Origin of the sequence: Cohnella hongkongensis (genome assembly GCF_042654645.1) — a bacterium.
Classification (GTDB): Bacteria; Bacillota; Bacilli; order Paenibacillales; family Paenibacillaceae; genus Cohnella; species Cohnella hongkongensis.
In genome coordinates this window covers 1-56903 of sequence record NZ_JBHSEP010000015.1, presented here as the reverse complement: position 1 = coordinate 56903, position 56903 = coordinate 1, and the positions used below count along the sequence as shown (strand labels likewise).

The 56903-nt window shown below is 45.7% G+C and carries 63 protein-coding genes and 2 pseudogenes (1 of these 65 running past the window's edge); 48 read left to right on the top strand and 17 right to left on the bottom strand.

All coding sequences use genetic code 11. The features are described from left to right. Window positions 1-1313 carry the 3' portion of a VirB4-like conjugal transfer ATPase, CD1110 family gene (locus tag ACFO3S_RS18725; protein WP_378099230.1) on the top strand. The gene continues 1012 nt to the left of window position 1, outside the view, so the window shows 1313 of its 2325 coding nt (coding positions 1013-2325); its start codon lies off the left edge, out of view; it ends in the stop codon at window positions 1311-1313. A gap of 49 nt (window positions 1314-1362) precedes the next feature. On the opposite strand, the gene ACFO3S_RS18720 is transcribed toward ACFO3S_RS18725, so the two are convergent. Both ACFO3S_RS18720 and ACFO3S_RS18715 read right to left on the bottom strand, forming a co-directional pair. Next, the gene (locus ACFO3S_RS18720) at window positions 1363-1701 is read right to left on the bottom strand and encodes a helix-turn-helix domain-containing protein (RefSeq protein WP_378099228.1); all 339 of its coding nucleotides are present in this window, start codon (window positions 1699-1701) and stop codon (window positions 1363-1365) included. A 199-nt stretch (window positions 1702-1900) separates the two neighbouring features. Continuing rightward, window positions 1901-2335 carry an RNA polymerase sigma factor gene (locus tag ACFO3S_RS18715; protein WP_378099223.1) on the bottom strand — a complete coding sequence of 145 codons (435 nt, stop codon included), beginning with the start codon at window positions 2333-2335 and terminating at the stop codon, window positions 1901-1903. An 870-nt stretch (window positions 2336-3205) separates the two neighbouring features. Between ACFO3S_RS18715 and ACFO3S_RS18710 the strand changes: the two genes are divergently transcribed. From ACFO3S_RS18710 to ACFO3S_RS18655, 12 genes are all read left to right on the top strand, one after another. After that, on the top strand, window positions 3206-3628 hold the full coding sequence (locus ACFO3S_RS18710; protein ID WP_378099221.1) for an RNA polymerase sigma factor: 423 nt from the start codon (window positions 3206-3208) through the stop codon (window positions 3626-3628). Between the two features lie 750 nt (window positions 3629-4378). Beyond that, window positions 4379-4525, top strand: a complete 147-nt coding sequence (locus ACFO3S_RS18705; RefSeq protein ID WP_378099219.1) for a hypothetical protein — start codon at window positions 4379-4381, stop codon at window positions 4523-4525. 209 nt (window positions 4526-4734) lie between these two features. Then, on the top strand, window positions 4735-5214 hold the full coding sequence (locus tag ACFO3S_RS18700; RefSeq protein WP_378099217.1) for a hypothetical protein: 480 nt from the start codon (window positions 4735-4737) through the stop codon (window positions 5212-5214). A 218-nt stretch (window positions 5215-5432) separates the two neighbouring features. Continuing rightward, window positions 5433-5720 carry a hypothetical protein gene (locus ACFO3S_RS18695; protein WP_378099215.1) on the top strand — a complete coding sequence of 96 codons (288 nt, stop codon included), beginning with the start codon at window positions 5433-5435 and terminating at the stop codon, window positions 5718-5720. A 1112-nt stretch (window positions 5721-6832) separates the two neighbouring features. Next, window positions 6833-7102: a metal-sensitive transcriptional regulator gene (locus tag ACFO3S_RS18690; RefSeq protein WP_378099213.1), complete on the top strand. Its 270-nt coding sequence runs from the start codon at window positions 6833-6835 to the stop codon at window positions 7100-7102. 99 nt (window positions 7103-7201) lie between these two features. Further along, window positions 7202-7579: a rhodanese-like domain-containing protein gene (locus tag ACFO3S_RS18685; RefSeq protein ID WP_378099211.1), complete on the top strand. Its 378-nt coding sequence runs from the start codon at window positions 7202-7204 to the stop codon at window positions 7577-7579. Window positions 7580-7631: 52 nt separating this feature from the next. After that, entirely contained in the window at window positions 7632-9314 is a 1683-nt protein-coding gene (locus tag ACFO3S_RS18680; protein WP_378099210.1) for an FAD-dependent oxidoreductase, read from the top strand. An 85-nt stretch (window positions 9315-9399) separates the two neighbouring features. Beyond that, the gene (gene trxA / locus ACFO3S_RS18675) at window positions 9400-9717 is read left to right on the top strand and encodes a thioredoxin (RefSeq protein ID WP_378099208.1); all 318 of its coding nucleotides are present in this window, start codon (window positions 9400-9402) and stop codon (window positions 9715-9717) included. Between the two features lie 35 nt (window positions 9718-9752). Next, on the top strand, window positions 9753-10241 hold the full coding sequence (locus ACFO3S_RS18670) for an OsmC family protein (protein ID WP_378099206.1): 489 nt from the start codon (window positions 9753-9755) through the stop codon (window positions 10239-10241). Window positions 10242-10469: 228 nt separating this feature from the next. Then, window positions 10470-11156, top strand: a complete 687-nt coding sequence (locus ACFO3S_RS18665) for a response regulator transcription factor (protein WP_378099204.1) — start codon at window positions 10470-10472, stop codon at window positions 11154-11156. Beyond that, the gene (locus tag ACFO3S_RS18660) at window positions 11146-12234 is read left to right on the top strand and encodes a sensor histidine kinase (RefSeq protein ID WP_378099202.1); all 1089 of its coding nucleotides are present in this window, start codon (window positions 11146-11148) and stop codon (window positions 12232-12234) included. Before ACFO3S_RS18665 ends, ACFO3S_RS18660 begins: the two co-directional genes overlap by 11 nt. Window positions 12235-12248: 14 nt before the next feature. Beyond that, entirely contained in the window at window positions 12249-12848 is a 600-nt protein-coding gene (locus ACFO3S_RS18655; protein WP_378099200.1) for a class I SAM-dependent methyltransferase, read from the top strand. A gap of 81 nt (window positions 12849-12929) precedes the next feature. On the opposite strand, the gene ACFO3S_RS18650 is transcribed toward ACFO3S_RS18655, so the two are convergent. Together ACFO3S_RS18650 and ACFO3S_RS18645 are read right to left on the bottom strand one after the other, a co-directional pair. Then, a complete protein-coding gene (locus tag ACFO3S_RS18650) occupies window positions 12930-13649 on the bottom strand; it encodes a class A sortase (RefSeq protein WP_378099198.1) in 720 nt (239 codons plus the stop codon). 577 nt (window positions 13650-14226) lie between these two features. Beyond that, complete coding sequence (locus ACFO3S_RS18645; RefSeq protein WP_378099196.1) at window positions 14227-14982, bottom strand: C40 family peptidase; 756 nt, start codon at window positions 14980-14982, stop codon at window positions 14227-14229. Between the two features lie 167 nt (window positions 14983-15149). On the opposite strand from ACFO3S_RS18645, the gene ACFO3S_RS18640 reads away from it, so the two are divergent. The 5 genes from ACFO3S_RS18640 to ACFO3S_RS18620 are packed head-to-tail and all read left to right on the top strand — an operon-like array spanning window position 15150 to window position 18447. Then, window positions 15150-15830, top strand: coding sequence for a hypothetical protein (locus tag ACFO3S_RS18640; protein ID WP_378099195.1), 681 nt, complete (start codon window positions 15150-15152; stop codon window positions 15828-15830). Then, window positions 15823-16545 (top strand): cytochrome c biogenesis CcdA family protein, encoded by a 723-nt coding sequence (locus ACFO3S_RS18635; protein ID WP_378099193.1) that lies wholly within the window; start codon window positions 15823-15825, stop codon window positions 16543-16545. The genes ACFO3S_RS18640 and ACFO3S_RS18635 overlap by 8 nt, the downstream gene beginning before the upstream one ends. 18 nt (window positions 16546-16563) lie before the next feature. Further along, window positions 16564-17121, top strand: a complete 558-nt coding sequence (locus ACFO3S_RS18630) for a TlpA disulfide reductase family protein (protein ID WP_378099191.1) — start codon at window positions 16564-16566, stop codon at window positions 17119-17121. Window positions 17122-17139: 18 nt separating this feature from the next. Then, window positions 17140-17805: a hypothetical protein gene (locus tag ACFO3S_RS18625; protein WP_378099189.1), complete on the top strand. Its 666-nt coding sequence runs from the start codon at window positions 17140-17142 to the stop codon at window positions 17803-17805. A 45-nt stretch (window positions 17806-17850) separates the two neighbouring features. Beyond that, window positions 17851-18447, top strand: a complete 597-nt coding sequence (locus tag ACFO3S_RS18620) for a carboxymuconolactone decarboxylase family protein (RefSeq protein ID WP_378099188.1) — start codon at window positions 17851-17853, stop codon at window positions 18445-18447. Between the two features lie 130 nt (window positions 18448-18577). Here the strand turns inward: ACFO3S_RS18620 and ACFO3S_RS18615 are convergent, their stop codons facing one another. After that, complete coding sequence (locus tag ACFO3S_RS18615) at window positions 18578-18964, bottom strand: hypothetical protein (protein WP_378099186.1); 387 nt, start codon at window positions 18962-18964, stop codon at window positions 18578-18580. Window positions 18965-19542: 578 nt separating this feature from the next. Continuing rightward, the gene (locus ACFO3S_RS18610) at window positions 19543-19977 is read right to left on the bottom strand and encodes an Lrp/AsnC family transcriptional regulator (RefSeq protein ID WP_378099184.1); all 435 of its coding nucleotides are present in this window, start codon (window positions 19975-19977) and stop codon (window positions 19543-19545) included. Window positions 19978-20159: 182 nt separating this feature from the next. Between ACFO3S_RS18610 and ACFO3S_RS18605 the strand changes: the two genes are divergently transcribed. Together ACFO3S_RS18605 and ACFO3S_RS18600 are read left to right on the top strand one after the other, a co-directional pair. After that, complete coding sequence (locus ACFO3S_RS18605) at window positions 20160-20921, top strand: MBL fold metallo-hydrolase (protein WP_378099182.1); 762 nt, start codon at window positions 20160-20162, stop codon at window positions 20919-20921. Window positions 20922-20942: 21 nt separating this feature from the next. Next, window positions 20943-21347, top strand: coding sequence for an ester cyclase (locus ACFO3S_RS18600; RefSeq protein ID WP_378099180.1), 405 nt, complete (start codon window positions 20943-20945; stop codon window positions 21345-21347). A 41-nt stretch (window positions 21348-21388) separates the two neighbouring features. Here ACFO3S_RS18600 and ACFO3S_RS18595 read toward each other — a convergent pair whose 3' ends face one another. The 3 genes from ACFO3S_RS18595 to ACFO3S_RS18585 all read right to left on the bottom strand — a co-directional run bounded on the left by ACFO3S_RS18595 (window position 21389) and on the right by ACFO3S_RS18585 (window position 23795). Continuing rightward, window positions 21389-21937: an NADPH-dependent FMN reductase gene (locus ACFO3S_RS18595; RefSeq protein WP_378099178.1), complete on the bottom strand. Its 549-nt coding sequence runs from the start codon at window positions 21935-21937 to the stop codon at window positions 21389-21391. A 63-nt stretch (window positions 21938-22000) separates the two neighbouring features. After that, window positions 22001-23155 carry an MFS transporter gene (locus ACFO3S_RS18590; protein ID WP_378099176.1) on the bottom strand — a complete coding sequence of 385 codons (1155 nt, stop codon included), beginning with the start codon at window positions 23153-23155 and terminating at the stop codon, window positions 22001-22003. Window positions 23156-23210: 55 nt separating this feature from the next. Continuing rightward, window positions 23211-23795, bottom strand: coding sequence for a TetR/AcrR family transcriptional regulator (locus ACFO3S_RS18585; protein ID WP_378099174.1), 585 nt, complete (start codon window positions 23793-23795; stop codon window positions 23211-23213). 621 nt (window positions 23796-24416) lie between these two features. Between ACFO3S_RS18585 and ACFO3S_RS18580 the strand changes: the two genes are divergently transcribed. The 11 genes from ACFO3S_RS18580 to ACFO3S_RS18530 all read left to right on the top strand — a co-directional run bounded on the left by ACFO3S_RS18580 (window position 24417) and on the right by ACFO3S_RS18530 (window position 31830). Beyond that, window positions 24417-25562 (top strand): MBL fold metallo-hydrolase, encoded by a 1146-nt coding sequence (locus ACFO3S_RS18580; protein WP_378099172.1) that lies wholly within the window; start codon window positions 24417-24419, stop codon window positions 25560-25562. Window positions 25563-25605: 43 nt separating this feature from the next. Further along, window positions 25606-26391 carry a sulfite exporter TauE/SafE family protein gene (locus ACFO3S_RS18575; protein WP_378099170.1) on the top strand — a complete coding sequence of 262 codons (786 nt, stop codon included), beginning with the start codon at window positions 25606-25608 and terminating at the stop codon, window positions 26389-26391. A gap of 15 nt (window positions 26392-26406) precedes the next feature. Beyond that, on the top strand, window positions 26407-26724 hold the full coding sequence (locus ACFO3S_RS18570; RefSeq protein WP_378099168.1) for a rhodanese-like domain-containing protein: 318 nt from the start codon (window positions 26407-26409) through the stop codon (window positions 26722-26724). Between the two features lie 18 nt (window positions 26725-26742). Next, window positions 26743-27321 (top strand): sulfurtransferase TusA family protein, encoded by a 579-nt coding sequence (locus tag ACFO3S_RS18565; protein ID WP_378099166.1) that lies wholly within the window; start codon window positions 26743-26745, stop codon window positions 27319-27321. Window positions 27322-27351: 30 nt separating this feature from the next. Continuing rightward, on the top strand, window positions 27352-27750 hold the full coding sequence (locus ACFO3S_RS18560; RefSeq protein WP_378099164.1) for a DsrE/DsrF/DrsH-like family protein: 399 nt from the start codon (window positions 27352-27354) through the stop codon (window positions 27748-27750). A gap of 16 nt (window positions 27751-27766) precedes the next feature. Continuing rightward, entirely contained in the window at window positions 27767-27991 is a 225-nt protein-coding gene (locus ACFO3S_RS18555) for a sulfurtransferase TusA family protein (RefSeq protein ID WP_378099162.1), read from the top strand. A gap of 55 nt (window positions 27992-28046) precedes the next feature. Further along, window positions 28047-28394: a rhodanese-like domain-containing protein gene (locus ACFO3S_RS18550; RefSeq protein WP_378099160.1), complete on the top strand. Its 348-nt coding sequence runs from the start codon at window positions 28047-28049 to the stop codon at window positions 28392-28394. Window positions 28395-28474: 80 nt separating this feature from the next. Next, window positions 28475-28735: a metal-sensitive transcriptional regulator gene (locus ACFO3S_RS18545; protein ID WP_378099158.1), complete on the top strand. Its 261-nt coding sequence runs from the start codon at window positions 28475-28477 to the stop codon at window positions 28733-28735. A gap of 646 nt (window positions 28736-29381) precedes the next feature. After that, on the top strand, window positions 29382-29975 hold the full coding sequence (locus ACFO3S_RS18540) for a TetR/AcrR family transcriptional regulator (RefSeq protein WP_378099156.1): 594 nt from the start codon (window positions 29382-29384) through the stop codon (window positions 29973-29975). A 42-nt stretch (window positions 29976-30017) separates the two neighbouring features. Further along, a complete protein-coding gene (locus ACFO3S_RS18535) occupies window positions 30018-30692 on the top strand; it encodes a YqeB family protein (RefSeq protein WP_378099154.1) in 675 nt (224 codons plus the stop codon). Then, window positions 30670-31830, top strand: coding sequence for a DUF418 domain-containing protein (locus ACFO3S_RS18530; RefSeq protein WP_378099153.1), 1161 nt, complete (start codon window positions 30670-30672; stop codon window positions 31828-31830). Before ACFO3S_RS18535 ends, ACFO3S_RS18530 begins: the two co-directional genes overlap by 23 nt. A 285-nt stretch (window positions 31831-32115) precedes the next feature. Here ACFO3S_RS18530 and ACFO3S_RS18525 read toward each other — a convergent pair whose 3' ends face one another. Continuing rightward, window positions 32116-32868 carry an SDR family NAD(P)-dependent oxidoreductase gene (locus tag ACFO3S_RS18525; RefSeq protein WP_378099151.1) on the bottom strand — a complete coding sequence of 251 codons (753 nt, stop codon included), beginning with the start codon at window positions 32866-32868 and terminating at the stop codon, window positions 32116-32118. A 496-nt stretch (window positions 32869-33364) separates the two neighbouring features. Here ACFO3S_RS18525 and ACFO3S_RS18520 point away from each other — a divergent pair, with 496 nt between their 5' ends. Beyond that, window positions 33365-33979 carry a TetR/AcrR family transcriptional regulator gene (locus tag ACFO3S_RS18520; RefSeq protein WP_378099149.1) on the top strand — a complete coding sequence of 205 codons (615 nt, stop codon included), beginning with the start codon at window positions 33365-33367 and terminating at the stop codon, window positions 33977-33979. A 12-nt stretch (window positions 33980-33991) separates the two neighbouring features. On the opposite strand, the gene ACFO3S_RS18515 is transcribed toward ACFO3S_RS18520, so the two are convergent. Both ACFO3S_RS18515 and ACFO3S_RS18510 read right to left on the bottom strand, forming a co-directional pair. Continuing rightward, entirely contained in the window at window positions 33992-34177 is a 186-nt protein-coding gene (locus ACFO3S_RS18515) for an MATE family efflux transporter (RefSeq protein ID WP_378099374.1), read from the bottom strand. A gap of 56 nt (window positions 34178-34233) precedes the next feature. Then, window positions 34234-34506, bottom strand: a complete 273-nt coding sequence (locus tag ACFO3S_RS18510) for a hypothetical protein (RefSeq protein WP_378099148.1) — start codon at window positions 34504-34506, stop codon at window positions 34234-34236. Window positions 34507-34559: 53 nt separating this feature from the next. On the opposite strand from ACFO3S_RS18510, the gene ACFO3S_RS18505 reads away from it, so the two are divergent. The 4 genes from ACFO3S_RS18505 (at window position 34560) to ACFO3S_RS18490 (ending at window position 40630) form a co-directional block, all read left to right on the top strand. Continuing rightward, window positions 34560-35069, top strand: a complete 510-nt coding sequence (locus ACFO3S_RS18505) for a GTP-binding protein (protein ID WP_378099372.1) — start codon at window positions 34560-34562, stop codon at window positions 35067-35069. Window positions 35070-35841: 772 nt separating this feature from the next. Next, window positions 35842-36249, top strand: coding sequence for a DUF6075 family protein (locus ACFO3S_RS18500; protein ID WP_378099147.1), 408 nt, complete (start codon window positions 35842-35844; stop codon window positions 36247-36249). Window positions 36250-36274: 25 nt separating this feature from the next. Then, complete coding sequence (locus ACFO3S_RS18495) at window positions 36275-38176, top strand: C40 family peptidase (protein ID WP_378099146.1); 1902 nt, start codon at window positions 36275-36277, stop codon at window positions 38174-38176. 465 nt (window positions 38177-38641) lie between these two features. After that, window positions 38642-40630, top strand: coding sequence for a recombinase family protein (locus tag ACFO3S_RS18490; RefSeq protein ID WP_378099145.1), 1989 nt, complete (start codon window positions 38642-38644; stop codon window positions 40628-40630). A 25-nt stretch (window positions 40631-40655) separates the two neighbouring features. Here the strand turns inward: ACFO3S_RS18490 and ACFO3S_RS18485 are convergent, their stop codons facing one another. After that, a complete protein-coding gene (locus ACFO3S_RS18485) occupies window positions 40656-42233 on the bottom strand; it encodes an alpha/beta fold hydrolase (RefSeq protein ID WP_378099144.1) in 1578 nt (525 codons plus the stop codon). A 185-nt stretch (window positions 42234-42418) separates the two neighbouring features. Here ACFO3S_RS18485 and ACFO3S_RS18480 point away from each other — a divergent pair. Next, window positions 42419-42580 (top strand): annotated as a pseudogene (locus ACFO3S_RS18480) (RCC1-like domain-containing protein); the annotation flags it as partial. Window positions 42581-42622: 42 nt separating this feature from the next. Further along, window positions 42623-47200: an S-layer homology domain-containing protein gene (locus ACFO3S_RS18475; RefSeq protein ID WP_378099371.1), complete on the top strand. Its 4578-nt coding sequence runs from the start codon at window positions 42623-42625 to the stop codon at window positions 47198-47200. Window positions 47201-47662: 462 nt separating this feature from the next. On the opposite strand, the gene ACFO3S_RS18470 is transcribed toward ACFO3S_RS18475, so the two are convergent. Further along, window positions 47663-47827 (bottom strand): hypothetical protein, encoded by a 165-nt coding sequence (locus ACFO3S_RS18470; RefSeq protein ID WP_378099143.1) that lies wholly within the window; start codon window positions 47825-47827, stop codon window positions 47663-47665. 344 nt (window positions 47828-48171) lie between these two features. Between ACFO3S_RS18470 and ACFO3S_RS18465 the strand changes: the two genes are divergently transcribed. The 4 genes and pseudogenes from ACFO3S_RS18465 to ACFO3S_RS18450 all read left to right on the top strand — a co-directional run bounded on the left by ACFO3S_RS18465 (window position 48172) and on the right by ACFO3S_RS18450 (window position 49801). Further along, window positions 48172-48369 (top strand): DUF2281 domain-containing protein, encoded by a 198-nt coding sequence (locus tag ACFO3S_RS18465; protein ID WP_373231798.1) that lies wholly within the window; start codon window positions 48172-48174, stop codon window positions 48367-48369. Window positions 48370-48443: 74 nt separating this feature from the next. Next, window positions 48444-48701, top strand: a complete 258-nt coding sequence (locus ACFO3S_RS18460; protein WP_378099142.1) for a type II toxin-antitoxin system PemK/MazF family toxin — start codon at window positions 48444-48446, stop codon at window positions 48699-48701. 181 nt (window positions 48702-48882) lie between these two features. Next, window positions 48883-49659: pseudogene (locus tag ACFO3S_RS18455) on the top strand (transposase); the annotation flags it as partial. Window positions 49660-49693: 34 nt separating this feature from the next. Further along, a complete protein-coding gene (locus ACFO3S_RS18450; protein ID WP_378099141.1) occupies window positions 49694-49801 on the top strand; it encodes a transposase in 108 nt (35 codons plus the stop codon). Between the two features lie 101 nt (window positions 49802-49902). Here ACFO3S_RS18450 and ACFO3S_RS18445 read toward each other — a convergent pair whose 3' ends face one another. Continuing rightward, window positions 49903-50295, bottom strand: coding sequence for a retropepsin-like aspartic protease (locus ACFO3S_RS18445; protein WP_378099140.1), 393 nt, complete (start codon window positions 50293-50295; stop codon window positions 49903-49905). 1 nt (window position 50296) lies between these two features. Further along, complete coding sequence (locus tag ACFO3S_RS18440; protein ID WP_378099139.1) at window positions 50297-50539, bottom strand: hypothetical protein; 243 nt, start codon at window positions 50537-50539, stop codon at window positions 50297-50299. 513 nt (window positions 50540-51052) lie between these two features. Here ACFO3S_RS18440 and ACFO3S_RS18435 point away from each other — a divergent pair. The 6 genes from ACFO3S_RS18435 (at window position 51053) to ACFO3S_RS18410 (ending at window position 56831) form a co-directional block, all read left to right on the top strand. Next, a complete protein-coding gene (locus tag ACFO3S_RS18435) occupies window positions 51053-51700 on the top strand; it encodes a TetR/AcrR family transcriptional regulator (RefSeq protein ID WP_378099138.1) in 648 nt (215 codons plus the stop codon). 106 nt (window positions 51701-51806) lie between these two features. Then, entirely contained in the window at window positions 51807-54128 is a 2322-nt protein-coding gene (locus tag ACFO3S_RS18430; RefSeq protein ID WP_378099137.1) for an ABC transporter permease, read from the top strand. A gap of 4 nt (window positions 54129-54132) precedes the next feature. Then, window positions 54133-54891, top strand: a complete 759-nt coding sequence (locus tag ACFO3S_RS18425; protein ID WP_378099136.1) for an ABC transporter ATP-binding protein — start codon at window positions 54133-54135, stop codon at window positions 54889-54891. Window positions 54892-55147: 256 nt separating this feature from the next. Further along, complete coding sequence (locus ACFO3S_RS18420) at window positions 55148-55378, top strand: GIY-YIG nuclease family protein (protein WP_378099135.1); 231 nt, start codon at window positions 55148-55150, stop codon at window positions 55376-55378. Further along, window positions 55375-55839: a DUF6530 family protein gene (locus tag ACFO3S_RS18415; protein WP_378099134.1), complete on the top strand. Its 465-nt coding sequence runs from the start codon at window positions 55375-55377 to the stop codon at window positions 55837-55839. Before ACFO3S_RS18420 ends, ACFO3S_RS18415 begins: the two co-directional genes overlap by 4 nt. A gap of 2 nt (window positions 55840-55841) precedes the next feature. Continuing rightward, window positions 55842-56831 (top strand): AAA family ATPase, encoded by a 990-nt coding sequence (locus ACFO3S_RS18410; RefSeq protein ID WP_378099133.1) that lies wholly within the window; start codon window positions 55842-55844, stop codon window positions 56829-56831. On the opposite strand, the gene ACFO3S_RS18405 is transcribed toward ACFO3S_RS18410, so the two are convergent. Next, on the bottom strand, window positions 56795-56903 hold a 109-nt coding region (locus tag ACFO3S_RS18405; protein WP_378097297.1), incomplete at its 5' end, for an IS3 family transposase. The two genes, ACFO3S_RS18410 and ACFO3S_RS18405, sit on opposite strands and share 37 nt — an antisense overlap.

Here is a 56903-nt window from a genome sequence, read left to right as displayed (position 1 = left end):
ATATGGCGGAGAGCAAGGAGCAGCTTGACCAGGACACCGAAGCCCTGCTGACGACAGCCCGCAAGCATCTGTGCCAGCTTGCCCCGCTGACCTTCCAGCAGATGGACGGCCTGAATACGGTTTTGCCGTATGGGCTTCGCAAGGTGCATGCGTTGCGAACACTGACGACCGAAAGCACGGCGGTCTTTATCCCGTTTCGAGCCCAGGAGGTCATGCATCCCGGCGGCGTTTACCAAGGGCAGAACGTCATCAGCAAAAACATGATTTTTGCCAGCCGTAAGCAATTGCTGAATGGAAACAGCTTTATTTTGGGTGTGCCTGGCTCTGGTAAGAGCTTCACGGCGAAACGCGAAATTGTGAATCAGGTGCTAGCGAGCGACGATGATGTGATCCTTATTGACCCGGAACGGGAGTATTCCGCCTTAGTGAAGGCACTTGGCGGCGAGACGATTCATATCTCGGCCACTTCGCCCAACCATATTAATGCGATGGATATGAATCGGCAGTATGGCGATGGAGCCAATCCGGTCATTCTGAAATCTGAGTTTGTGTTGTCGCTGTGTGAGCAGTTGATGGGCGGCTATCCATTGGGGGCGAAAGAAAAGTCGCTGATCGATCGTTGCACCGCCAGCGTCTATCGAAACTTCTTGCAGAGCCAGTATAAAGGGGAGCCGCCGACGCTGCGAGACTTCCATGCGGAGTTGCTGAAGCAGGCAGAACCGGAAGCGCAGGACATTGCGCTGGCAATTGAGCTGTTTACGTCCGGCAGCTTGAACACGTTTGCCCAACCGACAAACGTCAACGTGAATAACCGGCTGATCAGCTACGACATTCTGGATTTGGGCAAGCAATTGCTTCCGATTGGGATGCTGGTTGTGCTGGATAGTATTCTCAACCGCATCACGCAAAACAGGGTAAAGGGCAAAAACACTTACATCTTCATTGACGAAATTTATTTATTGTTCCAACACGAATACAGCGCCAACTTTCTGTACGCTTTGTGGAAGCGTGTCCGAAAGTATGGCGCTTTTTGCACGGGAATTACGCAAAATGTGGATGATTTGCTGCAAAGTCATACTGCCCGAACGATGCTGGCCAACAGCGAATTTATCGTCATGCTGAATCAGTCCAGTACAGATCGCAAGGAGCTTTCGGAACTGCTGAACATTTCGGATTTGCAGCTCTCCTACATCACCAATGTGGACGCCGGGAACGGGCTGATGAAGATCGGGAGTTCGTTGGTTCCTTTCGCCGATCAGTTCCCGCGGGACACGATGCTGTATAAATTGATGACCACGAAGCCGGGCGAATAGGCAAGCCAAAGGAGCGGCAAGATAGATGCTGCTCCTTTAGCTCACACGATTAATCGCTGTCTCCCTCGGTCAACAGCGCCTTCAAAATACGGTGAGCTTGGCGCTGTCGGGCTTCGTCCTGCTGCAAGAGCAGCAGCACACTCTCCCATATCCAAGGATTCTCTTGCAGGCTGCCTGCTTGGTCGCCAAACAGGTCATGGACAGACATATGTAAACCGGAAGCAATTTTTTCAATCGTATTCAGTTTGACATTGATTTCGCCGCGTTCCACTTGGGCAAGGTAGCTGCCAGCCATGCCAATGCGCTCGCCTAACTGCTCTTGTGTCAAATGATGAGCCATTCGATGCAGGCGAATTCTGGCCCCTACAATTTGCGCAAACGTAGCCATACCATACCACAACCTCTCTATTAAAAGTGTAGACTACACTTCAAGAGGGGTGGAGAGTCTTAAGACTATAGTTGTAAACACAAATTATAGTTTTAGGGGATAATGGATTATACGAGGCAGGATGAAATCGCAAAGGGGAGGAACTCGGCACTCAGCCGAGGCTCCTCCCCTGATATTGTTCAATCAAGTATTCATGCGCTTAACCAAACAGAGCTTGGCGAATCGTGAGCTTGATCTTTTTTCGCAAGCGATAGATGCGCGTCGTAACAGCCGTTTTCGACAGGCTGTATTTCTGGCTGAGCGCGTGTACGGAGAGGCGTTCCTTGAAGTAATCGACATACAATTCTGTTTCCACGCGACTGAGCTTCTGTAAGACATGCTGAGCTAGGCTGTCCATGTTCAAGGTGGCGATTAAAACTTCGTACAATTCAAAGCTGTTGGCGGTTAATTGATTGGCGATGCTATCGCTGATCGGAATTTCGTATTTTCGTCGTCGATAAAGCTTTCGGAACAGAGTGTTCACTTGATTCCGTGCGGTCTTGTACAGCCAGCCCGCAAGATTGGGATGAGCTTGCAAGGTCGCGATATTTACTTGAACCTGCACAAAGGTGTTTTGCGCACATTCCTCGGCCATCTCGACGGCTGCCCCCGTGTTAACCTCTTGCAGTAGTTCAAAATGCGGGTGAAATACCTGCGAAACACATCCACAAAAAACGTTTCATGACTCCCGAGATTCATCAAAATCGCGCCCTCCTTCTAATTTCAGGTACACAGACAACGATGAATGGAACGGAGCGGCTGGGCAACGTGATCGTAGGCTGCTTTTGTTAATCCCCCCCTTTTATGAACAGCTATGTATACAAGCAGCAAGCAGACACAGAGAGTCTTCCCGCTGTTGCATCTTCAACCATCCCCTCCATCATTCAACTGGTTCCAAAGGCATTGCTTATCCCGCAACGGATGGCTTTCGACGAGCAGATTCTCCCGGGAAATGGTATCGAATCCCGGTCGTTTTGTCATGAATTGACGTTTTTTTGATGCAATATGTGATTTTACGACTAGATAGCGACATGTTGTATAAGGGAATTTTACCCTAATTTTAAATCTTCGACCAATGGTTCTTTTGGACTAACTTATTCAGTTGGAGTAGAGCAGGCTGGAGGTTTTGAACATCCATCATTTGCATTCCGGCTAGCGCCAGGACAACTTGAGACAAGCAATCACAGCGGTGCTGCCTTGCGGGCAGGAGCTGATAGATATGCGATGTCCTCGAATGTACGATAGCGTGATTTCTTCCCCCTGTCTTGCTTCTGGTAGTGGGAAGTTTGCTTTCCCGCGACAATCGGCTATACGCGGAATGAAATATGTGTTAGCCGGAACCTCTCAAGCGAGAGGTTCTTTTTGTCTGCCAGAACATCGAAGGAAGCGATGGCCAGGCAGCAGGGGTTGCCGCTCCCCGCCTCCGGTTTGGTTTTGCGAAAAAACCAAACCGGAGGCGAACAAAATGAAGGTAAAAATCAACCTGCGTGAAATCTATCCCTTCTACCAAACCGATATTTGGGTGGAGGTTGAAGAAGAGATGGCTCGCGAGCTGCGACAGTTTGACTTGGATGAAAGCGCGTACATTTTAAGGAGATATCGAAATCGAGCGTATTTCTCCCTGGATCGGGAAGATGGAATTGAGCAAGAAGCCTTGCTCAGTCCGGCTTCCCCGGAAGAACTGCTGCTGCAAAAGGCTTCCAGTGAAGAGTTATACAAAGCCTTGTGCCAATTGCCGAGCAAATGGGTTCAACGCATTTATGCGCATTATATGTTGGGCATGAGCAAAGTTGCGATAGCGCGGTCGGAGCAGATTGATGAAAGTACCGTTCGTAAATCGATTGAAAGAGGGCTCCGGCAATTAGAACGGATTTTGGAAATGAAATAATCTCGTTTTAAGCACTGCAAGGATGCGCAGTAATGAGCTTTCGCCGCGCATCCATGGTTTTTCGATATTTCTCACTTTGGAGAAATATCTGTTGTAGATATGAAACAAAAGGGTTTGTTCAATTTCTTTTTTTCAAAAAAATCGTTAGATTTTTTGGGGAATCATCGTCTTTTATTATTATGGTCAGTTTCTTGCAACAATCATGATGTGATGGATGCATACAAGTATCTTTCGTTTCTCAATTGTCATATAGAAATGGGTAGACAAATACATGGACATGCAAGACAAAGAGGTATTTCGTAGTGGCAACAATTTCGCCGTGAATACATCTCTGAATAATTGAAACCGATTAGGAAGATATTTGTGATTCGATCCATCACCGGAGCTATCCCTGATTCCTCGTGCTATAATGTTAATGGCATCTTTTTCACAGTAACAAAACAATGCAACGCGTCTTCTTGGAATCGCGATGTACAACGGGCCGCTGTATGCAACAGGGGGAAAACAATTGGCCATTCCAAAATGCGACTGGATAAGTTCAGCTTCTTTACATGGCGTGCACGGATAATTCCACAATTGTGATTTATTGGATAATGACAAGCGGACAGATGTATATCAATACGTTGATGTATACGCAGAGAATTTGGGGATTTCACCTACGATGCTTTTTACGATGCCTATGGCGAGGCAAACGCACTACTCCATTCTCGCGTATTTGTAAACGAATAAAAAATTGGGAGATTCGTATTCATGGGAGCTATTCGGAATAAAGCGGTATGGATGTATATTGCTTTAATAACTTCGCTTCCAGGTGTGTATGTTTTTCATGCGGGTAATGGCTTTGCAAAATTGTTTGTCGTTTCCCCGGTTCTTTTTCTGGTGACTGCGATTGTGTAGCAAATCCGCCAAAGAAACTTTTCCTCATAAATCAGCAAGCTTTTCATTGTGGAGTCGGGGGTCCCCGGCTTTTTTATTTTGGGAATGTCATCGGAATCTGGTACTGCCAAGACGTAGAGATCAAGACTCTTTTCAGAGGAACCCGTCAGGAAATTAAGGAAACGGTCGTTATATAGATGGAGGCTAATTTGAAGGAGGGTTCACTAATTGTGAAAAAGTTAGTTGTATTTCGCTTTCTGCTTGTGACGTTGATTCTGGCGCTGATGATGCCTGCCGCCTTTGCTCAAGCGGATCAGGGAACACCACTGGCTAAAACCGCGCCGCCCCCGAACGATTTTTCGATTTTGACGGTGTTCGATCCGGATTATCTCTATTTGGAAAATGGCCGGCCGTACATATTTAGTGATGGCGACAACAAAGTGAGGATTGCGGGGGATACCCTGGGAACGATCCGGGTTGATGAAATCGGCGTAATGCTCACCTTGCAGCGCTGGACGGGCAGCGCATGGATTGATGTCTTTTTCGGAGGAAGTGTAACTGACACTGATTCGGCGTACATCTATTCATCTAATAGTAATTTAGAGGTGGAGTCCGGGTATTACTATCGCACAAAGTCTTACCATTGGATTGAAGAAGGGTCAACTACCGAAGATGGTTATCGCTACTCCAATAACTATCTTGTTCCGTGATACGAAAACAGAAGCGAAAGGTTCCCCTCTCCGTTCGCTTCTGTTTATTGTAACGATTCAGCTATGCGTATAATGTCCTGCTCATTCAGTTTGCCGGAAATCGACACTTTCACGTTACCTTTCAACCATTCCATAGTCCCCCAGGAATAAACGATTGTGTTGACGGAAAAGAAACACATGGAATCTTAGCTTTGGCAGTGAGAAAAGGGAATTTTTCCATGTCCATAAAGATCGACAATGGAAAAGTGATTCCACAAAATGTGAGAACGGACGCCAACAATTTACTAAGGAAAGGCCAGTATCCTATTTCAGATATTCATATTGATTCGCCCGAAGCCGTAAAAGAAGCTATTGAAGAACTGGATATGCGGCCGGGAAACCCTGAAATACCGGATGACTGGATCAAAGGGTATCATTTTACGATCAGCGGATATCTTACTGACCCCAACTCTTACGAAACACAATGGCTTCTAAGAGTGACGGGCATCTCACCAAATTTCTCCTAACAGCAAGAATGAAAGCTTGAGAATGAGCGTATTCTATGATGTCAAAACAGGCGAAATATTGAACGCTACCGAGATGACTGGCTATGACAAGGAGGATGGACGTTCTCTGTGGAGAGATGTTGAGCCTAAGCGTTGAAGACGTCAGGCAATAAGTGAATATTGGGACGCAACGAAAAGGAGCAGCTGCCAAATGGCATGCTGCTCCTTTTCGGCTCGCGAAGCAAATCCTATGGCGTGCAGCGTTGCTCCGGGAAATAGCTTCCCGAATTTTGCGTCTCATAAAGCATACTATTTCATTTCAGCCGTGTACACTACATGATCCTTATAGAAAATGACCGCGTGGTCTTTGAGAAATTGGTGTTGTTTTTAGTTCCTTCGCATGTGGTGAAGGCTAAGATGCGATGCTGGTTTTTCAGTGGTTTTACTTTTATAGTGTTTTTTGTGAACAGATTTCCGGTGTCATATCAGTGTAACATGGCTCCCTTATGATGAACTTGTCATTTGGTAAGAGAGTGCCTTCATTACGGCTGCACCTCGGATCTATTTCTGGACCGAAGAAGCTGCAACGTTCGCATACGGCTTGGAATAAATAGATTTCTACGCTGAGTGGCGTTATCGATGCTTGGAGCATGGCGTACGCTTGTCAGAACCCGGATTGTTTGCATACAGGCGTTCGTATAAATCGGCTGAAGCGGAAATGCTCAGCATGAAGCACTCGTCCTACGGCTATGACGTGCTACTCTGGTTATCTAGCTAAGCCTCAAACATCACATGAAGGTGAGCGAATTGACAGATGCCCTGAACGCTCGAGGCATCTAAACAAGCGAACCCTAACAAGCGAACGCCGCACACAAAATCTGTGTGAGCGGTATCAAGTTCTATTCGCGGCTAGTCTCGATGATTCACGTTCGCTAAACTCGCGGAAACGACGGAGCAAAACGGCGGCATCGTCTTATCCATGGATGGTTGAATAAGTAATACCCGTATGATAAAGATAATAAGAACTTAGATTCCTAATCATGTATGACCTGTTCGGGCCATTGTAATTCATTTAATTCTGCTTTATAATAATACCCATACCGGTATATCTATAAAGAGGGAGAATATTATCCATGGATATTAACTACACGGAAGAAATGAAAGCACGTTTGCGCCGAGTTGAAGGACAGGTGCGAGGCGTGCTTCGCCTGATGGAGGAAGGGAAGCCGTGCAAAGAAGTTGTGGCGCAACTTTCTGCAGTTCGCAACGCCTCAGACAAAGCGATTGCCCATATCGTCGCAGAAAATCTGCATCAGTGTGTCTTGGCAGAATTGGCATCCGGCAACCCAGATACGGGGAAAACAATCAAAGAAGCCATCGAATTGCTCGTGAAAAGCCGTTAAGAGAACAAATGGTTGAAGCGAACAAGATTATTTTAAAAATGGAACTATGACGTTTAGAACTAGCTAAAAGAAACGGCGTACGGAAGGAGGAGAAAACTCGTGGACACAGGTATATTTATCGCGGTGGTTGCTTTACTGATCCTGTTCATTTATTCACGGCTTAAGCCTGTCAAAGGGTTAAACACATTAAGCGCTGACGAGTTCCGAACTGAACTGGGGAAGGATCGGATGCTGATCGATGTCCGCGAGCCGTACGAGTATAAGGTGGGATTCATTCCTGGTGCGAAAAATTTCCCACTGTCCCAGTTGCAAGGACGATTGAAAGAAATTCCGACGGATCGTCCAATCCTTCTTTACTGCCGGAGCGGTGTACGAAGCAAGACGGCCGCGCGCCTATTGCTGAAGAATGGGTATACCGACCTCACTCATTTGCAAGGCGGAATGAACAGTTGGAATGGCAAATCTGCAAGAGTATAGGTAATGGCGGATGTCACATGAAGAATCATTAGTAACTTGGGGAGGATAACTCATGAGTAAGAGGGTGGTCATCATCGGCGGTGTCGCTGGCGGTGCTTCAGCGGCGGCCAGACTGCGCCGATTGGATGAATATGCACATATCATCATGTTTGAGAGAGACGAACATATTTCTTTTGCTAACTGCGGCTTGCCATATTATATAGGTGATTCTATCAAAGAGCGCTCAAAATTGCTCATTCAGACGCCTGAAGCGATGCATCGCCGCTTTAATCTCGATATTCGGACAGAGAGTGAAGTAATGAGTATAGATGCTGTCGCTAAAACCGTACGCGTGAAGAGCAAGGAACGGGGGATTTACGACGAAAGCTATGACTACCTGATTTTGTCGCCAGGCGCGAAACCTGTTCGACCTGCCTTGCCTGGTATTGAAAGTAGCAAAATTTATACATTACGCAATGTAGCCGACACGGACCGTATTAAACAAAGCGTAACGGCATCGCATACGAAGTCGGCCATTGTCATTGGTGGCGGATTCATCGGGGTGGAAATGGCCGAAAACCTCAAACAACTCGGACTTAATGTCACCTTGGTGGAAGCCGGGTCACAGCTTCTGACGCCTTTCGATATCGAGATGTCCAATGTTCTAGCCCAAGAATTAGAACGACATGGCGTGAAACTTTTGTTCTCCGACAGTGTGCAGTCATTCAAGGAAACAGGCCGACAGATCCAGGTTGAAATGGAAAGCGGAAAATCGTTGGTCAGTGACTTGGTCATTCTGGCGATTGGCGTTATGCCCGACACTGCCTTTCTAAAGGATAGTGGGTTGGAACTCACTCCGAAAGGGCACATCATAGTTAATGAAAAGTTGGAGACGAATCTGGAAGGCGTGTATGCCGTCGGGGATGCGGTCCAAGTCGTTGACTTCGTGAATGGAGATCAAACCGTTATTCCTTTGGCCGGTCCCGCCAACAAACAAGGGCGGATAGCGGCGGATAACGTTTGCGGCTTGGGTACGACCTATAAAGGTTCACAAGGAACAACAATTATTAAAGTGTTTGGGCAGACGGGAGCAGCCACCGGCAATAATGAGAAGACCTTGAAGCGGCTCGGTATCCCTTATCACGTAACTTATGTTCATCCTAGCTCTCATGCATCTTATTATCCTGGGGCGACTCCTCTTACCATCAAGTTGCTTTTTGATGATAAAGGCCGCGTATTGGGAGCTCAAGCGGTAGGATCTAAGGGGATAGACAAGCGCATTGACGACATCGCAACCGTTATTCGCTTCCGGGGCACCGTGAACGATTTGAGCGAGCTTGAGCTTGCTTATGCACCACCGTATTCTTCCGCCAAAGACCCGGTTAATATGGCGGGCTATACGGCGGAAAACATACTTGCCGGCCGAACTCAAGTTTTCGTTCCCGAAGATTTAAGGTTGATTGACCCTGAAAAAACAATGCTGGTGGACGTTCGTACGGAGATTGAACATAACAGGGGCCATATCCCCGGCTCCGTTCATATCCCTGTCGATGAGCTTCGCAGTCGCTTGAACGAATTGGATTCTGAAAAAGAGATTTGGGTATATTGCCAGATTGGCTTAAGGGGATATACCGCATCCCGGATTCTAATGCAGAAAGGAATCAGGGTGCGGAATTTGGTTGGCGGCTACAAGACCTATGAAATGTTCACTTACACGCCATCTGGCAGCAAAAGTGCGGATCTCGCCAGCCACTGATAATGCCAAGAAAAGATGACGGCAACTGTACTGACTAAAAACAGGATGAAGAGGCAAGAATCTAACGAAAAAGGAGGAACCTCTTATGTCTGCTAAAGAACTTACAGGAGATTCGTTTAGCAATGAGATTCAATCCGGCGTGACGCTGATCGATTTTTGGGCCCCTTGGTGTGGTCCTTGTAAAGTCCAATTGCCTATTGTGGAGGAATTGGCGAATGAAATGAACGGGCGGGCGGTTGTCGCCAAGGTTAACGTCGATGAAGAAGTTGATTTGGCAGGGCAGTTGGGGATCACTGGAATTCCGACGCTTATTCTGTTCAAAGACGGCAACATTGTTGAGAAGTTGGTAGGGTTGCGTTCAAAGCAAGAATTGAAAGCAAAAATTGATGCTTTACTTGCCTAAAGTACAATGAAAAATAAAAAAAGGAGAAAATACAAATGGCTGAATCAAAAACGATTGTAAATACAGTTTGGTATAGGGACGCAAAAGGTGATGGGAGAATTAAAGCGAATAAACTAAAGACAAAAATTGCGATTCCCGAACCTTTAGGAGGCAGTGGCGAAGGAGCGAATCCCAAGGAAATGCTTGTTTCATCGGCAGTATCCTGTTATATCATGACGCTTACGTATATTCTGCAAACGATGAAACTGCCTGTTATCGGATTAATCATGAACTCGGAAGCAACCAATTCCAAAGAAGAATTTAAAATTGTCCATTATCCTCGAATTATATTGTCCGCAGATGCTACTGAAGAGCAGTCTCAATCCGCAAATGAAGCACTGGTGGTCGCAGATCAACGGTGCGAAGTCGGGAACTTGCTGAAAAAAGCAGGTGTTCAAATACAGATTGATGGAAAAGTATCGCTTGTATCGGAGGATGATATCATTAGTAAGTACGTGGAAGAGTACGAATTGGACTGGAGCTAACACAGGATCTATTAGATTTATTCGATAGAAATCCAAATTGAGTTTTAGAATATTACACTACCGTGTTTTATGAATAGGATGCAAGATATTACTACGATGCAGTCCGAATGATGGCTTTTCTCATTCGGGCTGCTATTCATATTAAACAATCTTTTTGTTCTTTAACGTATCTTAACAAAAGGATGCTATTCTCGAACATGCGATCATGAATTGGGGGATGTTTTAGGAATGAAGGGAAAAACGATCCTGATTGTTGAGGATGATCCGAAAATACGCCAGCTGCTAAAAATATATCTCGAAAAAGAAGGATACGAAATCATGCTCGCGGCCGACGGACTAGAAGGCATGGATGTCTTTGAAAAACTCGACCCCTGTTTTGTCATTATGGATCTCATGCTTCCGTATAAAAGCGGGGAAGAGCTTTGTCAGTGGATTCGTTCCGATATGAAGAGCGATACGCCGATTGTGATGCTGACGGCCAAAGTGTCGGAGGAGGAACGTATTCGGGGATTGCGCTTGGGAGCGGATGATTACGTCACCAAACCGTTCAGCCCGCGCGAAGTTGTGGCCAGGGTCGAAACCGTCTTACGCAGAACTGCGAATCGTTGCAGCAAAATCAGTTACAAAGGCTTAACGATAAAACCGCTTAGAGGGGAAGTCAAGTTTAACGGTGAACCTGTTTTTCTAACGATGCATGAATTTAAGCTGTTATATTTTCTGATGCGGCATCCCAATCAAATCTTGACAAGAGAACAAATCCTGCAGGAGTTGTATCCGAAAGAAGAACGTGCTGTCATTGATCGAACCGTCGATGTTCACATCAGCAAGCTACGGGAAAAGATCGAAGCCCTTCAGGGAGCTCCCCGATTTATCGAAACGATCAGAGGAATGGGGTATCGATTTGATGCATATTAAGCGATGGATGTTTTGGCAGGAACGCCTGACAATGAAGCTTATTTTTGTTAATGGATTGGTCATTGCGGTTGTCATTTGGCTCGCAGGCGTTTCGGTTAAAGATTTCGCTTGTTTGGTTGTAGGGCAATATGAGTTGGTCGGGGAGGGAAAAAGCGGTTTCTTCAACGAGACAATGGATGTTTATTTATGGAGAGCAAGTATTTTGGCTACACTATTTGCCGCCATTATTCACTATGTCTTTATCCGAAATGTACTTTCCCCTTTAAAACAGCTCACAAAGTCCACGCAGCTTATGATGGAAGGACACTATCCTGAACCCGTTCCGCCGGAATCTGGCGATGAAATCGGTCGGCTTACCCGACATTTCAATGAACTTGCCAAAACATTGCAGCGAACGGAAGAAAACCGGAAACGTCTATTTAGTCATATATCTCATGAATTGCGAACTCCCTTGAGTAACTTAAACGGTTATTTGGAGGCGCTGTCCAGTGGAGTTTTGAAAGGCAATCGGGAACTGTATCAATCCTTGCTTGAAGAATCCCAATACCTAACCCGGCTGGTGGAACAGCTTCATGAACTGACGGTCTGGGAAGCAAGAAGGAATAGCAGTTTGGTTCTAGAAGAAGTCAACATCCATGAACAGCTGCAGCAATCGATCCAGTCCTTTCAACTGGAAAGCGAAAAAAGAGGCATCTCATTGAACGTCTCTATAGAGGAAGGGATCATTATCGGTGAGGAGGATGGAATCAAGCAGGTCATGAACAATTTGCTGCAAAATGCATTCATGTACAATAAAGGGAAAGAGATCGGGGTCACGGGAAAGCGCGAACAGTCTATGTACCGGATCACGGTCTCCAATCGGGGAGAACCTATTCCGGAGGAAATGCGCGATTTGGTATTTGAACGCTTCTACCGCGTCGATCCGTCAAGGCATCGGGAACAAACCCGATATGGTACGGGGCTGGGGCTCTCGATTGTGAAGGAAATTGTGGAACGGTTCGGCGGACAAGTCGGGCTTGAATCGAGTGGGGATATGCATCATTTCGAGGTTCAGTTTCCTTTAAACAATAAAAAGTAAAGGTGGTTCATCTGATGACAGAGCGTCGCTTTAACCCTGAGCATATGAAAAAATTAGACAATCCGGAGCGGAGAAAGGTATTGCCTCCTGAGCAATTATTAAAGTTGCTGGAAATCGGGGATCACGATGTCATACTGGATTTGGGGGCAGGGATCGGTTATTTTACCCTGCCTGTTGCGAAGCTTACTAAAGGTAAAGTCTATGCTTTGGATGTCGCACCGCAGATGCTGCAATATTTGGGGAAGCGTGCAAAAGAGGAGCAACTGGACAATATTGAATTATTGGAAGGGCAAATTGAAGGGATTCCGCTTGCCGGACAAACCGTTGATCATGCGATTGCTTCATTCGTCTTGCATGAAGTAGAACCTTTGAAAAAAGGGCTTCAGGAAATCAGAAGAGTATTAAAGCCGGGCGGAACAGTTTTATGCATTGAATGGGAGAAGAAGCAAACGGAACATGGACCTCCACTCCATCATCGCATAGATTCTAACGAGCTTATGGATGAGTTGCTAGGACAAGGGTTTGCAATTAAAAAACGAACCTCTCCTTCCGATCAGCATTATCTGATTATAGCAAAGGTTAATGAAGAAAACGGAAAAAAACGGAATATGTGAGCAAAACAAGACCCGGTACCCCAAATGTAAGATTCATCTTCGTTTGAGTGTACCGGATTTTTATGATGGTCTGATACAGAACTACAGCGGTTGGAAGGCATCGTATATTTCTTGTTCTGCATCAACGTATTCCATCACTTCCGTAAGCTCGCCAGTGACAATAAGTCGATCCGAGCCGTCCCAGCTATAACAACTGACGAGTGTTAATAGCGTTTTATTTTCTACGTCTTCAATTACATCTACTCTCTCCGGCATAACAACCTCTCGTTGGACCATCGTGTATTTATATACTTTATTTTTATCGGTGATGTACAGCTCATCTCCTAATTCAACGTGCCTTAAAGAGCCGAACAATACATCGAGGTTTCGTGAATTATGTGCAGCGATGGCATAGTTTCCCTCCCCCATGACCTGATCTGGCTTCAGTGTGGCGCTAGCCACTTTCAAGTTTTCATTCGTAGCCCCATATAGAATAGGTAAATTGATATCTACGCTAGGGATGTAAATGCCTCCGATGACGTTTTCTGTTTGGATCGTGGCCCCAACATCCAAGGCACCCAAGTTCTCGACTTCCGAAAAATCGAAGTTTCGGGTTATCGTCTCATCACTCTGTGAGTTTAATTCGACTACATTCTGTTGGATTCCCTCCGCACCTAGGTTTGTTTCATACATTTTCGCCAGGTGCCTAGGGGTTATCCAATAATTCACGATGGGATCATATAAAATTAAGGCTGCTCCAACAATGATTAGCACAATTGAACTTATGGAATACCATCGATTGGCAATTTTATTTTTGGCCATAGTAAATTCCTTTCCTATTGAACAGGTTACATGTACTGCACTGCTTATGTTTCGGACATATTGTGGCTCATGGATCACCTCCTATTCTTCATCATCGTACTTGGAGAATGTTAAGAATCGATAAAGATGCAGGATAAGAAATGGATTACTGGGCCTATAGATAAGGATTGCCACGTGTTTTACTGTCTTTATTAGAACTTAACATAGAGCCGGTACAGTAAACGAAGATCATTGGAAGGATAGATGGAAATGTCATCTCAGTACCGGAGTTTAGTCTACGCCATTTTAATCCAAACTTATTTCGATTTAAAAACAAAGGCCAGAAAAGGAGGGCAGAACTTCCAAAGCCAGCATGATGCGTATGCCTTCTTGAAGACCGATTGGTTTGAGACGTTATGTACAGCGGTTGATCTCGATCCTTCTTTCGTAAGGAAGAAAATGCTTCAGGCCTCCGCTAACACTCGCAAACGGCACTTTTATGGTTAAAACAACAAAGAGCAAAAGGAACATGACTGCTCCTTTTGCTCCCTCTAGAGGTGGTATTTCTCTCTTTAAACTCGCTTATTCACTGTATTTGCTAGAGAACATTACCGCCAAATACAAACCGATACTCCCAGTGTTTGCCTTCAATGCTGTCGATTCTTACCCCGCCGGATTTTTCGGAATACGTGTGCAAAATCTTTCCATTCCCCAAATAAATGCCGTTATGACTAATGCGTTCAGCGGATTTATTAATTCCGGAATAATTCGATTTTTTGCTTCCCTTATACGACATAAAGAACATAATGTCTCCGGGTTTCAAGTCCCGCCAATTCGTTGATATTTCCCCGATTTCTTTTACATACGTGGCTTGTGTCCTGGAATTGCCGGGAAGGATAATTCCTGCTCCGTCTTTAAAGGCTTGTCGAACAAAGTCTGAGCAGTCGAAAGTTTTGGTATTGGAACGACTAGATCCGAATTTGTATGGGGTACCTAAATATCTCATACCGGCTTCAATGACATCCTTGGCCGTTCCGGTAGTCGTTTGTTCGGTTTCGTCGGAAGAGGCGTCACTTGCGGATATGTATCGGCTTTGGGTGGTGACATAACCGATCTTCCCTTGACGATCTTGAACTTTGTACCAGTAAGCGTTCATGCGTTCTAAAATTTTTACCTGCTCGCCTGCCCGAAAATAACGAATCCGTTCGCCGCTCAGAGAAGGCTTGTCCCGAAAATTGACGCTTTTTACGATGACAGCATCATTGCTTGCCACAGCAGCGGCGTCATGTCCGGTGAAAATCGTTCCGGCAATGAGAGTCGGTACCAACAGAGCGGCGATTAGTTTCTTCTTCATAAATTCTACTCCTCCTTGATTTTTTTCCGCAACGGATAATATAGAATTGCGGTCATATTCAAGGCTATCACACGAGATGTGGTGAACATGGATGTACATTTTACCAGTTGCTTAATCATTTCTTTAAAATACCGCGTTATTGTCTTTTGTGAGGGGGGTGAATTCCATTGCACAATATTCAAATCGGTTCATTTGTCTTGAACGGACAACTTATTCTGCATTTAAGCTTTGGAGCAGCAGGTTGGCTGATGTTACGTTATCGCCTTCGAAACATGACGGAATGGCGGACCATTTTGTCCGTTGTAACCAACGCATTCTGGCTGTGGATGATCGTTTGGAAGGCGAGTTTCCTGATCTTTTATCCGGTAGAGGCCATCCAGCGGCCCGCTGCGCTCCTTTATTTTGATGGCGGGGAGCGCGGGGAATGGGTAGCAACCATGGTTGCTGCACTCTATGTCTGGAGGAAAGCTGTAAAGTTGAATATTCTTATCCCATCATGGGCGGACATTTTGACAGTATTTCTATTGGCGGGATGGTCGGCTTACCAGATGTTGTTGTTCATCATCGAAAGGGAGCCTGGTTGGTTTCACGGAGCAAGCTCCATATTATCCACGGCACTTCTTATCACTCTCTTGTTTTCTTCGAAAGGATCGGATTTGCCGCAATGGTCGGTTTATGCTGCCTGGTTTTCCATTGGACATGTCATACTTTGGTTTTGGGTTTCTGATCGCCCTATTTGGTTTTTATCCTTCAGCAAACAACAGATTATTTTTCTTTTTGTGGCTATGGTTTTGACCGGATGGGGCCAGTTGAAAGAAAGGAAGCAAAGAGGAGGTTTCCATGAATAATATTTCGATTTTTGCAGCTTTGGCTGCAGGGGTATTATCTTTCTTATCCCCATGTGTGTTTCCGCTCATTCCGGCTTATATCTCCCATCTGACCGGCTCATCCGTTCAGGATGGCAAATTGCTCGTACACCGGGGAAAGCTGATGGTTCTGTCTTTGTTTTTTATTGCCGGTTTTAGTCTCGTTTTTATCGCGATGGGGGCATCGGCAAGCTTTGTTGGCCGTTTTTTTGCTGAAGAACGTGATTTAATCCAAAAAATAAGCGGCCTTTTGATTATTATATTTGGCTTGCAAATGGCAGGAATTTTAAATATCCGATTATTAGCGTCCGGTAAAACATGGGATATTCAATCGAAGAAAAGCCGCGGAGCTATTCGTTCGCTACTTACTGGCATCGCTTTTGGCGCAGGTTGGAGTCCTTGTATCGGCTTGGCATTATCGTCGATTCTGCTTCTGGCTGGGTCTGCTGAAACGTTGTGGAACGGGGTTGGTCTACTTACCGTGTATTCACTGGGAATGGGCTTGCCGTTTCTGCTGATCTCATGGTTGTTAACGTACTCGCTGAAGTTGATGAAAAAAATGAATCGATGGATTCCTATTCTTTCCAAAGGGAATGGCTGGCTACTTATTGGACTTGGACTTTTGTTGTTTACCGGACAACTGCAGAAAATTAGCGCTTGGCTGGCCCAATATACGTTTTGGGAGATGACCTTTTAACGAGAGGAGACGAATCAAATGAAAAAAAGCATCATCGCTGTACTTGTTTTGATCGGGCTCATCGCTTACGGTGCCTATGATTATTTAAAAAAGTCGCCTACAGAGACTACAGAGATTGCAAAATCGGGGACTGAAGAATTAGAGACGGGGACTCAGAAGGGGCAATTGGCACCGGACTTTGCGCTTACAGATTTGCAGGGGAATCCAGTTAAATTGTCTGATTTTAAGGGGAAGAGAGTGCTGCTCAATTTTTGGGCAACCTGGTGTCCGCCGTGCCGGGTGGAAATGCCCCATATGCAAAAATTTTATGAAGATTACCAAGAAGAAGACGTGGTGATCCTGGGGGTTAACATGACGCTTACCGAGAAAAATCCAGATGGGGTTCAAACATTTGTGAACGATGAACAGCTTACGTTTCCCATCGTGTTAGACGAGGAAGGAGAAGTGATGCAAGACTACCAAGTTGTTGCTTATCCTACGACTTACTTGCTGGACTCGAAAGGAGTAATCCGGGAAACGTTTAGGGGAGCGATAAATTACGAAATCATGGAAAAGTATGTTTCCCAAATTAAATAAGAGAGGAATGGTGTCTGGATGAGTGTATCCGTAAAGAAACTGATCCTATTCACAGTATCCGCTTGTCCGATAGGCCGTACCATGCATACGGTCATCAATGAATTGTTAGACCGTCAAAAAGACCTTGCCTATGAAAGGGTCTATTTGGATATAAATCATGAAGAGACCAACCGGTATCGCGTAAAAGTTAATCCGACCACGATCTTTTTGGATGGTAATGACGTTGAAGTTTACCGTATGGAAGGCTTTAAAGAAACGGATGAAATTCGCCTATTGATTCGTCAAGTAGAAGAAGGACTGCTGCGAACGGAAGCACCGCATGAAGAAAACCGGGAGATTACCGAAACCTACACGATTTATTTGTTCAAGAACGGCAATCCTGTTCCGGTAGAAACTACCGTGATCAACAAAACTTCCGTGAAAGCGCCCAGAATAACCGCGATTCAACAATTGTTGCTCAGTCGGTCTGAAGGTTTCGATAATCCTTTTCCAATAGATACTTCACTTGATCAAGTTTCCTTTCATCACGATACCTGCGTTATAACGTTTCGCTCAACAACTGAAGTGAGGAAACATGATGTCGATCGGATGAAGAGATTGCTCGTCTGCACGATGAGGGCTTACGGGATCTCTGAAATCAAAGTAGAGTGGACATCCATGGAAAAAAGAAATAGCGGAGTATAAGAGAACTGAGTGTTTGAGCTGATACTAGCAGGGGGGGATATAACAGTGGAACAGAAATTATATAAAAAAATATATGGCGTTAAAGAGTTTTATGTTGCACTTTATAAAGGCTTAAGAACATTCAAATATATGAACAGAAGTAAAAAGAAAAACAAGATGTCGTCTCATTTTATTGAAAGAATTATGTTGGCTGTAACCGAAGTGAATGGATGTGAAGTTTGTTCATACGCTCATACAAAAATCGCACTTGCGCAAGGAATGAGCGATGAGGAAATTAAAATGCTTCTAACAGGGCTCACTGAAGGGATTCCTGACCATGAAATGACGGCTATCGTTTTTGCGCAGCATTATGCGGATTCGAGGGGGAATCCATCCAAAGAGGCATGGGATCGTATCGTCACAGCATATGGGACAGAAAAAGCAAGGGGGATACTGGGCGCTATTCGCATGATCATGATCGGGAATATTTATGGTATTGCAATTAGTGCATTTAGAAGCCGTCTAAAAGGCAAGAAAATTGAAAAGACTAGCCTGTTGTATGAAATCAGGATGATTATAAGTATAATAATTCTCTTACCGGTTGCTCTGATCCACGGTTTCGTCTCAAATTTGTTCAATGTCCCCGTGATTGATTTCGGCTAATTCATTTTTATAGAGTCAGAACCCTGATTTAACATTTCATTATAGGATGCTCTTGATGTGGTGCACTCACGGTGATACAGTGCTATATTTTTTGAACGACGGAAGAAAGTAAAAGGTGTAAATTAGTTGATTATTTTAAGGTCCAATACCTTTTGAAAATCATATCAAGCAACCAGATTCCTACTGCTGTGAAAAGCGCGGGATAAATGAAAAGTGGTATATTCAAAGTATCATCGTTTTGGATGAACAAGTATACCACGAGCATGCCAAAGCAAAGATGTATCACCAAACCCATCAAGAAATAGAGATTATTTGGCAACTTTTTAATGAATCCATCAGCAACAAATGAGCAGGGAAGGCCAATTAATAAACCGTAGCCAACTACGTAAAGTGTTATAATTGGAAAAAGATCAATTCTGTTGGGCTTATAAGCAAAAAAAGACAAGACAAAGGCAATAATCAAGGCAGTAATAAGACACGCCAATGCCTTACTGATAATTCTTTTGAGCAATAGCATGTATTAGTCCCCCTTCTTAAGGAATAGGTTTACTGCAAGCTATCTCATTCATATTATACGTACTGGCTACAGACAATTGGGCTAACAATACTAGGGGGCGAATCTTTCGCGTCCCTCTTTTTATTTTGCTTGGCTTGTGCTGTCTCAAAAAGCATGCTTATTAAATGACTGCTCCGCTGGAAAAGCGATAGATGTCATCGATCGCTCCATCCGTGAAGATGTCGTGGTCGACCTCGGTAAACGCCAGGTGACGACGGATGTTGTCAACGGTCTAGGCGCGATCGTAGTGCGGCAGCTTGCACTGCAGATCGATGCGCTGACGGATCGCCGCATACGACAGAAGATTCAGGCGATCCTAAAGCTCGCTTTGACCGAAAAGTACCATGGGACTCTGCCGCATCAAATTTTGAAATTGAACAGGAAGTGGACTTCTTCCAACATCTTGCGAACTAGCAGATGTGCCTCGTCCACCACGCGACCAACTGCAGCCGATTAATCCCGCCATGAGCTCGATATCGCGATATAGTTACCGCTTAGCGTCTCCGCTGTAAAACTTATGACACCGATCAGCCAGCCTATCATGCCAGCGGACTATTTTGTTTCATTTTTTGTATGGACAGATTCAAACTATAGTTTCCATGATCAAGGAGTTTATTTAGGAATAGATTTAACTGATCTTGGGATGAAACCTTTATTGTTAGATGAAAGCAGCCTTCTCCAGATATACGGTGGGCTTCAATAACCTCATCTCGTCCATTTATGAAATGGATAAACGCATCGTGATTTGGTGTCTTCATTTTTATGATAACAAACGCTGTAAGCGTAAGCCCCAATTTTATTTCATCGACAATTAGTGAGTAGGCTTTAATTACACCGCTTTCCTCAAGTTTTTTGATACGATTTCCGACGGCTTGACCCGTCATATGAATTTGTTCCCCTAATTCTTTCCATTGCATGCGTGAATTTTCGACTAGTAACCGAAGAATCTGATAATCAATTTGATCAAGTTCCATACAAAATCCTTTCACCATGAAATAAATGAATACAAAAGCGTTTCATCAAAGTATCGATTGAAATCAAGGTTTTCTTTATCATTTTATTATACAGTAAACCTTATCCCCGAATAAGTGAATTTGTATTTATTTATTAGTTGCTGAGCAAACTATATCCTAATCAAAGAAAGGGAGATCATTCAATGAATATTCAACTCATTCGAAATGCAACACTGCTTGTCCATTATGCGGGAAAGAAATTTTTGATCGACCCATTTTTGGCAGAAAAGGGGACATATCCTCCGTTCCCTGATTCGTTAAGACAGGACCAAAAAAATCCGTTGGTTAGCTTGCCAACATCCATTGACCATATCATTAACCAATTGGATGCCGTGATTGTCACTCATCTGCATTTAGACCACTGGGATGATGCAGCAAAAGAGCTGTTGCCGAAGAAAATTAAACTGTTCGTACAAAATGAAGAAGATGCGTCGGAAGTAAGAAACGCCGGTTTCGAAAATGTTGAAGTTTTACAAGAAGATACAACCTTTGGAGATGTTCAATTAATTAAAACAAAAGGTGAACACGGAAGAGGAGAAATTTTAAAGCTTGCCGGCCATGTTTGCGGTGTTGTTTTTAAGCACTCGAGTGAAAAAACGCTGTATGTGGCTGGAGATACCGTTTGGTATGAAGCGGTTCAGGAAACCATCGAAACACAGAAACCTGAAGTCATCATTGTAAATGGGGGAGATAATCAGTTCCTGCAAGGCGGTTCTCTGGTGATGGGGAAAGAGGATATCTTCCGCGTGCATCAGGCGGCACCTAACGCGAAAATTATTTCTGTTCATATGGAGGCTGTAAACCATTGGACATTATCAAGGGAAGAATTGAAAAGCTTTATTCATGAAAAAGGGATCTCCTCTAATGTGTTAGTGCCCAATGACGGAGAAGCATTCACATTCTAATTCGAGGAGCGCGATAATACGATGTCGGTTGAGGCTAACAAGGATTTAGCACGTCGTTTTTATGAGACCATCGAGCAAGAGAACTATGATGCACTTAAAGATTTCTGCCATAAAGACTTTGTGTTTTACCCACAAGTTGATACACCGTTTCATGGCGTAGAAGGTCTAATAGAATCCGAAAAGAAAAATTTTGATGCCTTTCCAAGCTTCAAAATGCCAATAAAAGTTATGGTTGCTGAAGCGGATCAAGTAGCAGTGTATTTTATATTTGAAGGTACACATACAGGCACCCCATTTTTCGGGGTCCCCGCGTCGGGAAAAACTGTTAGATTCTCGCTTATGATGTTATTGCGGATTGTTGACGGCAAGATTATTGAGAAACGATCTCACGTTGATGTACACGATATTGTAAGGCAACTTAGCTAAACGCCGAGCTTTTAAAGTAAAGTTATGTTCTGTCAGTTTATTTAGCAGCGAACTGACTTTAATGCAGTAGACCAACTTATGACTTGATTCAACATGTCATTCACATGTGCGATGTGTAAGTTGGATGGTTTAAAAACCGTGTAATTTTCAAAATCCGTAAATAAATTTAGAGCGGGGTGTGTGCGAACATCCGCCACTTGTACTTCCGCAAGTATTCCACGTAAATGTTCAGCTGCTCGTGTTCCACCTGAGGAACCATAGCTGACAATACCAGCCGCTTTGTTGTACCATTCGGTACGTGCTGAATCAAGTGCATTTTTTAATACCCCTGTGATGCTGTGATTGTATTCGGCTGTAACGAAGACAAATCCGTCCAAACGGGATATTTTCTTAGCCCAAGCGGCCACTTGCTGCTCACCTGCAGGGTCTCCAAAGAACGGTAAGTTGTAGTCTACAAGATCTACGATTTCATATATTGCATCCCCGCGTTGGTCGGCAATTGTCTTGATCCAGTTCCCGACTTGCGGGCTAACTCTGCCTGGGCGCGAACTGCCGAGAATAATTCCAATCTCTAAATGAGTGGTTGTCATTGTCGCTTCCTCCTTGAAGGTGTAGATAGAATGAGATTAGACCTACATTGTCAAATGAATCTCCTAGTGGTTATCCGCCTCCTTTCTACGTAATAATGTCCGTCTAACAAAAACAATGAAAATTAACAATGACAGGAATCCGGAAACAGCACATACCGTAAATAGAAAGGGGTAACCCAAGAACTGAGAAACTAGTCCGAGCAGGATGGATCCCAACCCAATCCCTAAATCCATAGCCGTGAAAAAGGAAGCATTGGCCACTCCTTTTTTCGTAGGAGAAACTAGGTTGAGAATGGCTGCTTGAAGTGTGGGCTGCGCTGATCCAAACCCAATTCCATACAGAATTGCTGATACAATAACGCCGAGTAATCCGTTCGATAAACTTAAGAGGAGTAGAGCTGCGATTGTAACGAGTAAAGATGGGATAATAATTGAACCTTCGTTATAACGATCCGCAAGCTTTCCTGCTATAGGACGGGTGACGGTCAGCGCAATGGCATAGACCAAAAAGAAAGTACCTGCGTTAACATGAATCGACTCGGCGAACAGTGGCATGAATGTAGTAATGCCCCCATAGGTCAGAGCCAAGAAAAAAATAGCTATAGAAATGGGGAAGATGGATTTGTCAAAATATGCGATTTTTCCTTTGTTGTCCGACCGTAACACTGGAACCTTAGTCAGCAAAGCGATAAGAATCGCAGAAATCGATAAACAAAAAGCAACATGAATTAATTGGTTAAAAGAGTAGCTTTGGACCATCCATACGCCGATAATGGGCCCTATGGCCATGGATACAGTCATCGACAAGCCATACCATCCCATTCCCTCGCCTCGACGATGATCAGGAATCACATCGGTAATCGAAGTCCCGATGGCTGTGGTCGACATCGCCCATCCGAAGCCATGGAGTATTCGCAAAAGAAACAAGAATAGAATTCCGCTTGCCCAATTATATAGAAACATAGATATAGCAAAGACAATCAGTCCGGCGATGATAAAGAAGCGTCTGCCGTAACGATCCAATAACCCTCCAATAATCGGACGAGCAACAACTGCGGATAACGTAAAACTACCGATAATTAATCCGAGTTGTGATTCCTCAATACCTGATTCTTTAATATAAAGGGGTAAGGTAGGGAGGAGTAAATAAAATCCAAAGCATAAGAAAAACAAAGTCAAGATCAATCCAATAAACGATTTTGTCCATAGGCGTTCCAAACCACAAACCTCCCGATTAGTTAGTTATCATTAACTAACATATTACTTAAAAAAATTATGTTTTTAATCCCCTGCCTATTATAGCTATTGCCTCTTCTAAATCATCATCCAATATCGCTGACGCAGTTCCTTCCAACAGGGTGCTGGCAACAAACTTCCCATAATTATATCTCATGATTGTTAAGGCCTGGGCTTCTGGGTTGCCCTTAGCTACCTTGCCCTTTTGCTGCATGGTATGGAGATATTCAGTAACGATTTTCAGAAATTTTACAGCATTATTGTGCACGCTTAAGTGGATCTCAGGCATTGTTTTCCGTTCCATGATGGAAATTAAATATATTTTTTTGTTTCTCTTTAGCACATCATGATACAACTTGCTGATCATTAACAAATCAGTTTCTAGCTCATATGTGATGTTCTTTTGGATGATCTGCTCGATCGGTGCAGAGAATAAGTAACTATTAATAATGGCATCTAATATGGCTTTCTTAGAGCCAAATGTCCGAAATACGGTCATTTCACTGACGGATGCTGCGGAAGCGATTTCCTTAATCGTTACCGCCTTGTACCCCTTCTCAGACATTAAATCCACGGTAGAGGAAAGTATTTTATCGGCAGTGTTTTCTGATTTTATGCTCACGTATATCCCCCCCCTTCTTTTTAGTTAGTGGTAACTAACATTGCTCTTTGATAATACCCCTTTTAACGATGTTTGTCAATCGTCTTATAGGGGGCATGGGATTGCTCAATATGCTAAGCCAGGTATGTTCAGAGTGAAGGGCGAGCTAGCTGTTACGTACTTAAAAGCACATGCGGAGGTAACTGTGCAGTAGGTAAGCTCTGCTTAAAGAATCTGGGTAACGTTAAATGATCGGGCTGGAATCGGTGAAAATTTTAACGAATATTCATAACGTTACCCAGCTTCCTTAGCGACTAGCCGTCCCTTTGCCAGTCTTTCAGCCTTTTAGTTTTTGGACAGGCTCTTCTTTGTTTAAAAAGAGCAGAAAAATATAAACTGTTATTGCTTCAGAAAAACAGTAAAAGTATAAGGCTTGCCGAGGGGATTTTTCAACCAGGAATATTATAATATGATCCATGTCACTGTAATGGTTGACAGCGACGCGGAGATGAATTAGTATATACATATACCCCTATGGGTATTAATTTTCACTCATTTAAATACCCCACTAGGTATTGGAGATGATTATAAACTCCATAACAACAATATAAAACCAAACATGATTGAGGAGGCCGGTATTAAATGGTTACAGCCACAATAAAGCCTATGACTTCGGGACAACTGACAAAGAAGCTGCTTAAGAACGAGGAACTGTTCATACTCGATGTACGCAATACGTCGGAGTACGACAACTGGAGAATTGAAGGCGGAAAGATTGACATTATGAACATTCCTTACTTTGATTTGCTGGATGGGGTGGATTCTGCCTTCGATAAAATACCGAATGGCAAAGATATCTTGGTTGTTTGTGCGAAAGAGGGATCGTCTAAGTTCGTTGCCGAGCAGCTTGTTGAAGCAGGCAGAACAAACGTGTATTACTTGGAAGGCGGTATGAAGGCGTGGAGTGAATATTTGGAGCCGGTGAAGGTGGGGAGTTTGAAAGATGGCGGAGAGCTGTACCAATTCGTTCGAATCGGAAAGGGCTGTTTGTCTTACATGGTGATCTCCGGCAAGGAAGCTGCCGTAATTGATGCCGTACGGATGATAGATGTATTTGAGCAGTTTGCTGAACAGCGCGGCGTGCAGATTAAGCATACGCTTGACACGCACCTTCACGCAGACCATATTTCCGGTGGGAGATGGCTAGCCGAGAAAACGAATGCGAAGTACTGGCTGCCGCCGAGAGATGGGGCAGAAGTTACCTTCGAATACGAACCGCTGGATAACGGAGACGCGATTACGATTGGCAACACACTAATAAAAATGAAAGCTCTCCATTCGCCGGGACACACCATTGGCAGCACATCATTGATTGTCGATGATCAATATTTACTTACCGGAGACATCTTATTCATAGCTTCGATCGGTCGTCCCGATCTTGCGGGGAAAGCGGAGGATTGGGTCGATGATTTGCGAACAACGCTTTATCAAACCTACAAGAACCTGTCTGAGGATTTGATTGTTCTCCCCGCGCATTTCGGTCAAGTGACAGAGCTTGGTGAAGGCGGGAAGGTGTCCGCAAGATTGGGTGATTTGTACCGTTCAAATCCAGGGCTAAACATTCAAGACGATAAAGAGTTCCGAGTTACGGTCACAGAGCATCTTCCACCCCAACCGAATGCTTATCAGGAGATTCGACAAACAAACATGGGCCAATTGACCCCGAATGAAGAAGAACAACGTGAGATGGAGTTGGGGCCGAATCGTTGCGCAGTTCATGACAAATAAGAAGTGGTTGCATTTATTATGAAATACAGGAAGAAGGATTTCAATGGAACTCGATTTGGCATGGATACTCACTTTATTTGTAATAGGCTTTGCGGGGTCCTTTATCTCCGGAATGGTCGGAATCGGAGGATCCATCATCAATTATCCGATGCTCTTGTACATTCCGCCTGCGTTTAGCTTCATTGCTTTTACGGCGCAGGAAGTTTCGGCGGTGAGCGCGGTCCAGGTGTTTTTCGCGACGCTAGCCGGTATCTTCGCTTACCGGAAAGGGAGTTTCATCAATAAGCAGCTCGTTTTGTACATGGGTATCCCTATTATCATCGGAAGTTTTCTCGGAGGTTATGGCTCAAAATTTCTCCCCGATAGCGCGATTAATTTGACCTATGCCGTGTTGGCGCTGGTCGCCGCGGCGATGATGTTTATGCCGAAGAAGGGCGATGATGCCGGTAACCTGTCGAATCTGCAATTTAATAAGAGACTGGCATTCGGCGCTGCGGGATTCGTTGGAATGATGTCAGGTATTGTTGGTGCAGCCGGCGCATTTATAACGGTACCGATTATGCTCGTGTTGCTCAAGATTCCGACAAGGGTAGCGATTGCTTCTTCCTTGGTCATCACCTTCATTTCCTCGACCGGGACGGCGGCCGGCAAGATCATGGGCGGGCAACTGCTTTGGATTCCGTCTATCGTCATGGTCGTGGCGAGCATAATTGCATCGCCACTGGGGGCAAAAGTAGGGAAAACGATGAATATGAAAGTACTACAATGGGTCCTAGCCGGATTAATTTCAGCAACTGTCGTTAAAATTTGGTTTGAGATATTAATGTAGAGAGGATGAATAATTGTGGCGGGCAAATATTCGAAGGATATTCTTCCTGATGAAGTGAAACATCGTTTGGAACAAGGGGAAAAACTTCAGGTTGTGGATGTGCGAGAACCGGATGAGTGGACTTCCGGTCATATTCCCGGCGCGAGGCATATTCCGCTGGGGTCCATCCATCAAAGGCACATAGAACTGGATCTGAAGCAAGAATATATTATTGTTTGTCGCAGTGGCGGTCGCAGCTCGTTGGCTTGTGAGCTCCTGGAGGGGCTAGGTTATAAAGTGGCTAATATGCCCGGAGGCATGCTGGAGTGGGACGGGGATGTATCATATGACTAAGGTTGGGAGGAATGAAGAATGACAGCTGTGATTCAAACGAATCGTGTCTTGGATTGTGAAGGATTGGCATGTCCAATGCCGGTCGTAAAAACCAAGAAAACCATGGAGGAAATCCAAGCGGGTGAAGTGTTGGAGGTTCGCGCCACGGATAAAGGCTCCATTTCAGACCTGCAAAGCTGGGCGAGCCGCACGGGTCACCAGTATATTGGGTTGAAGGAAGCGAATGGTGTATTCCGTCACTTTTTGAGGAAAGCCTCGGAGCATGAGACAAAAACCGAAACGAAGTATCCTTATGTTATAAGTAACGAAGAATTAGCTGACAGGCTTGCTTCCGGCGAGACGGTCTGTGTGCTGGACGTGCGGGAACCTGCGGAATACAGTTTTGCGCGGATTCCCGGAGCGCTTTCCATACCGATGGGTGAACTTGAAGAGAAGCTGGGGCAACTGCAGCAGGATCAAGAATATTATGTCATTTGCAGATCGGGTTCCCGAAGTGATATAGCTTGTCAATTGCTTGTGGAGCGCGGGTTTTCAAAAGTAAAGAATGTCGTTCCCGGTATGTCTGGGTGGCAAGGAGCCACAGAAAGTGACGAATAAAATTTATTTACCCTTAAGGAGGACAATAACATGACAAACAAAAGAGTAGCAATTATCGCATCTTCCGCAGGCTTGGAAACAGCGTATAAGGTGCTGAATATCGCAACGGCCGCAGCAGCTCTAGACGCAGAAGTAGGGATTTTCTTTACCTTTGAAGGCTTATCGATCATTCACCGGAATTCGGAACAAATGCTCAGACTTAAGCCGGAAAATGCGGGTTTAACGGAAGGGTTTAAAAAAGCGAATGTTCCGACAATAGCACAATTGCTTGAGATTGCGAAGGAATCCGGCGTGCGGATGATCGCCTGTCAGATGACAGTTGATGCCATGGGATTCGCCAAAGAAGATTTCATCGATGGCATTGAAGTTGGAGGAGCGGCAGCTTTTCTCGATTATGCCTTCGATGCGCAAGTCACATTGAATTTTTAATGAGGAGGGAGAACGGGTGGCAGATATCGTTATCGATGCAAAGGGGTTAGTGTGCCCGATGCCGATTGTGAAGGCCAAGAAAGGAATCGACTCGATTCAGACAGGTCAACTTATGGAGCTGCAAACTACCGATAAGGGCTCCATGAACGACCTCCAAGCCTGGGTTAAGCAGACCAATCATGAGTTGGTTGATGTGAAAGAAGAGAATGGTATATTTACGTTCTTTGTGAAGAAAGGATAATGACACAAACGGATCGGGTGGCGCAGGCCACCCGATTTTTAAAGGAGGTCGTGTTATGAAGTGGTTATTATTACTGATGATTATCCCGGTGATCTATGAACTTCGAAATCAATGGCCAGTGAAAGGCCTTCATTATATAGATTATGCAGAATTAAGTTTAATAAAAGGTTCTAATCAGTTCAAATGGGTAGACATTCGCGAATCACCTGATTATTATAAGAATCATTTGGAAGACTCCATTCATATTTTCCTAGGCCGATTGCCATTTGTTTGGGCGAATCACATCCAACCAGGCGATAAAATTGTTTTGCTCGGCCGAAATCGAAGATCGATTAATATAGCCGCAAGAATTCTTGGAACAAAAGCAGGGGTAAATCCGAAGATATTTGCCTATGTTTTATAATTGCTGATAGAGATTAGGGTCATCAATGATGATTTTTGGGTTATAATATATACCTACACACGTATAAGGGGGTTGCAGAAATGAAATGTGATGAGAGTATGAAAAGAAGATTGCTTCGTGCAGAAGGACAAATTCGAGGCATACTCAAGATGATGGAAGAAGAGAAGAACTGTAAGGATGTGGTTAGCCAACTTGCAGCCGTGCGCAGTGCTATAGATAAAACGATGGCTCTTGTTGTGGCTGTGAATCTGGAGCAATGTATTCTGGAAGAACAAGCGTCGGGGGGGAATACTAGCAAAGTGGTGCAAGAAGCAGTAGAACTCTTGGTGAGAAGCAGGTAAGTGGTATTTTCTATTGCCAGAGTGACATGAAAGGGGGAGTGCTTTGTACACGATACAGATCGGCTCCTTTGTGCTCAACGGACAAATTATCCTACTTCTCGTATTCGGATGCTTCGGTTGGGTAACATTACATGATTATGTGAGGAAGCTGCTTACTGAAGATGACTTCACTACAATCCTTTTTAATGCTTTTCTGATTTGGCTCTTGGCTTGGAAAGGGAGCTTCTATTTCTGGAGCCTCTGGAGACGATCAAGCATCCGGCTTTGCCTCCGTCACTGGAGCCTAGCATGAAGAAATTTGGTGTCAGATCAGCTGAAGGTGACGGAATAATATTTTTCAAAGGATTGTCATCTGCAAAACCACAAGAAAACGCATCGAGTTGCCTGAAGAAGATAGACAGATATGATCAGGCCCTCTTGTCAAGAAGCGATATATGCCTAGAAGGAATGGGCAGCTATTACAGGAGCATTTCCCGTGGTTGCTGCCCGTTTTTCAAATTCAAATTTCATAATCTTAAGGGACGGCAAAGTCCTGGACGTAAGATCTCATTTGACAAACCGATTGTCTTCAGCTAAAATTTGATTATACAACCAATTAATATTTTGATCGAACAATTAAAAAGTATCTAAGAGGAGCAGAGTGAATATGGCAGATTCTTTGATTGCAGAAGCCAGAAGAGAACAAATTATTCGTGCATGTATTGATACACTGGAAGAGGTTGGATACAACAACTTGAGTTTAACGAAGGTGGCAAGAAAGGCCGGGATTAGCACAGGGCTGATTTCTTATCATTTTCATGACAAGCTTGATCTAATTAATCATACGTTGCATTTTTTAGTTGCTAAGCAGCTTGACTTTATTAGCGGGAAGGTTGTGCTAGCTCATACTCCGACGGGCCAACTGGAAGCTTATATTGAGGCGCATCTGGCGTATCAAGAAACCCATTCCAACGATAATATTGCCTTGATTGAGATTGTCTTTAATGCCCGAAATGAAGATGATGTGGCCTATTACAGAATGGGGGAGGAGAATGAAGAAGATGAACTTAAAACAATGTTATTGGATATTCTCAAGGAAGGCCAACAAAAGGATGAGTTTACTCAAAGCTTTCAACCCGAAATTGTAGCTTCCATTATTGCGGGAGCAATCGAAGAAAGGATGCTGAGGGTCAATTCGCCTATCCCTACGGAGCAATACGCGGATGAACTTATTAAAATGGTGAAGAGGCTCATTGTCTGATGGAGCGTTTCACACGATTCAGCGAGGAGGGGAGTGCAAATCATGAAGAACACCAGCGTGATTGGATTGGGATTTGTAGAGAAACTGCTTGTTGGAATTGGCCCTATCCTGATGGGAGCCATCGGATGGTTTATCCCCCGGTTGCTAGAGTTGCTTAAGAAACTGCCTTTTCTTGCGGAAGCACGAGTTATAGAGCTCTTAGATTCCTTTAATCCTGTTTGGGTTTCAATTATTTGTATGTGCATTGGCCTCATTGCAGGCATTCTTTTTTCTTTAACAATCTATAGTGAAGCTTTAAAAATGAGAATTAGTTCAGAAGACATCCATGTAAGTAAGGATGACCAGGTAAAGCAAATCGCCAGGGCTAATGTAAAAGCCGTTTATGCAGACCAGCGTCAAGTGGTGGTCATCGACCAAGCAGATCGAGAATGGTTGTGTGAACTTTCAGACATACCTCCAAGCAAACTGAAAGACACCTTCTTGTTCCATGATTTCCCATGGGTGGATCATGATCCGTATGAACCCGAGTATAAACTGTGGAAATTGGAAGATGAGCGGTTCAACTCGAGTGCGAATGCAATATTGTATGAAAGACGAAACGCGCTTCGGGACGGAGATAAGAAAAAAGCGAAGCATCTGCGCAAGGATTTGAACGAGTTAGGGATCTTTGTCAAAGACCAGGGTGAAGAGCAGTATGTCCGATCCATTAAACAATAGCACAGCAGGCAGTGCAAAGCGTGCCGTTTCATTAGATCTGGCCAGAGGCGCGATGCTGCTCCTCATTGCGCTTGCGCATGCCCCATTATATTTGTACGCCAGCGAACCAGGGATCATGCATCGGGTGGCAGGCGTCACCTTTTTTGATCAAGCCGTGAATGTCTTGGGCGTGCTTGTGATCGATAACCGGGCCAGAGCGATGTTTGCCGTTCTGTTTGGGTACGGACTAGTTTTAGCTTTTAAGAGTCAAATTTCGAAAGGGAAAAGCGAGCAAGTTGCCTTAAAGACGACACGACGACGCTCCTGGTATTTGATTGGATTTGGCATCGTGCTAGCGGTCCTCATTGGCGGTCAAGATATTCTGATGGCCTATGGGATCGCCGGACTTCTTGTCAGCCCGCTGTTAACGCGAGAGATCAAACCTCTCATTCGCATCTTGATGTTGATCACGTTGTTCTATATCCTGTTCATTCCGATATTGTGGGGTTTCAATATGCAAAACATCGGAGGGTACGGTTTTCCGTCGGAGGTTGCAGCGAATGACACCTTGCTTGGTACATCCATGATTAGATTCATTACGTTTCCTGTTATTCCAATCTCGATTCATGTTATGTTCCCGATTTTGCCTTCCGTCCTGCTCGGGATGTGGATGGCCAGGCATCAACTATTGACCAAGCTGGAACAGCAGATAAACATCCTTAAGCTCATAACCGGAATAGGATTAACGGTTTCCTTACTGGGAGCGCTGCCTTTGGCCTTAATCGGCGCCGTATGGCATCCCGAGTTATTTACCGCCGGTTTACTGAACGGATTGCATATCGTAACCGGAATCGCAGGAGGGGTGGCTTATGCGGCGATCTTCGGGATCATGGGTGCAAAGTTAGTGAAGCCAGGGCACTTTGTATTCTCGTTAGTTGCTTTAGGGAAGCGTTCATTAACATTTTTTGTTTGGAATGAAGCGATGCTCGTTTTATTTTTATCACCGGCAGCGCTTGATTTAGGAGGACATGTAAGTAACGGTATCGCTGCTTTGATTGCTGTGGGTATTTGGGGAATTTCTGTTCTATTGGCTACCATATTAGAAATAAATCATCTGAACGGACCATTAGAACGAGTATTAAGGCGATTTGTGTATTGAAACTTCATGACAACTGTGTCTTTTCGAGTAATAATTTTATGAACTTTGAGAATGCACGAATAGTGGCAGGACCATCATGAGGATCGTTACGATCTGTGTGTGGAGGAAACTGCCGCGGGATAGGCAATTACTTGCAAACATGGGCGCAACTAGACTTGGCTGGCTAGCGCGCCGCATTAGCAGGCCAGTTAGATGGACTAGATCATGGCTGACTTAGATCAAAACTTGAAGCGTCGCAGCCTTAAATTCATTAGATAACAACGGGCCCCTCGCGAAAGGATCGTCTTACATCGCCGTGAATCCGCCATCGGCCATTATCGCTGCCCCGGTCATGATGGCGGAGTCGTCCGATGCGAGGAACACGGCGATATTCGCGACTTGCTCCGGCGTCCCCAATCCGAGCGGCTGCCACTCCGCAATTTCTTCTACAAACGCCTCTTTCCCGCCATAGGCTTCATAATACGTTTCGGCCATCGGCGTATCGATCATCCCGGGACAAATGCAATTGGCGCGTATGCCGTCCGTGGCGTGCTCTACGGCAATTACTTTCGTCAATGCGAGTACGCCGGCTTTGCTGGCACAATACGCCGCCATGTCGGCTTCTGCCACGACGGAGGCGATCGATCCCCAGTTGATGATCGAGCCGCCGCCGGATTCTCGAATGTAAGGAATGGCTGCCCGGCAAACGTAGTAGACGCCGGTCAAATTCACAGCGATGGTTCGGCGCCAATTTGCATTCGTCGTCTGCAGCAGGGGAGCTCCCGTTGCTATGCCGGCGCAATTGCACAAGATATGAAGGCCGCCGTATCGCCGAATGCCGGCACGGACGGCATCGGCAACTTCATTTTGCTTGCTGACATCGCAACGGATGGCGGTTATCTCATCCGAGAACGGTGCAGCCATACTCGATAAGCCCGATTCATTGACATCAAGGGCGATAACCTTTGCGCCTTCCCCCAACATGGCCAACGCTGCGGTGCGTCCCATACCGGAAGCCGCCCCCGTAACCAACGCGATCTTGCCTTCCAACCGTCTCATTCCATTCTCCTCCTTGAGTGTCTTGGTAACCTTGCTGTCATCATACCCTTTCCTTTTATATGGACAACACGGATATTTAGTCAAATCGAACGATCTGGAGCGATGTAGCCGCATATAGGGGCGATTTCTCGCGATTTCTCGGCTTTTCTGCTGTTTTCTGCCAATGCAGTCGAGGGAAATCGCGAGCAACTTGGGCGTGATCGGTTGGCGGGAATCGGGGACGGATGGTTCGGGCAGTTGCGTAACGATTGCGTTCGCGCAGGTTCCCTTCTTTTCTGGTTTCACACCCATCTTTCTGAGCTATTATAAGATGATTCCCTTGCTTTTTGGGGGCTGCGGATTTTTTTAGAGGAATCCTTCCGAATAAATGATCAATATAAAAATGGATTATATAGTGGGATAACGAAAACCGATTGAATCTGTTAACACATTGTTTTATAATGACTGTAAAGTCATAAAGTGAATTTAAATTCTAAGAAGGGAGATACTACGAAATATGACGCCAAGAATTTCTTTGAAGGAAAAACAGCGTGAGGAGCGAGAACGACTTATTCTAGATTACGCTGAAAAGGTGTTGCTGGAAAAAGGCTACCACGATGTCAGTATGGATGAGATTGCTGCTGGGGTTGGTGTTGCTAAAGGCACATTATACTTACACTTCCCAAAGAAAGAGGATCTTGTTTATGCGTTGGTGAAGCCCAGAATGCAGTCGTTTCTCGGTTCCGTCGAAGAAGCGAAAGCTCTTGCGAATGGTCCAAAAGAAAAGCTCGAATATCTCCTGCAACGTGAATTGACTGGGGTCTTTTTTCAATTTTTGCTGAAGAGCAGTTCCGACATGACCACGCTCTTCAAATCGTACGAAACGGAGATCAATGAAATTCTCCCCCGAATCTTTAGCGGCATACATGAGATTTTGAACGAAGGAAAAAGTGAAGGGTTATTCGATCTCGAATTACCGGTCGAGTTTATGTCTTCTGCTTTCATTAACTTGTTTGAGCCACATTTGTATAAGGAAATGGTTGAGGTTAGAAGGATGCCGGTAGAAGCATACATTCGACATACTGCAAACTTGTTTTTCCGAGGAATTATGAAATCAAAGGAGATGAAATAACATGAGAAATTATCAAGAAATGATGAATTTGAAGTTCGGGGAAGTCCTCACGGAGGAACAATTCATAATCAAGAAGAACAGAAGCGTGTTTGCACCCGATGTAGCCGCCAGTGCCTGCTCCCCTAAAAGCTGCCCGACCCATATCGAATTCACAAGCCCGTTAAGCGACTGAAGTGCATTTCCAATTAGAAATGGCATTGCAAAAAAGAACAACGTTTTTCCGATCGGACCGGTTGTTAAGGCTGTGTTTCGATTCATTTACCTAACTTGCCCTTCTTTTGGATGTGCTGATCAAACGACTCTAGCCGCGCTTCAAATTCTTTGGGACTCATTCCAAAAATCTGATTCAATAGCTCGAACTGCTCCGGGTAAGGACCTTCCCCTTCTTTACGGTGCGCCAACTCGCTTGAACTCAAAACCTCTTCCAATGCGGATAGAAAAACGATTTCCTGAAGCCATTTCGCAATGGCACCGTAAGGGATCCGGGAGAACGTATCATTTGATACGGGATCAAATCCGATGCGCATCCATGCTCTTAGTTAATAAGTCCGACCTGATAAGCACAACGGAGTTAGATGAAATGAAACAAATCATTCATCTGGTCAATCCGGTAGCTGCTATTTATTCCACGGTCTATTGTGAGTTCGATCAATCTTGGATAGAAGGAGTTCTACAAGCGCATGAGTTTGTTCCTGTTCAAGAAGGTCAGCATCATAATGAAGAAAATGTACAGCATACATGCGAACATCACCACCATGACCATGAGCATGATCACCACCATGACTATGATCATGATGGGAATCACTCGCATTCCTACGATCATGTCATGGTCTATACGCATTATTTTAATCAACCGATTGACAGTGAACGTTTCGAACAGTTCGTAAGCCAATTGCCGGACAAGGTTTATCGGGCAAAAGGTATTTTTACCTCAGCAGAAACTGGGGAACGCATGTTGTTTCAATTTGCATACCGACAATTGGAGTTATTTCGCATTCAGCCGCAAGGGAAGGTGCATGATGTAGCTGTTTTTATGGGGGAACAATTTTCTCAAAATGAGTTGAAACTGGAGCTAGATACAACAATCTAAAAAACGTTTATAAGCCTGAACCGAAGTGGCATTTAAGTTTGTGATCTGGTAGAGGAAGCATGAAAGCGGAGTGGAAAGTAGAAACATTCGCTGGGCATGAGGCAGTCGGTTTCGCCTGATCACTTGCGAAGGGGATCGATTATAGGAATGCTTTCTAGTGCGACGAAGCAACGCGAAGGATTTTTCTGTAATATAACGCTAAGTGCATGCGCCTTCCTTGTGCATAATTGAGGGTGGCTTCTACTTCACTTGGTGCTACAACTTCAAGCAGGGGATATCGTTAAGCCTAATCAATGATACTCTTGATCCAATCCATTTGTGCCAACCTTTAAAGTTTAATGCTATTGTTCAGGATTTTTTTGAATACCATGGGTATCATTAACATGTTGAAAGTGAATAGCTCAATAACTAAAGTCAACCCATCAGTGATCATAAGCACGATGGGTTGATTCCATTGATCGTATAAAATTTCTTTCCCTCGCTCAAATTATTCGATCCAAGCAAGATTTGCCTTCTGCCACTGGGTCTCTCAAAGTTTGAAAACAGTCCGGTTCCATACATATGTAATCAAATTTAGTAAATCCGTTATGACAGCTCCCACATACCCTCCTCCAGATGCCGCATGACGATTTTGTGTCATGATTAGTGTCCTTATAATAATTTTAATCTTATAAAGTACCCGATTTGAACTCCAAAATGAAAGGGTTAGTAAAGAAGCCTTGTTTTCATTGGCTCTTTTGCTGTCACAAATCATTTTGAGAGGAGAAAATGTATGATGCCTACCCTGTTTCGTGACTCCGAACATGAATCCTTCTACTATCGAATGTTGGCAGAACGTCAATGCTCGGATAGTTATCACCGTTCATTATTCTATACGTTAGGAATATCGAAAGATACCCGCGTCCATATTCACGATGTATTCGATTTTTTAAATGGCGGCATTAAACCGGAAAGCTTATCCGCTTCTTGGCAAACCGGAAGCTCTATCCGAACATGCCGATTAGCGTTTAATCTTTGGAATGGTTGGAGCCAGACCGGAGAGGAACGCTATTCAACTCCGCACGAACTTTTCGATTGTGGCTTTGCTCTTTACTTCTTTGAAGCTATACGCCTTCGCTATCCGGATTATTGCAGGAACCAAACGGCAGACTTCAAGCCGAAAAGCGAGCGAACCCGATAAATATTACAGGTTAGGGGGGCTTGCCTTGAAAAAGATTAAAAGCAGGATACTGCTCAAATCGGTTAAACGGATAAGCAGGCGCGTCCGTGTGCTCAAGCGCGGAATGCTTGATAGAAAACGGACCGCTAGATACAAGGAGCATGACAGCTCTCGATCTTCTACAGAGCAAACACGGGACCGTATCCATGCGCGCATGCAAAGAACAGCCAGCACAGTAGTTCGTGTCAAGAAGATACTATTAGTGAAAATGAGCAAGCGATGGCTTCAACGTTACCGATTTCATCAAACTGATAAACATGTTGTCCCGGATTCGCGGCCGATCATTCGCGTCAAATTGCTGCGTAAGCCAGCCAAGCAATTTGAACCTCGTATGTCCAGACGGAAGCGACGTGTTTCCCCAGATAAGGCGGTAGCGCGCCCCTTAAGGGCCGATCCCAAAATCATGAGTTTTCAACCTGCCGGGAAAAAGAAGTCGCCTGCTCACACAGATTCGAGAACCAGATTCGGTCATGATGAAAAGACGAAAGCACCTGCGCAGCGGCGGATGAATAGTTCTTCCGTTCCTTCTTCTTTTTCGGGGAGAATGAAGTTGAAAGGAGATATTCGCAAAAGGCGCACCTTAAAAATCTTGTCTCCAGCCATAAAATCGATTCGTTCATCCGCATCAGGCGAGGGCAATACTCCTCATAAGGAAGATAAGCACTTCGCCCCGCGGAAACAAATGATGCAATCCGTAATGCAGGCCCGGCGTTCGATACAATGGTCGCGAGCTGAGGCTCGAATGAATCTTCGGCTGATCAAAATGCTCGTCAAAGCTACTACACTACTTTTAAAGGGATTGTCGGTTTTACTTGGAGGAAGCAGCGTCGTAATTATCTTGTTGTGTATCGTCATGGTGATCGCCGCGGTACTTTCATCACCATTTGGTATATTTGTTGCCGATGAAAATTCAGAGAGCGGTACGAATAAGATAGCCTTCCTTGTTGAAGATATCGATGCTCAGTTTGCCATTCAAATAGAGAGTGTGAAACAAGCGGCCGGAGATGTGGATCGAGTAGAAATCCATTACGTTGAAAGCGCAGATAACACCCGCATCGATAATTGGCCGGACGTATTGGCCGTTTTCGCCGTTAAAACGTCAACGGATAAAGCCGGATTCGATGTGGTAACTATGGATCGTCAGAGAGTGGAGATGCTGCAAACAGTCTTTTGGGATATGAATCAGATCGATTCGCATGTCGAAACGCTGGAGCATACAGAGCTCGTCTTCATTGAGAAGGAAGATGGGAGCATTGAGGAACATGTGGTGACGGAATACGAACGCGTCTTGCAATTGTCGATTACTGCCCGAACAGCAGATCAGCAAGCCTCTCATTATGATTTTTCTACCGAGCAGGTCGATTTAGTTAATGAACTACTGTCGGCAGAATTTCGTCCCATGATGTTTGCTATTCTTGGAAAGAACGCAGATACTGGATTGACCTCGGAACAGTTTGAAGCGATTATGACCGATTTGCCAGCCGGTGTGTTCGGGAGCCAGGCTGTCGAGCTGGCTTTGACTCGGTTAGGCGATCCATACAGCCAGTTAAAAGCAGGCCAGGACAATTATACGGATTGCAGTTACCTCGTACAGTGGGTATACCGGCAATTAGACGTAACATTGCCCCGCACGGCCGCGGAGCAGGGCCGGTTTATCGTGGATAACGGACTTTCCCTTACCCGGGACGAGCTGTTGGCCGGCGATTTGATTTTCTGGAGTTACGAACAAAATGGGCGGTTTATTGACATTACGCATGTCGGTATCTATGCCGGTAACGGCAAGGTCATTGATGCGTCATCCAGCCGGTTACAAGTCGTTTATCGGAACATATTCGATGCCGATTTTCAAGTGTTGTATGGGAGACCGTATTTTCCTTTTGTGGAGTGACCTATAAGAAGCATATTACGCATATTACAGCCCTACAGTACTTCGGTCATATTACCGAAGTGCTGTAGGGTTTTCGTTTAACAAACATGAACTTGATATTTAGGTACCCGATTTGAGCCTCAAAATGAAAAGGTTAGTAGAAGGCCTTGATTCTACTGGCCATATTGCTACCTAAATTCGGTTTGAGGGGATGATCGCTTGAAAACGGATTTGTTGAGGTACAGTATGCAAATTGCAATGCTCAGGCAATTACTGACACTATCCTTGATAAGTGAACAAGAGTTTGAATTGATCAAAAAACGAACCATGTGTGATTATGGCATCTATTCAGACCTTACATCTGGATAAACCAGCGCATCCGTTCTTTATAAATGAAATTTTGAAATTCAGATTCGCACCTTTGTCGAATTCACCTGATTTTAATACGCTTATAGCGTAGAGACCAACTCAGGGGAGGAAGCAGCAATGTCATTTTCAGTTGAGGTTATAAAAGCCAATCGAAAGCTGTCAGACCGTACCGGTGGACAACAAGAAATTCTGAGAGTAGCCCCGTATGCACGGGTAAGCACAGACACTGAGGAACAACTCAACAGCTACAAATCTCAAGTTTCCTATTATAAAGAAATGATTAGTCAGCGCAGCGATTGGACACTGGTTGATATTTATGCAGATGAAGCCATTACGGGCACTCAGGTGAAAAAGCGTGATGATTTTCAAAGATTAATAACCGATTGTCTTAATGGAAAAATTGATATGGTCATTACCAAGTCTATTTCCAGGTTTGCCCGAAATACAGTGGACACCTTAAAGTATGTCCGCAAGCTCAAGGAAAGAAATGTAGCTGTATTTTTTGAAAAAGAGAACATCAATACTTTGACGATGGACGGCGAGTTATTGCTTACAATACTCAGTTCAGTAGCACAGCAAGAGGTTGAGAATATTTCATCAATTGTTAAAATGGGCTTGAAAATGAAAATGCAACGCGGCGAGCTTGTCGGTTTCCAGAGCTGCCTTGGATATGACTACGATCTCACAACCAAGCAAATCTCAGTGAATGAGGATGAAGCGGAAGTTGTACGATACATTTTTGAGCGTTATATTGCTGGTGTGGGAGCCTCTGTCATAGCTCAAGAGTTAACGAAGCTTCCTCATAAAACAAAGCGTGGGAACTCGGAATGGGGCGATACTACAGTGCTGGGTATCATTAAAAATGAGAAATACAAAGGCGACCTTCTTCAAGGCAAAACCTTTACGCTTGATCCGATATCCAAGAGGAGGTTGGATAACCACGGTGAGGAAGATCAATATTACATTAAGAATCATCACGAGCCCATTATAAGTGAGGAGATTTTTGAGAAAGCCCAAGATATTTTGTACAGACGAGGAAAGCCACGCGGGAAACTTGAAAAAGGCAGTAAGCGTGAAAAGTTCAGTCGGAAATTTACATTCAGTTGCAAGCTGGAATGTGGATTCTGCGGAAAAAACTATTCCCGAAGAAGTTGGAATAGCCGAACAACTTACGCAAAAGTCATTTGGCAATGCGTCACTTTCTCGAAAAAAGGAAAGAAATATTGTCCGCATAGCAAGGGAATTGAGGAAAACATAATTGAGGGAGCCTTTGTCGAAACGTACAATCGCGTATGTGGCAATCATAAGGATGTGTTAGATGAATTATTGTTGAGGATGGAGTCCGTGCTTGGAGAGCAGCAGTATCACAAGCAATTAGTTAAAGTGAAGCACGAAATCCAGGCTCTTGAACAAAAACGTTCCAATCTGATTGATCTTCATCTGGATGAGAAAATTGACCGCGCCACGTATGAACGTAAGTATGATGAACTGGAGTCCACGTTAACGGAACTAATCGAAGCGAGAGAACAACTGGAGGCTTCGGCTCAAGAAGAAGTTGATGTTGAAAAAAGAGTGCAACACTTTCGTAACGTGCTTCAAACCAATACCGTCCTTTCTGAATTTGATCGAAATGTATTCGAAAGTGTCGTTGAAAAGGTTATAATGGGAGAAAAGCAGGAAGACGGAAGCGTAGAGCCGTATCAATTAACATTTGTATTCAAAACGGGCTTAAAGAGCGCTATACAATGCAAAGATGGAAGGCAAACTCCAAAAAAGCTAACAGTAGCGGAGAGGAGTGATGCATGTCCCCATGTCCCAAACAACACATGTGGAGTGCGTAATAGGACTATGTCGAGTCGAGACTTAGAAGTCCTTAGTTTTCAGCATTCTGCGAAATATACGACTTTCACGACTGACGGCAACGACTTCAAAAATAAGCTGTTTATGGACAAAATTGAGATTTCCGTCGTTTTGGATTTGAATTTGGATGTCGGGTGTGTAGATATGTTAAATTCATTTTGCATGAAAGCTATACAGCAGAACCTTAAAGGGGGCGCGAAGGCATTTTTCGCCACAACGAAGGCCCAAGCCACACTAAATAGATAATATTCAAAAAGCCGGTGCACGGACATCACCAAGTGCAACCGGCTTTTTTGCGCTCCCATATGGCCATCGTCCGATAATCCCCGGAGAGGCGCAGCAATTCAATGATTCGATCGTAGATATGCTCTTCGTCCGGATGATACTGCAGCATGTGGATGTAATAAGAGGTCGATCTTGAATAAAGCCCTTGTTTTGTACATTGAATCGCCATCCAATCCATTAATTCATAGACCTGGGCTTCAACTCGGTTTCTGAATCGAATAACCCAGTCGTCTTGGATATGGGGCAGTACGTTAATTTCGAAAAATTCGAACAGTTTCTCGCAAAGTTGAAAGCGTATAGTAGGATCTTGTTCATAATAGGCTTGATCAATCGCGGCTATCAGATCCATCAGATCGCATTTGATTTGATATTGCATGGAGACGGTACCCTGATGGAACAGCAATCCCCGCGCAGAAATCTTCGGGTGTCGCAGCAGCTTCTCTAAGTGATTCAAGTACACTTTCAAATTAGCTAAAGCTTTGACCGGACTTACATCGGGAAAAAACTCTTCGCATAGGATTTCGCGGGTTGTAACGGGATGGAAAACCAGGTAGATAAGCAATCGCTTTGCGTAGCGTTGATTCCAACCGGTCGTGATCGGAATCGAATCAATTTCGACATGGAACGTATGAAGCAATTGAATGTCCAGTAGATGTTTTTGATTCTCCGATACTTGCTTGATCGGCTGAAAGATAGAATGGATGACCTGGCTGATCTCCGATTTCGAATTCGGGGAATCTTGGCTTAATCTTGGACATTTCTTAGATACGAAAAGATGAATCCATTTTGCCGTCTCGACAGGTTGTTCCAGAAAGAAGAGAAACGACGCATTGGAAATCGAAATCTGCGTAGGCTGCTTCAGTAAGAATGAGCTTGCATTGAACAATCCGGTTGGACTGGTGACATTCAGCTCTCCCGTCATTAGCATGACTGGGCATGGAAGAAGAGACAGCTCTGTGAGCAAAGTCGAATTGGACGCAAGTTGAATCAAATGCGAGATATGAGGCATAGGTCTGCCAAGCAGAACGCGAAAATAATGAAGAAGCTGCGGATCATCGGCATTCAGGGTCGTATACCCCTTCAGCAGTTCCTGATATTGCCTTAGAAAATAGGGGTTTCCGGATTCCATTGTCGTCTGAATGGCCGGGAATACATGCTTGGCAAGATGGAAGTGATTATTATTTTCCGACATGTAGGGCATTGACAACAGAATTAGGGAACGGACATGCCCGGGGTACCGCAGCGTAAATTTCGTTGCTAGATGTGTACCGTAACCGAAGGCAAGCAAATGGACTTGATGAAGATCCAGCTTCTCCATCAATTGACGAAGGTCTTCACCTAATTGTTCCCACGTGATCGGTTCCTCGGTGTTATCTGTTTGGCCATGAGCCCGAAGATCATACGTAACGATGAAAAAATGCAGCTCTAATAATGCGGTCAGTTTTCCCCAAACGGTGGAATCGAGCCCCCACCCGTGAATCATGACGATGACATCCGGCGCCTTCGTCCTCTCTCCATGTTCTTGATAGGATGTCGAAATTCCATTGATTTGTTGGTAGGGCATTCCCAATCTCCCTGCTCTCTATCATATATAAAAATGTTGGATAATATTCGACACAGATCATCGAAATCCCTCCATTATGTTACCTTTTTGTTACCCCGGTTGAAATATAATTGGGGATAAGCGTATCAGGCATCAAGGAGGGAGTATTTTTGAAACAGGTATTATATAAGACCGTCCAACTTGTGATGTCTTTCGTATTGCTTCTGAGCTTAACGGTTCCTTTCGGATTTCAAACGGCCGATGCTGCGCAAACGGGGATTGGCAGCCGTACGATGCAAATCGCCGCGGGAGACGGGCATTCGCTAGCGTTGAAATCGGATGGGACAGTAGTTGCATGGGGATACAATGATGATGGACAATCTACAGTGCCCGCTGGCCTCACAGGGGTCGTGTCGATCGCTGCGGGGTATGTTCATTCTCTGACGCTGAAATCGGATGGCACCGTCGTCGGATGGGGAAGCAATGCTTTTGGACAAATAGACATGCCGGCAGGTCTGGATGATGTCGTGTCGATCGCCGCGGGATATGCATATTCGCTGGCGTTGAAATCGGACGGTACCGTCGTCGGATGGGGACATCCTGCTCTAGCGATCGTGCCGACAGGGCTTACGGGAGTGGTGTCGATCGCCGCGGGAGAATTCCATTCGCTGGCGTTGAAATCGGACGGCACCGTCATCGCTTGGGGAGATAATTATTATGGGCAAACGACCATACCGACAGGGCTTACGGGGGTCGTGGCGATCGCCGCGGGGTCGAATTATTCGCTTGCGCTGAAATCGGACGGCACCGTCATTACTTGGGGAGAGTATTATTCCGGACAAAGTACCGTGCCGGCAGGTCTGGACGGGGTCGTGGAGATCGCCGGGGGAGGATCCCATTCGCTGGCGTTGAAATCGGACGGTACCGTCGTTGCTTGGGGAGATAATGATTTTGGACAAATAAACGTGCCGACAGGTCTGGACAAGGTCGTGGCGATCGGCGCTGGAACGTTTCATTCAATGGCGTTGAAATCGGATGGCACCGTCGTCACTTGGGGAGATAATATTTATGGACAAACGAACGTGCCGGTGAATCTTGCTGCGCCTGTCAAAGGGAACAAAATCGCCGCGGGAGGTTATCATTCGCTGGCGTTGAAATCGGATGGAACCGTCGTCGCTTGGGGAGATAATGGCGTTGGGCAAACGACTGTGTCGGCGGGCTTGGATGGAGTGGTGTCGATCGCCGCGGGTTTATACCATTCCCTGGCGCTGAAATCGGACGGCACCGTTGCCGCTTGGGGAGATTATTATTTTGGACAAACGAACGTGCCTGCGGACTTGAATGGAGTGGTGTCGATCGCTGCGGGAAAGTACCATTCGCTGGCGCTGAAATCGGACGGCACCGTCGTCGCTTGGGGAGACGATTTTTTTGGACAAACGAACGTGCCGGCAGATCTGAACGGGGTCGTGGCGATCGCCGCAGGAGATGATCATTCCCTGGCGTTGAAATCGGACGGTACCGCGATGGCCTGGGGGAGAAATGATACGAATCAAACGAACGTGCCGGAATCGGCACAAAGCGGGGTTATCGCTATTGCTGCGGGAAATGCTCATTCGCTGGCGCTGAAATCGGACGGCACCGTCGTCGCTTGGGGAGATGATTATAGTGGACAATCGACCGTGCCGGAATCAGCACAAAGCGAAGTTATCGCCATTGCTGCGGGAAATGCTCATTCGCTGGCGCTGAAATCGGACGGCACCGTTGTCGCCTGGGGATATAATGGTGATGGACAAACGAACGTGCCGGCAGATCTGGACTGGGTGGTGTCGATCGCCGCAGGAAAATATCATTCTCTGGCGCTGAAATCGGACGGCACCGTCGTCGCTTGGGGAGACGATAATTATGGACAAGCGACCGTACCGGGGAGCGACAACATAGAGAGTCTGGCTCTGCAGGAAGGTCCTTTCGACAGCCCATTTTCATCCGCCGATACGTCCTATACATATTCTTATATTGGCCCATCGGTATCGAACGTACATGTAACGGCGACGCTGGAGGACACGGTTAATACGGCGTTATCTATCAATGGCCAGTTGCAAGCAAACGGCAGCGATGCGACGGTCAGCGTCTCGGGTGCGTCGACGGCGATTCCCGTTCGGGTAGAGCCGTATTTCAAACCGGGCAAAACGTATACGATTACCGTGTTGAGAGATTCCACGCCTCCCGATGTTCAATTCGACTTGAACGGGAATGCGGCGCCGTCGAAATACGCTTCAACGATGGTCAAAGTCGCCGATAAGGAGAGCGGTGTCGTTCCTGCTTCACTGCAATATGCGTGGACGCAAAGCACCGCCGTTCCGACTGACGGATGGGTAGATTTCACGAGCGGTGAAACGCTGGAGCAAACAAGCGGAGACGGCAACTGGTATTTGCACGTTCGCGCGTCCGACAAGGTCGGGAATGACGCGAGTGTGGTTTCGCAAGCCTTTGTGCTTGACAACACGCCGCCGACAGTTGCCGTATCCAGTACGGCCGGCGGCACGGTTAACGCTGCATTTCCGATCACGATGACGTTTAGCGAACCCGTAGACGGTCTCGATGACGGCAGTATCATGGTCGGAAACGGTACGGTTTCCAACGTTGCAAGGACTAGCGCGTCTGCCTACACCGCCACGATCACGCCGATGGAAAGCGGCCAAGCCGTGACCGTGCGTGTAGCGGCGAATGCAACGACCGATGCAGCCGGAAACGGCAACGAAGCGTCCGATATCGCGACCTTCCTGTACGACACGACCAAGCCTGTCGTTTCCTTCGATTTTACGGACGATCAGCGATTTGCCGCGCCTCCGGCCTCTGTCCGCGTTACGGTGAGCGAAGCGGTCTATTGGGCGGCGGATAGGGCCGAGTTGAATGCGGGCAATGCGCTTCCGCTCCTGAGCATGGACAAGGATGGCGCGGCATTTACCGCCTATACGGCAAGTTATGGCGAGGCGAATCGAACCTATACGCTAACGTTTGACGGTACGCTCGATGATGGCGTCTACACAGTGAATGTTGCCGGAAATACGGTGGAAAACGGTTATCATAATACGCTCGACGCGGCAAGCGCAAGCTTTATCGTTGCCGTGCCTGTCGTAACGGGGATTTCCGTTGATCGAACCGGCTTTACCAGCGCGGGAGGGAGCGTAGCAATCGACATCTCAGGGTTCAATCTTGCCGGACAGACGGTCAGCGTCTATGTGGACGGCGAGGCGACCGCTGCAGCCCTTGTCACCAGTGACACAAGCGCTTCCGCCGCCGTCACGCTTCCGCCCAACACAACAGCGAGCGATAAAATCTACATCCTAACGGTTTATGTGAACGGCGTGGAAGCTGCAGGCCGATCCGCAGCTTTGACTGTGGCGCATGCGCCGAGCAGCAACGCCGATCTGAGCGGCTTGTCGTTGTCATCCGGAGCGCTGAGCCCGTCGCCGTTTACGGCGGCGACGACTGCCTATACAGCGAGCGTGGAGAACGGCATCGCCAGCGTAACGGTGACGCCGACAGTGGCGGACGGCACCGCGACGGTAACCGCGAGCGTATATGACAACGCAGGGAAGCTCGCGCAAGGAACGCTCGTCTTGTCGAGCGGCATGGCGTCTCCGCCGCTCTCGCTTGAGGTCGGCAGCAGCCGGATCGCAATCGTCGTGACAGCGGAGGACGGTACGACGAAGACGTACAACCTGACGGTAACGAGAGCGGAGAACCGCAGCTATGCCGAATCTGGCGGCAGCTACACGCCTGAGATTGCCAAGCCGATGATTGATCTTAACGGGATATCGCTTGACCCGGATACCCTCGATATCACGGAGCCGTCCGTCACGCTTGAAGTGACGCCGAACCAAGACGGCATGGCCTACGTCAGCATACCGGCAACCGTTTTAAACGGCCTGACGAACAGGAACGACAGCTTGAGGATCGAGATCAAGGCCCCTTACGGCAGCTATCAAGTGCCGGTCGATTTGACGTCGCTCATTCCGGGACTGAACGACTTGCTTGTCGCAAACCACTTAAACGCGGAGGATATCGACTTCAAGATCACCCTGATCGACAAGTCGGGCGACGAAGCGATCCGGGCCGCGATTGCGGACGGCATGCCGAATGGAGAGCGGATAGGTGCGATTGTCGATTTTCACTTGGATATTTTGAACGCCGAATCGGGACAAACGATCGGAGCAAGCGACCGTTTCAGCGAGGCGCTTACGAGAATCATTCCGATGCCGAAGGATATGACCCGCATGCCGGAGCAATGGGGCGCGTTCCGCTACAACGAATTAACGAAGAAGTTGGAGTTCGTCCCTGCGCGGGCGGAACGGATCGACGCCGCGTGGGTTGTGACGATTCGCTCTTATTCCAACAGCGTGTATGTCGTGGTGGAGCAAGAGGTTAGCTTTGCCGATGTGCAAACCCACTGGAGCCAATCGTTTGTCCAATTGGCAGCGGCGAAAGGACTCGTTGCCGGAGTTGGCCATGGGCGGTACGCGCCCGACGAATCCGTGACCCGAGCGGAGTTTGCAGTCATGCTCGTCCGGGCGATGGGGCGAGGCACATCGACGAGCGACAGCGCGGCGCCTTATGGCGATGTTCGGCCTGGCGCGTGGTATTTCTCCGAGATAGCCCAGGCGAAGGAATTGGGGCTGCTGGACTTTGCGAAAGGTAAAAGCTTCATGCCGGATCAGCCGCTGACCCGCGAAGAAATGGCAAGTATGCTGGCGGAAACGATGAAACTTGAGAAGCTTCCGAAAATTAGAGGGTCCGCTAACTTGGATGGTTACCGGGATATAGCGGAGGTCAACTCGGCATTTATGGATGATGTTCGCATGATGGTTGAACTTAACGTCATGACAGGCACAAGCAAGATCACGTTCGGTCCGAAGGGCGCAACGACGCGTGCAGAGGCTGCGACTGTGCTGATTCGAATGCTGAAAGCGCTCGAGTGGATGGACTGAGGCGCGGGGAACCAACACCGGCTCCTGCTGGTGTTGGCTCCGCTGGCACGGACATGCTGAAGGCTCAAGAATCGATCGTCTGCCGTACGATAACAATGAGTGATTTATGTTCCTATTCCCAACCCAATACATACGGAAGCGGTAGTGTCGTTGAATCGGACTGGTCAATAATTGGGGGACGCCTAAACCCTAAGTTATCACTACGCACAACAACAGCCTTTCACCACTGAGTAGAGCGGTGAAAGGCTGTCGTTGCTTCTTAATTCATTCGTCGAGCAGATGCATGAATTGCTGTTTAACCTCTGTGAAGAGCGAAGGTTTTAGGTGTCCGAATTTTTTAATAACAATTTGACAAGACAAGAACGGGACGCTGTTTGGTTGCAGACAAGTCACTGTATGGAAAAGGAATCAGTACAATATCTCCTTGTCCATACATTGTTCCAAACCTCATCGTCCACTGAATTATTCCAGAATTCCATGCTGGTCAGGCTGGCGTGTTCGAGATTTTTTTAATGCTTCGCGTTCTCGTTTTGCGTTCAGGCATCCAATAAAATCGGCAACTTCAATGGCGTCCTGCTCAGGAATATGGTCAATGATGCGCTTTAATTCTTCTCGGTTAATGCTCACAATATCACGGCCTTTCGGAAGAGGTACCTTTATTGTATCACAAAGTATCTATTTTCCAGAAAGGCTGCTGTTGCCCTTTCTGGTGGTAACTAAATTGCTTTGCTGGCATGCGAAGTTCTCAGAGCAATATGTTGACTCTGCTTACCCGGCACATGTGGAGGCTGTTTGTTCCTTGATTTATAAGGGGTTTGAGTGATGAGTGAAGGTATTTGGGGACGGATTGGGGACGCTGGGGAAAATAGCCTTGTTCTCGAATGGTGCCACTTAATGCGTAGCCCCGCATATGTTATAATCAAAGTAAGCTACTGGGTGTGATTAAGTAATGAAGCTGGGAGCGTGAAGAGATGAGCGTATCCAAGGAGACGATATATAAACTGATCGCAGAGATTCCGCCGCAGGATATTGAGGAAGTGGCGGACTTTATCGGGTACTTGAAAATGAAGCGTGAAAACAGCATGTTAAAAGAGCTAAGTCAATCAGCTGAAAGCAGTTTGGATTTTTGGCATAACGATATTGACGATGAGGTATGGAATGATGCTTAACCAAGGCAATATCGTGCTCATTCCTATTCCATTTAGTGATCTGACTTTCGGAGAAAAGAAGACCCGTTCTTGTAATGTCAAACAATGATTATAATCAGCGATATCAAGATGTGATCGTTGCGGCGATTACGTCTAATGTTACAGATCGGGAGTATCAGATCATCATTACAAATGATGTGATGGCAGAAGGCAAGCTTAAAGTGGATTCTGCAATCCGTGCTGATAAAATCTATACGCTGTCGCAGTCCATTGTCATCCGGAAATTTGGGAAGGTACAACCTGAAGTCTTGCTGAATGTAGAGAAGCAAATCGATGGCTGGTTATCAGTGTAGGCCCTTTAATTAGAGAATACGGGCGGATTCTGCAAATATTAAAAATGAATGAGGCTGTCCCAAAAGTCATCATAGAGATGACTGAGGGGCAGCCCTCTTTTTCTTTTTAATCAAACAAAAAGAAACCACCCTCTGGTAAAATGGAAGTACCACCAACCATTACCGTAGAGGAGAGGATTCTTTGTATATTCAATATACCATGGATCAGCTTTGCTTACCAATAGATTTAGAAGAGGACATACCTGCCAATTACCTTGTTCGTGTGGTCAACGCCGCCGTCAATCGTCTCAGCGACGCTATATTCGACGCGGCTTACCCCGGAGGCGGACGAGACAGCTATCATCCTAAAATGCTCACCAAAGTCATCATTTACGCCTACACGCAGCGCATCTACTCCTCTCGTCAAATCGCCAAAGCTGTCCGTGAAAATATCATGTTCATGTGGATCGCGGGCAGACAACGACCGGACTTTCGCGCCATCAACCGGTTTCGTTCGGAGCGGATGAAAACGGTTCTGGAGAAAGTGCAGACCTTATTTGCCGCCATTGAGGAAGCCGAGAAGCAAGAAGAAGGAACGCAAGTCGGCAAGGATCTTCCCGAGCTGGGCGAGTCCTCTTCCATCACCGGTGAAAAGCTGGAGCAAGCTGTCAAACATTTGGAGAAGCGTCTGCAGGAGAAGCCAAAGGACAGGTCGCTAAAGAAGGCGGTGCGCGCACTCCGCAAGGACTTGGTTCCGCGCCTCTATAAGTACGAGACGCAAGAGACGATTTTAGGCACGAGGAACAGCTACAGCAAAACGGATCAGGACGTCACGTTTATGCGAATGAAAGAAGACCACATGCGAAACGGCCAACTCAAGCCGGGCTACAATGTTCAGATCGGCACCGAAAATCAATTCGTTCTCGGATACAGCGTGCACCAGCGACCAACCGACACACGCTGCCTAATCCCACATCTTGAGATTCCGAAGCGAAGAAGGCTATGCTCTGGCCATGAGACGCATGATTGAGCCGGAGCCCGTTTTCGGTGATATGAAGAACAACCGAGGCTTCAAACGGTTCCTGCTTCGAGGCCATAGACGCCAGAAACCAAGGAGCTAAGCGAGAAAAAGCCGCTTAGCTCCTTGGTTTATTCCGAGAGTCATCGTATTTTGTGCCGAGGCTATTCCAAAGTTTACTTTTGGGACAGCCCCATTTCAATGTTATTTGAAGCTTGCCGGATACATCTGCATCCGATGGAGGTCGATAATCATATTGCCGCTTTCAAGAATATCCAAACCAATCAGTCCGTTTATGCTGCTTATATCGTCATGGAAGACGCCAAAGTCTAACGAGATATCATGTAGGATTAAATCGCCAATTTGGATTTGATTAACCTGCTTACGGAACGAATACTCATCGCCGCCAATTCCGAAGCTTCGAACCAATCGATCTCCGTTTTCAAATTTGATGCCGATCTCTGATACGACATCGGAGGAAAGAATGGAGTGTGCCGCTCCAGTATCAATCACTAAGTTATCTATTGTTAGTGAACGGTCTTTGTAGCAAAGCGTCATGGAAGCTTGAAGTAAGTTATCGATTAATTCTAACTGCATCTTATCGATTCCTGTATAGAGGATTTCTTCTAAGCTCTATAGCTATTTTCTCTTGACCCGTATGATAGACAATGTTGTTATCTCTGCATTTTAACAGTTCCTTAGTTGCTTCATCTGGATCTTGAATTGCTTTGATCAAAGCTACCTCATCTACGTATTGTGTGTTATCTTCTGTATGAGAATTTAGGATTTCGAGAAGCACATATTGATCGGGGTAAATATTACGAACCTCTTGCCATTGCATAGGATAACACCTCGCTAACGCTTATTTTCTCTTTTTAATTATACCATAGTCTTGATAGTTAAAGAGCGTGGAGTATGCTCCCTGGAGTAGAGGTGTAGATCCGCCTTTCATTGTAGTAAACCATGATGTATCTGAAGATGATCGATTTAATATAGGCCATCGGATAGCACTCCGTGTTGATCTTACAGCTTCTCTTTCTTTAGCGTAGCAAAAAGCTTTCCATCCTTGCGTTGCCATAGCAACGCCCTATGCCACTCATGCTCTGAGAAACTATTACAGATATGCATTTGTTTTCAATAGCTGATGAGTTCAGTAATAACGTACTAACCAAGAAATTTAATCGTCGCGAAGAGGTCGGCTCCTCTTTGTTTCCTTAACATTGAAGTGTTTAATTCCCCAGGCCGCATCAGGATGGCCATAACGAAATATTTAACAAGACTTTGACACAAAAAACAATAGAACAGGTTATAATTTAACCGACAGGATGTCGGTCGGTAACAAGGGGGCGTAAAAATGAGAATAGTCAAAACGGCCGATGAACGCAGGAACGAAATACTTGACGCGGCGGACGAGCTTATCGGTCAGAAGGGCTTAGACGGCACGAGCACAAAAGATATACTCGAAAAGGTCCGAATTGCGCGGGGGACGTTGTATTACCACTTCAAGTCCAAGCAGGACATTATTGACGCACTGATTAACCGTTACAGCGTTCATCTTCTATGCAAAGCGCAGGAAATTGCCGCAGACAAGACCATCCCCGTAGTCGAGCGCATTGTCCGCGTTGTGAAATCTATGAGCTTGAGCGGCGGAAGCAGAAAGGAAATAATGGAGCACATTCACAAGCCGCAGAATGCTCTCATGCATCAGAAAATACAAAGGTCCATCATTAACGGCATTACGCCGATTTTGGCGGAAATCATCCGCGAGGGCATCGAGCAGGGGCTGTTCAGCACGCCGTTCCCGTACGAATGCATGGAAATGGTTGTGACCTATGCGAATACCGTTTTTGACGATGATAGGGTTCCAATGACAACCGAGGAGGGAGTTTCACGCTATCAGGCGTTTGTTTATAACGTAGAAAGGCTGCTCGGCGCCAAAAGCGGAAGCCTTATGCACGTTATGCAGATGTTTCATAACGGGGTTGAGGACAGCCTTGAATAATGGCTAGCGGCAGAGACAGGGGATTCCATTCTTTAGTCGGGTAGTGCTGCTATCTGGGACTTCGGCAATTTGTCATTAATTTAAAAGCTAGCAACAGAGGTGACTTATGCATACCAGAATAATCCGCAATGACATTATGAAGAGCAAATTGATTACGCTGACAACCATGATCTTTGTCGCTGCCGCGGCTACGCTTGTTTCGCTTGCGGCGATCCTCGCCGTCAATCTGTATGGCGCGCTGGATACGCTTATGACACAAGCGAAAACTCCGCATTTTATGCAGATGCATTCAGGTGAGCTGGATACCGAGCGGCTATCTAGTTTTGCGGAGCAGAACAGCAATGTCGATGAATTTCAGGTGGTTGAATTTCTGAATATCGATGGCGCGCAATTTATATTTGGTGAAAAATCGCTCGCGAACAGCGTTCAGGACAACGGGTTAAGCACACAGAGCCAGAAATTCGATTACCTGCTTGATCTTGAAGGCAACGTGATTAACGTATCCGACGGCGAGGTTTATGTTCCGGTAAGCTATATGAAGGACAACACCACTAAGGTCGGAGACAAGGCCGTAATAAGCGGAAAAGAATTTACCGTTGCGGGTTTCTTGCGCGATTCGACCATGAACTCATCGCTCTCCTCTTCAAAGCGATTTCTAGTAAGCAACAAGGATTACGCAGAATTTAAAACTCTTGAAAACCCGGAGTATCTGATTGAGTTAAGATTAAAGGATATGTCGGGGCTAGGCGCATTCGAAACCGCTTATGCCAACGCAGGACTTGAGATGAACGGGCCAACGGTTACATATGCGCTTTTCCGATTGATGAATGCCATTTCCGACGGGATCATGATTGGCGTTATCCTTCTGGTAAGCCTGCTTGTCGTTGCCATCGCGTTCATGTGCATACGCTTTACGCTCCTTGCAAAGATCGAAGACGATTATCGCGAAATTGGTGTTATGAAAGCTATAGGGCTGCGTGTCTCCGACATCAAGAAGATTTATCTGGCGAAATACATGGCAATTGCGGCGGCTGGCTCTATTCTCGGTTTTGCTCTTTCGTTTGTTTTCAAAGGCATGCTTCTTGAAAATATACGGCTTTATATGGGGGAAAGCGATAATACTTCTTTTGCTTATGTCTTAGGAATCATCGGCGCAATGCTTGTATTCCTTGCCATCATTGCCTATGTAAACGGAGTGCTGAGACGCTTTCGGAACATATCCGCCGCGGAAGCCATCCGCTTTGGCACTTTACAGGAAAAGACAGCGGGCGCAAAACGTTTTACCCTAAGCGGAAACAGGTTGTTGAACACGAATATTTTTCTCGGTATCAAAGATGTTCTCTCAAGGAAGAGACTTTACGCCACCATGCTTGCAGTGCTGGTGATTTCGGCATTTATCCTAATTGTTCCGCAGAACCTGTACAGTTCGATTTCCTCAAAAAGCTTCATTAGTTATATGGGGATTGGTAACTACGATCTGCGCATACAGCTGTCCGGCAATATCGACAATGTCGCTGATCAGGTCTCTGAAGTTGTAGAGACGGTGAAAAGCGATCAAGCCATTTCAAAGGTTGCCGTCCTTACAACAAAAACATTCAAAGCAAAGATGGAAAACGGGTCAGAGGAAAATATTAAAATCGAACTCGGCGACCATTCGATATTTCCTATCGCATATACCGTCGGCAAGGCACCCGTCGCTAATGACGAAATTGCGCTTTCGACGATATACGCCGACGAGATGAGCAAAAAGGTCGGCGATGTCATTACGCTGGTGACAGAGGGACTGGAGAAGGATCTCACGGTAAGCGGAATCTATTCCGATATTACCAATGGCGGCAAAACCGCCAAGGCCGTATTCACCGATGATTCGGCGGGTATAATGTGGAGCATTGTCAGCGCTGAACTGTCGGATAAATCCCTTGTTGACGCGAAGGTTGAGGAATATACAGTCAAGTTTGACTTTGCAAAAACCTCCAACATTGATGAATTTGTTACGCAGACCCTCGGCTCGACCATAAGCTCCGTCGAAATGGCCTCCTACGCCGCAATTGCCGTTGCACTGGTTATAACTGTGCTAGTTACATTGTTATTTATAAAAATGCTTGTAGCAAAGGACAGATATTCCATCGCCGTCATGAAATCGTTCGGCTTTACAAACTCGGATATTAAAGCGCAGTTTGTTTCGCGTTCGTTATTCGTTCTGATTGTTGGTGTTGTTCTCGGCACACTTCTGGCGAACACGCTTGGAGAAAGGCTTGCGGGTATGGTGATCTCCTCGTTTGGAGCATCGACGTTTGATTTTGCGGTCAACCCGCTTTCGGCATACCTGCTTAGTCCGCTGATGATGGGCATCGCGGTACTTATCGCAACCATAATCGGCACCTCGCGCGCAGGACAAATCAAAATATCCGAACATATAAAGGAGTAGGCAAATGAAGAAAATAATTATTGGTGATCATATCGTTAAATCTTTCGGCGAGGGTGATGAACGGCGCAATGTTCTCGACGGAGTGTCCGTTGAAATGAACGAGGGTGAATTCGTGGCGGTAATGGGACCTTCGGGTTCGGGGAAATCGACGCTCTTATACGCGCTGAGCGGAACGGATCACATTGATGGCGGAAAGGTCATATTTGACGGCAAGGATATAGTTGCGGCCTCTGAGAATGAGCTTTCAGATCTACGCCGAACAGCCATGGGATTTGTTTTTCAACAGCCGACGATGCTGAAAAATCTGAATATCCTCGATAACATCATTCTGCCGTCCATGCGCGACAATCGTAAAAACGTTGCGAAAATTTCGGAGAAAGCTAGAACAATTATGAAAAGGATAGGCATTGCTGAGCTTGAAAAGCGTGACATTACACAGGTTTCGGGCGGTCAGCTTCAGCGCGCGGGAATATGCCGTGCGCTTATGAACAACCCGCGGATCATCTTCGGCGACGAGCCGACGGGTGCGCTCAACTCCAAATCCGCAGAGGAGATTATGGACTTATTTTCAGAGATCAACGCGGACGGTACTGCGGTTATGCTTGTAACTCATGACGCCAAGGTTGCGGCACGGACTGAGCGTATTATGTTCATGCGCGACGGATCTATTGTAAGCGAACTGAAGCTTCCAAAGTACGACGGGACGGATATGGATGGCAGAGTTGAGAAAGTAACGGTGAGAATGATGGAAATAGGAATATAAGGCGTGAGTGATAAAATGAATCAACTGGTGGCCTGTAGCCACTGGTTCTTTTTTTGCCCTGGAATAGAATTTTTTGATGTTTTGAAGGCTTCGATTTATCAATCTGTCAAACTTGGCGATATAGAAAGGCATGGCGCAACTTTTGCAAACCATTGCCCCCGTTTATCGTCAAATCACACCATGCATTCATATGGTCTACGGAGCGTGGATTATTTATTGAAGTACATAAGGGCATACTAGAGTCGAGGTGAGCACAATGGATATAAAAAGAAAAAAGGAGCCTTTGGAAATCTATCAAAACAGACATCCTGAAATGGGTGTAATCTTACAGGAACTCTGGAATCAATATGGCTCGGAAGGCTTCGAATTATCAGTTATTAAAGTGTTAAAGTATGATGACCCACATGAAGATCATACAGCAAAATTAGAAGGTTTGAGCGAGCAGTGTCTCGCAGATGATGTAAATGCAAGGAGGATATGGCGATGAATGGAAAAGTGGTTATGATAGCAAATGATTATGAGCGTATAGATGGCAGAAACGCCTATGAATCCGGCATCAAACGGTTAACATTAGGAGCGCCTATGCTGGAAGAAAATAAAAAAATGCAGATTGCCGCGCAGATTTGGAGAAATGATAAAGATGGTGTGTTGATTTTGGCCCAGGAGTTACCCATCCATCAAATATTTGACATAATCATCTTTTTGTCCAGGACTTTGCTTTACTTCAAGGAGGCTTATAGACTTCCATTTTTATATGACCCGGAAAATCCTAGCGTGGAACGTATTGGATTACAAGGTGGTGTATTACCCGTTGAAGTTTGTACTGCCAATGAAAATATCAATAAGGATATCAAGGCATTTGCTCAGAGTCTAAACGATTTAGGAGAATTAATTGGGGAACGCCAACGAGTGCTTAGCCGCATTTTAGAAGAATTGGAGTGTTATTAAATATGAAACAGACCTGTATTTTGTCACCTGCCAGGCAATTGACTGAAGAGGAACAACTCCTTGTCTGGAAAAAACCCCCTTCACATATTGAGAGCGAGGCAGAAAAACGAATATATCGGGAAGTAGTAAGAAATTGGAATCGCGGTGAAATGAAAATCAGTACCATTTTGCTGGAGGGGGATGCCGGTTCGGGAAAAACCCAGCTTGCTAAAGCTTTATCTGCTCATTTTAACCTGCCTTATACGAAAGTAACCTGTTTTGCAGATATGGATAAGTCCGATGTGCTGGGTTCTATTCTTCCGGTACTGTCGGAAAAAGATGATCAATCAGATCCTGTTGAATATCGCTACTATCCGTCAGAAATTGTCCGTGCGTATGAAAATGGATGGCTCTTGGAGATTCAGGAACCCACTGTAATTAGGGATGCTGCTGTGTTAATGGCTCTAAATTCCGCATTAGAACCAGATGGCAGCCTAAACTTACCTACCCGAATCGTACATCGTCATCCTGATTTTATTGCCGTTATCACAACAAACCGCGGCTACAATGGCTTCCGTCCTCTAAATGAAGCTTTGCGTGATCGAGTGCAACATGCAGAAAAACTGGATTTACCACCCAAAGAAGTGATGATGGAACGGGCCAAAGCTAAGACCGGTTATCCATCTGAACCTGTTCTTTCTCTTTTAGCCGAAACCATTATGCTGCTGGATGAAACAGCCCGGGCTAATGCCATTAAAGGCGTGGCCGGGATGCGTTCCTATATCTTCTGGGTTGATGCCGTTCAAAGCGGTGCTTCAGTACAAAATACTCTATATCATAAGGTGCTATACAAAATTACCACTGACCCGCAGGAGCTTGCCATTTTAGAGCAGGCTCTGGCAAGTCATGGCCTGACGGAGAAGCTTGAGGAATTGGATACCATCTATCCTTCGCATTCTGGATTGTCAACAGTAAATCAGACAATTTTTTTAAGGGCTTCTTGTCGGTACTGAACAGGCGTCATATAGCCTAAGGTGCCATGGATGCGATGCTTGTTGAACCAATTCACATAGTCATCTAATTCC

Bases quoted from the DNA above. Each gene is read 5' to 3' on its own strand.
- ACFO3S_RS18720 (WP_378099228.1), bottom strand. From the start codon at position 1,701: ATGGCTACGTTTGCGCAAATTGTAGGGGCCAGAATTCGCCTGCATCGA.
- ACFO3S_RS18715 (WP_378099223.1), bottom strand. From the start codon at position 2,335: ATGGCCGAGGAATGTGCGCAAAACACCTTTGTGCAGGTTCAAGTAAAT.
- ACFO3S_RS18710 (WP_378099221.1), top strand. From the start codon at position 3,206: ATGAAGGTAAAAATCAACCTGCGTGAAATCTATCCCTTCTACCAAACC.
- ACFO3S_RS18705 (WP_378099219.1), top strand. From the start codon at position 4,379: ATGGGAGCTATTCGGAATAAAGCGGTATGGATGTATATTGCTTTAATA.
- ACFO3S_RS18695 (WP_378099215.1), top strand. From the start codon at position 5,433: ATGTCCATAAAGATCGACAATGGAAAAGTGATTCCACAAAATGTGAGA.
- ACFO3S_RS18690 (WP_378099213.1), top strand. From the start codon at position 6,833: ATGGATATTAACTACACGGAAGAAATGAAAGCACGTTTGCGCCGAGTT.
- ACFO3S_RS18680 (WP_378099210.1), top strand. From the start codon at position 7,632: ATGAGTAAGAGGGTGGTCATCATCGGCGGTGTCGCTGGCGGTGCTTCA.
- trxA (WP_378099208.1), top strand. From the start codon at position 9,400: ATGTCTGCTAAAGAACTTACAGGAGATTCGTTTAGCAATGAGATTCAA.
- ACFO3S_RS18670 (WP_378099206.1), top strand. From the start codon at position 9,753: ATGGCTGAATCAAAAACGATTGTAAATACAGTTTGGTATAGGGACGCA.
- ACFO3S_RS18665 (WP_378099204.1), top strand. From the start codon at position 10,470: ATGAAGGGAAAAACGATCCTGATTGTTGAGGATGATCCGAAAATACGC.
- ACFO3S_RS18660 (WP_378099202.1), top strand. From the start codon at position 11,146: ATGCATATTAAGCGATGGATGTTTTGGCAGGAACGCCTGACAATGAAG.
- ACFO3S_RS18655 (WP_378099200.1), top strand. From the start codon at position 12,249: ATGACAGAGCGTCGCTTTAACCCTGAGCATATGAAAAAATTAGACAAT.
- ACFO3S_RS18650 (WP_378099198.1), bottom strand. From the start codon at position 13,649: ATGGCCAAAAATAAAATTGCCAATCGATGGTATTCCATAAGTTCAATT.
- ACFO3S_RS18645 (WP_378099196.1), bottom strand. From the start codon at position 14,982: ATGAAGAAGAAACTAATCGCCGCTCTGTTGGTACCGACTCTCATTGCC.
- ACFO3S_RS18635 (WP_378099193.1), top strand. From the start codon at position 15,823: ATGAATAATATTTCGATTTTTGCAGCTTTGGCTGCAGGGGTATTATCT.
- ACFO3S_RS18630 (WP_378099191.1), top strand. From the start codon at position 16,564: ATGAAAAAAAGCATCATCGCTGTACTTGTTTTGATCGGGCTCATCGCT.
- ACFO3S_RS18625 (WP_378099189.1), top strand. From the start codon at position 17,140: ATGAGTGTATCCGTAAAGAAACTGATCCTATTCACAGTATCCGCTTGT.
- ACFO3S_RS18615 (WP_378099186.1), bottom strand. From the start codon at position 18,964: ATGCTATTGCTCAAAAGAATTATCAGTAAGGCATTGGCGTGTCTTATT.
- ACFO3S_RS18610 (WP_378099184.1), bottom strand. From the start codon at position 19,977: ATGGAACTTGATCAAATTGATTATCAGATTCTTCGGTTACTAGTCGAA.
- ACFO3S_RS18605 (WP_378099182.1), top strand. From the start codon at position 20,160: ATGAATATTCAACTCATTCGAAATGCAACACTGCTTGTCCATTATGCG.
- ACFO3S_RS18600 (WP_378099180.1), top strand. From the start codon at position 20,943: ATGTCGGTTGAGGCTAACAAGGATTTAGCACGTCGTTTTTATGAGACC.
- ACFO3S_RS18595 (WP_378099178.1), bottom strand. From the start codon at position 21,937: ATGACAACCACTCATTTAGAGATTGGAATTATTCTCGGCAGTTCGCGC.
- ACFO3S_RS18580 (WP_378099172.1), top strand. From the start codon at position 24,417: ATGGTTACAGCCACAATAAAGCCTATGACTTCGGGACAACTGACAAAG.
- ACFO3S_RS18575 (WP_378099170.1), top strand. From the start codon at position 25,606: ATGGAACTCGATTTGGCATGGATACTCACTTTATTTGTAATAGGCTTT.
- ACFO3S_RS18565 (WP_378099166.1), top strand. From the start codon at position 26,743: ATGACAGCTGTGATTCAAACGAATCGTGTCTTGGATTGTGAAGGATTG.
- ACFO3S_RS18560 (WP_378099164.1), top strand. From the start codon at position 27,352: ATGACAAACAAAAGAGTAGCAATTATCGCATCTTCCGCAGGCTTGGAA.
- ACFO3S_RS18550 (WP_378099160.1), top strand. From the start codon at position 28,047: ATGAAGTGGTTATTATTACTGATGATTATCCCGGTGATCTATGAACTT.
- ACFO3S_RS18545 (WP_378099158.1), top strand. From the start codon at position 28,475: ATGAAATGTGATGAGAGTATGAAAAGAAGATTGCTTCGTGCAGAAGGA.
- ACFO3S_RS18540 (WP_378099156.1), top strand. From the start codon at position 29,382: ATGGCAGATTCTTTGATTGCAGAAGCCAGAAGAGAACAAATTATTCGT.
- ACFO3S_RS18535 (WP_378099154.1), top strand. From the start codon at position 30,018: ATGAAGAACACCAGCGTGATTGGATTGGGATTTGTAGAGAAACTGCTT.
- ACFO3S_RS18530 (WP_378099153.1), top strand. From the start codon at position 30,670: ATGTCCGATCCATTAAACAATAGCACAGCAGGCAGTGCAAAGCGTGCC.
- ACFO3S_RS18525 (WP_378099151.1), bottom strand. From the start codon at position 32,868: ATGAGACGGTTGGAAGGCAAGATCGCGTTGGTTACGGGGGCGGCTTCC.
- ACFO3S_RS18520 (WP_378099149.1), top strand. From the start codon at position 33,365: ATGACGCCAAGAATTTCTTTGAAGGAAAAACAGCGTGAGGAGCGAGAA.
- ACFO3S_RS18515 (WP_378099374.1), bottom strand. From the start codon at position 34,177: ATGCCATTTCTAATTGGAAATGCACTTCAGTCGCTTAACGGGCTTGTG.
- ACFO3S_RS18510 (WP_378099148.1), bottom strand. From the start codon at position 34,506: ATGCGCATCGGATTTGATCCCGTATCAAATGATACGTTCTCCCGGATC.
- ACFO3S_RS18505 (WP_378099372.1), top strand. From the start codon at position 34,560: ATGAAACAAATCATTCATCTGGTCAATCCGGTAGCTGCTATTTATTCC.
- ACFO3S_RS18500 (WP_378099147.1), top strand. From the start codon at position 35,842: ATGATGCCTACCCTGTTTCGTGACTCCGAACATGAATCCTTCTACTAT.
- ACFO3S_RS18490 (WP_378099145.1), top strand. From the start codon at position 38,642: ATGTCATTTTCAGTTGAGGTTATAAAAGCCAATCGAAAGCTGTCAGAC.
- ACFO3S_RS18485 (WP_378099144.1), bottom strand. From the start codon at position 42,233: ATGCCCTACCAACAAATCAATGGAATTTCGACATCCTATCAAGAACAT.
- ACFO3S_RS18465 (WP_373231798.1), top strand. From the start codon at position 48,172: ATGAGCGTATCCAAGGAGACGATATATAAACTGATCGCAGAGATTCCG.
- ACFO3S_RS18460 (WP_378099142.1), top strand. From the start codon at position 48,444: ATGTCAAACAATGATTATAATCAGCGATATCAAGATGTGATCGTTGCG.
- ACFO3S_RS18450 (WP_378099141.1), top strand. From the start codon at position 49,694: ATGAGACGCATGATTGAGCCGGAGCCCGTTTTCGGTGATATGAAGAAC.
- ACFO3S_RS18445 (WP_378099140.1), bottom strand. From the start codon at position 50,295: ATGCAGTTAGAATTAATCGATAACTTACTTCAAGCTTCCATGACGCTT.
- ACFO3S_RS18440 (WP_378099139.1), bottom strand. From the start codon at position 50,539: ATGCAATGGCAAGAGGTTCGTAATATTTACCCCGATCAATATGTGCTT.
- ACFO3S_RS18435 (WP_378099138.1), top strand. From the start codon at position 51,053: ATGAGAATAGTCAAAACGGCCGATGAACGCAGGAACGAAATACTTGAC.
- ACFO3S_RS18430 (WP_378099137.1), top strand. From the start codon at position 51,807: ATGCATACCAGAATAATCCGCAATGACATTATGAAGAGCAAATTGATT.
- ACFO3S_RS18425 (WP_378099136.1), top strand. From the start codon at position 54,133: ATGAAGAAAATAATTATTGGTGATCATATCGTTAAATCTTTCGGCGAG.
- ACFO3S_RS18420 (WP_378099135.1), top strand. From the start codon at position 55,148: ATGGATATAAAAAGAAAAAAGGAGCCTTTGGAAATCTATCAAAACAGA.
- ACFO3S_RS18415 (WP_378099134.1), top strand. From the start codon at position 55,375: ATGAATGGAAAAGTGGTTATGATAGCAAATGATTATGAGCGTATAGAT.
- ACFO3S_RS18410 (WP_378099133.1), top strand. From the start codon at position 55,842: ATGAAACAGACCTGTATTTTGTCACCTGCCAGGCAATTGACTGAAGAG.